53 protein-coding genes and 6 tRNA genes (2 of these 59 running past the window's edge) are annotated in these 57,671 nt (G+C 42.3%); 22 read left to right on the forward strand and 37 right to left on the reverse strand.

Going from position 1 to position 57,671, the window contains the following annotated elements; genetic code table 11:
• The 4 genes from recB to B6N13_RS14315 all read right to left on the reverse strand — a co-directional run.
• On the reverse strand, nucleotides 1-2,978 hold the 5' portion of the coding sequence (gene recB, locus B6N13_RS14300; RefSeq protein ID WP_169459748.1) for an exodeoxyribonuclease V subunit beta. It extends 745 nt beyond the left edge of the window; 2,978 of the gene's 3,723 nt are visible here — the first part of the coding sequence; the start codon lies at nucleotides 2,976-2,978; its stop codon lies off the left edge, out of view.
• Nucleotides 2,975-6,370, reverse strand: a complete 3,396-nt coding sequence (gene recC, locus B6N13_RS14305) for an exodeoxyribonuclease V subunit gamma (RefSeq protein WP_169459749.1) — start codon at nucleotides 6,368-6,370, stop codon at nucleotides 2,975-2,977. Before recC ends, recB begins: the two co-directional genes overlap by 4 nt.
• A gap of 179 nt (nucleotides 6,371-6,549) precedes the next feature.
• Nucleotides 6,550-6,625: transfer RNA gene (locus B6N13_RS14310), tRNA-Ala, on the reverse strand.
• A gap of 73 nt (nucleotides 6,626-6,698) precedes the next feature.
• Nucleotides 6,699-6,774, reverse strand: a tRNA-Ala gene (locus B6N13_RS14315).
• Between the two features lie 189 nt (nucleotides 6,775-6,963).
• Here B6N13_RS14315 and B6N13_RS14320 point away from each other — a divergent pair.
• A complete protein-coding gene (locus B6N13_RS14320) occupies nucleotides 6,964-8,190 on the forward strand; it encodes an HDOD domain-containing protein (RefSeq protein WP_169459750.1) in 1,227 nt (408 codons plus the stop codon).
• Between the two features lie 75 nt (nucleotides 8,191-8,265).
• Nucleotides 8,266-8,350: transfer RNA gene (locus B6N13_RS14325), tRNA-Leu, on the forward strand.
• Between the two features lie 179 nt (nucleotides 8,351-8,529).
• Here the strand turns inward: B6N13_RS14325 and B6N13_RS14330 are convergent.
• Both B6N13_RS14330 and B6N13_RS14335 read right to left on the reverse strand, forming a co-directional pair.
• A complete protein-coding gene (locus tag B6N13_RS14330) occupies nucleotides 8,530-8,961 on the reverse strand; it encodes an acyl-CoA thioesterase (RefSeq protein WP_012070912.1) in 432 nt (143 codons plus the stop codon).
• 128 nt (nucleotides 8,962-9,089) lie between these two features.
• The gene (locus B6N13_RS14335; protein WP_169459751.1) at nucleotides 9,090-9,527 is read right to left on the reverse strand and encodes a hypothetical protein; all 438 of its coding nucleotides are present in this window, start codon (nucleotides 9,525-9,527) and stop codon (nucleotides 9,090-9,092) included.
• A gap of 196 nt (nucleotides 9,528-9,723) precedes the next feature.
• On the opposite strand from B6N13_RS14335, the gene B6N13_RS14340 reads away from it, so the two are divergent.
• A complete protein-coding gene (locus tag B6N13_RS14340) occupies nucleotides 9,724-9,921 on the forward strand; it encodes a CPXCG motif-containing cysteine-rich protein (protein WP_169459752.1) in 198 nt (65 codons plus the stop codon).
• 298 nt (nucleotides 9,922-10,219) lie between these two features.
• Here B6N13_RS14340 and B6N13_RS14345 read toward each other — a convergent pair whose 3' ends face one another.
• From B6N13_RS14345 to B6N13_RS14410, 14 genes are all read right to left on the reverse strand, one after another.
• Nucleotides 10,220-10,774 carry a hypothetical protein gene (locus B6N13_RS14345; RefSeq protein ID WP_169459753.1) on the reverse strand — a complete coding sequence of 185 codons (555 nt, stop codon included), beginning with the start codon at nucleotides 10,772-10,774 and terminating at the stop codon, nucleotides 10,220-10,222.
• On the reverse strand, nucleotides 10,775-11,308 hold the full coding sequence (locus tag B6N13_RS14350) for a hypothetical protein (protein ID WP_169459754.1): 534 nt from the start codon (nucleotides 11,306-11,308) through the stop codon (nucleotides 10,775-10,777).
• 321 nt (nucleotides 11,309-11,629) lie between these two features.
• Nucleotides 11,630-12,346: a hypothetical protein gene (locus B6N13_RS14355; protein WP_211172877.1), complete on the reverse strand. Its 717-nt coding sequence runs from the start codon at nucleotides 12,344-12,346 to the stop codon at nucleotides 11,630-11,632.
• 120 nt (nucleotides 12,347-12,466) lie between these two features.
• Entirely contained in the window at nucleotides 12,467-12,733 is a 267-nt protein-coding gene (locus B6N13_RS14360) for a hypothetical protein (RefSeq protein WP_169459756.1), read from the reverse strand.
• Between the two features lie 56 nt (nucleotides 12,734-12,789).
• Nucleotides 12,790-13,095, reverse strand: coding sequence for an HNH endonuclease (locus B6N13_RS14365; protein WP_169459757.1), 306 nt, complete (start codon nucleotides 13,093-13,095; stop codon nucleotides 12,790-12,792).
• Nucleotides 13,096-13,356: 261 nt separating this feature from the next.
• Nucleotides 13,357-14,376: a tyrosine-type recombinase/integrase gene (locus B6N13_RS14370; protein WP_169459758.1), complete on the reverse strand. Its 1,020-nt coding sequence runs from the start codon at nucleotides 14,374-14,376 to the stop codon at nucleotides 13,357-13,359.
• A gap of 174 nt (nucleotides 14,377-14,550) precedes the next feature.
• A tRNA-Leu gene (locus tag B6N13_RS14375) sits at nucleotides 14,551-14,637 on the reverse strand.
• Between the two features lie 11 nt (nucleotides 14,638-14,648).
• A tRNA-Cys gene (locus B6N13_RS14380) sits at nucleotides 14,649-14,722 on the reverse strand.
• 23 nt (nucleotides 14,723-14,745) lie between these two features.
• Nucleotides 14,746-14,820: transfer RNA gene (locus B6N13_RS14385), tRNA-Gly, on the reverse strand.
• Nucleotides 14,821-14,916: 96 nt separating this feature from the next.
• Nucleotides 14,917-15,477: a CDP-diacylglycerol--glycerol-3-phosphate 3-phosphatidyltransferase gene (pgsA, locus tag B6N13_RS14390; RefSeq protein WP_169459759.1), complete on the reverse strand. Its 561-nt coding sequence runs from the start codon at nucleotides 15,475-15,477 to the stop codon at nucleotides 14,917-14,919.
• A 45-nt stretch (nucleotides 15,478-15,522) separates the two neighbouring features.
• Nucleotides 15,523-17,346, reverse strand: coding sequence for an excinuclease ABC subunit UvrC (gene uvrC / locus B6N13_RS14395; RefSeq protein WP_012070918.1), 1,824 nt, complete (start codon nucleotides 17,344-17,346; stop codon nucleotides 15,523-15,525).
• Nucleotides 17,347-17,364: 18 nt separating this feature from the next.
• The gene (locus B6N13_RS14400) at nucleotides 17,365-18,006 is read right to left on the reverse strand and encodes a response regulator (protein ID WP_012070919.1); all 642 of its coding nucleotides are present in this window, start codon (nucleotides 18,004-18,006) and stop codon (nucleotides 17,365-17,367) included.
• A gap of 120 nt (nucleotides 18,007-18,126) precedes the next feature.
• Nucleotides 18,127-18,939, reverse strand: coding sequence for a replication protein P (locus B6N13_RS14405; RefSeq protein WP_348981549.1), 813 nt, complete (start codon nucleotides 18,937-18,939; stop codon nucleotides 18,127-18,129).
• Nucleotides 18,902-19,708 (reverse strand): DnaT-like ssDNA-binding domain-containing protein, encoded by an 807-nt coding sequence (locus tag B6N13_RS14410; RefSeq protein ID WP_012070921.1) that lies wholly within the window; start codon nucleotides 19,706-19,708, stop codon nucleotides 18,902-18,904. Before B6N13_RS14410 ends, B6N13_RS14405 begins: the two co-directional genes overlap by 38 nt.
• 352 nt (nucleotides 19,709-20,060) lie before the next feature.
• Here B6N13_RS14410 and raiA point away from each other — a divergent pair, with 352 nt between their 5' ends.
• The 6 genes from raiA to B6N13_RS14440 all read left to right on the forward strand — a co-directional run bounded on the left by raiA (nucleotide 20,061) and on the right by B6N13_RS14440 (nucleotide 22,633).
• Entirely contained in the window at nucleotides 20,061-20,378 is a 318-nt protein-coding gene (gene raiA / locus B6N13_RS14415) for a ribosome-associated translation inhibitor RaiA (protein WP_012070922.1), read from the forward strand.
• A gap of 152 nt (nucleotides 20,379-20,530) precedes the next feature.
• Entirely contained in the window at nucleotides 20,531-21,184 is a 654-nt protein-coding gene (locus B6N13_RS14420; RefSeq protein ID WP_012070923.1) for a Bax inhibitor-1/YccA family protein, read from the forward strand.
• Nucleotides 21,185-21,272: 88 nt separating this feature from the next.
• On the forward strand, nucleotides 21,273-21,665 hold the full coding sequence (gene tusD, locus B6N13_RS14425) for a sulfurtransferase complex subunit TusD (RefSeq protein ID WP_169459760.1): 393 nt from the start codon (nucleotides 21,273-21,275) through the stop codon (nucleotides 21,663-21,665).
• 4 nt (nucleotides 21,666-21,669) lie between these two features.
• A complete protein-coding gene (locus B6N13_RS14430; protein ID WP_169459761.1) occupies nucleotides 21,670-22,017 on the forward strand; it encodes a DsrE family protein in 348 nt (115 codons plus the stop codon).
• A gap of 2 nt (nucleotides 22,018-22,019) precedes the next feature.
• Nucleotides 22,020-22,307, forward strand: a complete 288-nt coding sequence (locus B6N13_RS14435; RefSeq protein WP_169459762.1) for a DsrH/TusB family sulfur metabolism protein — start codon at nucleotides 22,020-22,022, stop codon at nucleotides 22,305-22,307.
• Between the two features lie 5 nt (nucleotides 22,308-22,312).
• Nucleotides 22,313-22,633: a TusE/DsrC/DsvC family sulfur relay protein gene (locus B6N13_RS14440; RefSeq protein ID WP_012070927.1), complete on the forward strand. Its 321-nt coding sequence runs from the start codon at nucleotides 22,313-22,315 to the stop codon at nucleotides 22,631-22,633.
• Between the two features lie 228 nt (nucleotides 22,634-22,861).
• Here B6N13_RS14440 and cobA read toward each other — a convergent pair whose 3' ends face one another.
• The 7 genes from cobA to B6N13_RS14475 all read right to left on the reverse strand — a co-directional run bounded on the left by cobA (nucleotide 22,862) and on the right by B6N13_RS14475 (nucleotide 31,395).
• Nucleotides 22,862-23,605, reverse strand: coding sequence for a uroporphyrinogen-III C-methyltransferase (gene cobA / locus B6N13_RS14445; RefSeq protein ID WP_012070928.1), 744 nt, complete (start codon nucleotides 23,603-23,605; stop codon nucleotides 22,862-22,864).
• Nucleotides 23,606-23,670: 65 nt separating this feature from the next.
• Complete coding sequence (gene serS, locus B6N13_RS14450) at nucleotides 23,671-24,972, reverse strand: serine--tRNA ligase (protein ID WP_012070929.1); 1,302 nt, start codon at nucleotides 24,970-24,972, stop codon at nucleotides 23,671-23,673.
• Nucleotides 24,973-25,038: 66 nt separating this feature from the next.
• Nucleotides 25,039-25,410 (reverse strand): fluoride efflux transporter CrcB, encoded by a 372-nt coding sequence (crcB, locus tag B6N13_RS14455; RefSeq protein WP_012070930.1) that lies wholly within the window; start codon nucleotides 25,408-25,410, stop codon nucleotides 25,039-25,041.
• Nucleotides 25,407-26,774, reverse strand: a complete 1,368-nt coding sequence (locus B6N13_RS14460; protein ID WP_169459763.1) for a replication-associated recombination protein A — start codon at nucleotides 26,772-26,774, stop codon at nucleotides 25,407-25,409. The genes crcB and B6N13_RS14460 overlap by 4 nt, the downstream gene beginning before the upstream one ends.
• Nucleotides 26,774-27,400, reverse strand: a complete 627-nt coding sequence (gene lolA / locus B6N13_RS14465) for an outer membrane lipoprotein chaperone LolA (RefSeq protein WP_248280342.1) — start codon at nucleotides 27,398-27,400, stop codon at nucleotides 26,774-26,776. The genes B6N13_RS14460 and lolA overlap by 1 nt, the downstream gene beginning before the upstream one ends.
• 67 nt (nucleotides 27,401-27,467) lie before the next feature.
• Complete coding sequence (locus B6N13_RS14470; RefSeq protein WP_169459808.1) at nucleotides 27,468-30,221, reverse strand: DNA translocase FtsK; 2,754 nt, start codon at nucleotides 30,219-30,221, stop codon at nucleotides 27,468-27,470.
• Between the two features lie 175 nt (nucleotides 30,222-30,396).
• Complete coding sequence (locus B6N13_RS14475; RefSeq protein WP_169459764.1) at nucleotides 30,397-31,395, reverse strand: hypothetical protein; 999 nt, start codon at nucleotides 31,393-31,395, stop codon at nucleotides 30,397-30,399.
• A 546-nt stretch (nucleotides 31,396-31,941) separates the two neighbouring features.
• Here B6N13_RS14475 and aat point away from each other — a divergent pair.
• Nucleotides 31,942-32,685 carry a leucyl/phenylalanyl-tRNA--protein transferase gene (aat, locus tag B6N13_RS14480; protein ID WP_169459765.1) on the forward strand — a complete coding sequence of 248 codons (744 nt, stop codon included), beginning with the start codon at nucleotides 31,942-31,944 and terminating at the stop codon, nucleotides 32,683-32,685.
• Nucleotides 32,686-32,913: 228 nt separating this feature from the next.
• Nucleotides 32,914-33,132, forward strand: coding sequence for a translation initiation factor IF-1 (gene infA / locus B6N13_RS14485; protein WP_012070936.1), 219 nt, complete (start codon nucleotides 32,914-32,916; stop codon nucleotides 33,130-33,132).
• A gap of 99 nt (nucleotides 33,133-33,231) precedes the next feature.
• Here the strand turns inward: infA and clpA are convergent, their stop codons facing one another.
• Both clpA and clpS read right to left on the reverse strand, forming a co-directional pair.
• Complete coding sequence (gene clpA, locus B6N13_RS14490; protein WP_169459766.1) at nucleotides 33,232-35,487, reverse strand: ATP-dependent Clp protease ATP-binding subunit ClpA; 2,256 nt, start codon at nucleotides 35,485-35,487, stop codon at nucleotides 33,232-33,234.
• Between the two features lie 20 nt (nucleotides 35,488-35,507).
• Nucleotides 35,508-35,858, reverse strand: a complete 351-nt coding sequence (gene clpS / locus B6N13_RS14495) for an ATP-dependent Clp protease adapter ClpS (protein WP_012070938.1) — start codon at nucleotides 35,856-35,858, stop codon at nucleotides 35,508-35,510.
• Nucleotides 35,859-36,177: 319 nt separating this feature from the next.
• Between clpS and B6N13_RS14500 the strand changes: the two genes are divergently transcribed.
• The 6 genes from B6N13_RS14500 (at nucleotide 36,178) to B6N13_RS14525 (ending at nucleotide 41,973) form a co-directional block, all read left to right on the forward strand.
• Nucleotides 36,178-36,441, forward strand: coding sequence for a cold shock domain-containing protein (locus tag B6N13_RS14500; protein WP_012070939.1), 264 nt, complete (start codon nucleotides 36,178-36,180; stop codon nucleotides 36,439-36,441).
• 125 nt (nucleotides 36,442-36,566) lie between these two features.
• Complete coding sequence (locus B6N13_RS14505; protein ID WP_169459767.1) at nucleotides 36,567-37,295, forward strand: pseudouridine synthase; 729 nt, start codon at nucleotides 36,567-36,569, stop codon at nucleotides 37,293-37,295.
• Nucleotides 37,231-37,635: an NUDIX domain-containing protein gene (locus tag B6N13_RS14510; protein ID WP_169459768.1), complete on the forward strand. Its 405-nt coding sequence runs from the start codon at nucleotides 37,231-37,233 to the stop codon at nucleotides 37,633-37,635. The genes B6N13_RS14505 and B6N13_RS14510 overlap by 65 nt, the downstream gene beginning before the upstream one ends.
• A gap of 76 nt (nucleotides 37,636-37,711) precedes the next feature.
• Nucleotides 37,712-38,839, forward strand: coding sequence for a tRNA 2-thiouridine(34) synthase MnmA (gene mnmA / locus B6N13_RS14515; protein WP_169459769.1), 1,128 nt, complete (start codon nucleotides 37,712-37,714; stop codon nucleotides 38,837-38,839).
• Between the two features lie 17 nt (nucleotides 38,840-38,856).
• The gene (hflD, locus tag B6N13_RS14520; RefSeq protein ID WP_012070942.1) at nucleotides 38,857-39,486 is read left to right on the forward strand and encodes a high frequency lysogenization protein HflD; all 630 of its coding nucleotides are present in this window, start codon (nucleotides 38,857-38,859) and stop codon (nucleotides 39,484-39,486) included.
• A gap of 264 nt (nucleotides 39,487-39,750) precedes the next feature.
• A complete protein-coding gene (locus B6N13_RS14525; protein ID WP_012070943.1) occupies nucleotides 39,751-41,973 on the forward strand; it encodes an NADP-dependent isocitrate dehydrogenase in 2,223 nt (740 codons plus the stop codon).
• A 175-nt stretch (nucleotides 41,974-42,148) separates the two neighbouring features.
• On the opposite strand, the gene B6N13_RS14530 is transcribed toward B6N13_RS14525, so the two are convergent.
• On the reverse strand, nucleotides 42,149-43,750 hold the full coding sequence (locus B6N13_RS14530; RefSeq protein ID WP_169459770.1) for a methyl-accepting chemotaxis protein: 1,602 nt from the start codon (nucleotides 43,748-43,750) through the stop codon (nucleotides 42,149-42,151).
• A 259-nt stretch (nucleotides 43,751-44,009) separates the two neighbouring features.
• On the opposite strand from B6N13_RS14530, the gene purB reads away from it, so the two are divergent.
• The 3 genes from purB (at nucleotide 44,010) to B6N13_RS14545 (ending at nucleotide 47,145) form a co-directional block, all read left to right on the forward strand.
• Nucleotides 44,010-45,383, forward strand: a complete 1,374-nt coding sequence (gene purB, locus B6N13_RS14535) for an adenylosuccinate lyase (protein WP_100187173.1) — start codon at nucleotides 44,010-44,012, stop codon at nucleotides 45,381-45,383.
• A 113-nt stretch (nucleotides 45,384-45,496) separates the two neighbouring features.
• Entirely contained in the window at nucleotides 45,497-46,699 is a 1,203-nt protein-coding gene (locus B6N13_RS14540) for a cupin domain-containing protein (protein ID WP_100637423.1), read from the forward strand.
• A 29-nt stretch (nucleotides 46,700-46,728) separates the two neighbouring features.
• Complete coding sequence (locus B6N13_RS14545) at nucleotides 46,729-47,145, forward strand: GNAT family N-acetyltransferase (RefSeq protein WP_169459771.1); 417 nt, start codon at nucleotides 46,729-46,731, stop codon at nucleotides 47,143-47,145.
• 118 nt (nucleotides 47,146-47,263) lie between these two features.
• Here the strand turns inward: B6N13_RS14545 and B6N13_RS14550 are convergent, their stop codons facing one another.
• Entirely contained in the window at nucleotides 47,264-47,884 is a 621-nt protein-coding gene (locus B6N13_RS14550; RefSeq protein ID WP_072840989.1) for an FKBP-type peptidyl-prolyl cis-trans isomerase, read from the reverse strand.
• Nucleotides 47,885-48,336: 452 nt separating this feature from the next.
• Between B6N13_RS14550 and B6N13_RS14555 the strand changes: the two genes are divergently transcribed.
• Together B6N13_RS14555 and B6N13_RS14560 are read left to right on the forward strand one after the other, a co-directional pair.
• Complete coding sequence (locus B6N13_RS14555) at nucleotides 48,337-48,819, forward strand: universal stress protein (protein ID WP_169459772.1); 483 nt, start codon at nucleotides 48,337-48,339, stop codon at nucleotides 48,817-48,819.
• A gap of 108 nt (nucleotides 48,820-48,927) precedes the next feature.
• A complete protein-coding gene (locus B6N13_RS14560) occupies nucleotides 48,928-50,940 on the forward strand; it encodes a DNA topoisomerase III (protein WP_169459773.1) in 2,013 nt (670 codons plus the stop codon).
• Between the two features lie 24 nt (nucleotides 50,941-50,964).
• Here the strand turns inward: B6N13_RS14560 and B6N13_RS14565 are convergent, their stop codons facing one another.
• The 6 genes from B6N13_RS14565 to B6N13_RS14590 all read right to left on the reverse strand — a co-directional run.
• Nucleotides 50,965-51,585 (reverse strand): LysE family translocator, encoded by a 621-nt coding sequence (locus B6N13_RS14565; RefSeq protein ID WP_012070952.1) that lies wholly within the window; start codon nucleotides 51,583-51,585, stop codon nucleotides 50,965-50,967.
• Nucleotides 51,586-51,703: 118 nt separating this feature from the next.
• Nucleotides 51,704-52,486: a hypothetical protein gene (locus tag B6N13_RS14570; protein WP_169459774.1), complete on the reverse strand. Its 783-nt coding sequence runs from the start codon at nucleotides 52,484-52,486 to the stop codon at nucleotides 51,704-51,706.
• An 89-nt stretch (nucleotides 52,487-52,575) separates the two neighbouring features.
• A complete protein-coding gene (locus tag B6N13_RS14575) occupies nucleotides 52,576-53,271 on the reverse strand; it encodes a hypothetical protein (protein WP_012070954.1) in 696 nt (231 codons plus the stop codon).
• 134 nt (nucleotides 53,272-53,405) lie between these two features.
• Nucleotides 53,406-54,980 carry an inorganic phosphate transporter gene (locus tag B6N13_RS14580; protein ID WP_169459775.1) on the reverse strand — a complete coding sequence of 525 codons (1,575 nt, stop codon included), beginning with the start codon at nucleotides 54,978-54,980 and terminating at the stop codon, nucleotides 53,406-53,408.
• A gap of 300 nt (nucleotides 54,981-55,280) precedes the next feature.
• A complete protein-coding gene (locus B6N13_RS14585) occupies nucleotides 55,281-56,663 on the reverse strand; it encodes an L-serine ammonia-lyase (protein WP_169459776.1) in 1,383 nt (460 codons plus the stop codon).
• Between the two features lie 284 nt (nucleotides 56,664-56,947).
• Nucleotides 56,948-57,671, reverse strand: the end of a protein-coding gene (locus B6N13_RS14590) for an aldehyde dehydrogenase family protein (RefSeq protein WP_012070957.1). Its footprint extends 794 nt past the window's final position; the window shows 724 of its 1,518 coding nt (coding positions 795-1,518); the start codon falls outside the window, past its right edge; its stop codon occupies nucleotides 56,948-56,950.

The raw sequence follows: 57,671 nt of genomic DNA on the forward strand, positions 1-57,671 counted from the left end.
TGCAAGAAAGTCCCCGGCTTTGCGCCTTTAGGAAAGGTGAAACGATTCTTTTCCGGTTCCTTTTGCGATAGCTCCAATGGCGACTCAGGCACTTCCATATTGTCCAGCAAAGGATCGACAAAACGCGTCATTTCATCCAAACCGGGTACACTTTCATCATGACGCTCTTTATCTTCCACCACCAGCGAGGAATAACTGCCGACCCACCAATCTCGTTCCACACGTCCGGTAAACTCCCTTGCATGAGGTTCGATTAATTCGTCCTGAACCTTATTAAAAGCCGCCATTTTGAATCGTGGTAAACGCTGCGGTTCATCAGGCAAATCCAATAACTGCATTTGACCATCTTGATAACGCTCACAAAGACGCTCAAGACTTGGGTACAAATCACCAGCCTCAAGCGACTCGCCTTCACCAATCAGAGCACCAACCCCACTCAAATGGACATAGGACACGGCACCACGCGTCTTATTCGAGCTTTTACCTACTTCCATTGAGCCAATAAAACAGGCCTCTTTAGAGCGAGTTAACGCCACATAAGCCAAACGAATTTCCGCCGCGTACAGTTCCTCTTTGTGCAACTCGGTTTGCGCTTCATCAGGATCAATAGCGATCCACAATTGCTGCTGAGCATCGTGATACAAAGCGGAACTGTCCTGATCGCGATACGGCGTAAGCGCGAAAGGCAAATAGACTATTGGATATTCCAAGCCCTTACTTTTGTGAATGGTGACGATTCGAACCAGTTCCGCGTCGGTTTCAAGTCGAATCTTTTGCTCGTCGCTGTTACCGTTTGGATTTTGAATCGCCAATCTGAGATAACGTAAAACACCTTCTTTAGAGTCCAACTCAAGAGACTTCTGCTGGAGCTTTTCGGTCAAATGCAAAAAGTCAGTTAAACGTCGTTCGCCGCCCGTATGGCTGAGAATGTTCGCGGCCAAAGACACATCCTGCATAAACTCACGCAACATGGGCAACAAGCCTTGCTTGTCCCAGAGTTCCAAATAATCTCGGAATGCTTGCCCCCATTTCTCATACACCACATCGTCGTGATTTAACGTATCCAAGTCTTCCAATGACCAATCAACCAAACTGGTTGCCAATGCCGAGCGCAGTTTACTTTCTTGTCCATTGGATAAAATCGCCGTCAGCACGATCAATAGCTCTCGTGCCTCAACCGTTTCAAACACCGAACCTTTGTCACTCAGATACACACTGGCGATACCGCGCTGACGCAATGCATCTTTCAAGGCATTGGCTTGGCTAAAGTTAGTCACCAATAAGGCAACATCTTTTGGTCGCACGCCTTTGCCATCAATTATGGCCTCGCCTTGCTGCCCTTCTAGCAACAACTCATGAAGATGCGCCGCGCAGGACTCAGCCATGGTTTGACGATACTCTTTGGCGGAAACTGGCTCGTCACTGCTTTGATACAAAAACTGCAATGCGGCTTGCGTTTGACCTTGTCGAGAAAAACCACTAGCGATGCCACGGTCTTGTACTTCAACAAAAGGAATTCCGGTGACGCGAAAGGGTTCCGCTTGCGTGGTAAAAAGCCCATTAACCGACCGAATCATAGCAGCAGAAGAACGATAGTTAGTCGCCAATGAATAAACGCTATCAACCCGTTTTTTGGCGGCCAAATAGGTGTAAATATCCGCTCCACGAAAGGCATAAATCGCCTGTTTTGGATCGCCGATCATGATCAAGCCTAAGGCGTTTTGGTCCACTTGCGCTGGCGCATAAATAGTCGAGAAGATTCGATACTGCACCGCATCCGTATCTTGAAACTCATCGATCAAGGCAATGGGATAAAGATGACGAATACGCTCCGCCAACTTGCCCGCTTCGTCTTGGGCGAGTGCCACATCCAGCGAAGTCAGCAAATCCGTAAAGGTCAACGATTGCGTGCTGCGCTTCCAGCGTTTCATACGTTCTTGTGTTTGCTGCCAAAGCTGAGTTAACAATACGGCTTTTAATCGCCCCGCATCGGGAAAGCTTTCACGCAACGCCTGCACCAAAGCAAAAAACTCGTGAGCCGGCAGGTCGCCGCCTTTGCTCAATCGGCTGGCGTGTTCATTGGTATCAAATTTTTCTAGGCTTTTGTCTAGTTCAAAACGCGTCGAGTTCGCCCATTGAGTCATGGCTTGAATGTCTTTCGACGGATCTTTACGCCAAAAGGTGCGTTTAATGCCACTGCGTTCAAGGGCATCAATGATGTCTTGCGACTGAGCCAGCCACATGGCGCGCACCGCCATCATGGTTTCTTGCGCCTGACTTAGCGCACTTTCCCAATCATAATCTGGCACAGCGATTTTGGCGTCAGGCTGATTGTTCAGTAAGTATAAGTCTTTCAACAAGGCATCTGGATTCGACCAAATCGGCTGAATTAAAGCGGCCTTGGTGTCGTCCATTGGATAAAACACACTGCGCCAAACGTCTTTCACCGCCATAGACAGCGGAGCCAGTTCGTCTGTCTCAATGGTTTGTTGGAACAACATACGGCTTTCAAAAGCATTCTGGCTCAACATTCGCTGACAAAAACCATGAATGGTAAATACCGCCGCTTCGTCCATTTGCTTTTCGGCATACAGCAGCTTTTCAATAGCGCCAGCGCGTTGCTCATCTGACATTTGCACTAGCCAATCAGCCAGAAATACATCACTACTTTCGCCTTGCAACAAGGCTTTTCGTGCAGCACGTATGCGTCCACGAATCCGCGCTTTTAGCTCGGCTGTGGCGGCTTCGGTAAAGGTCACCACCAAGATTTGATCAACTGTCAGAGGCTTGTCTAAATCTCCAGCCTGTCCGGTTGGAACCAGCAAACGCAAATACAAGTTGGCAATAGTATAAGTTTTACCCGTCCCTGCGCTGGCTTCTATCAAGCGTTTGCTAAACAGCGGGAAGGTTAAGGCATTCAGCGGCTCAGGAATCATATTCAAACCTTCAGTTTGAGCGGACTCAGAAGAGAAACTCATTCTATGACCTCCAAGTGACGATGCATGGGCAACCAAATTTGCTCACATAAAGAGACAAACTGAGCCTTTTGACGATTTAAATCCGGAAAATAACGCTGCCAATAGGCATCATCGACTTCACTGCGAGTAAACGCAGAACTGTTGTCTTGATAAAGTTTCAACGCCTGCTCCCAAGCGATATCGGCATCCTCAAGGGTCTTGCTGGAACAATAGCTTTTACACCATGCATCTGCGCTTTTAGCCGGTAAAGCAATAGGCTGACACAAGCCTTGTTGCAACAACGCCAGCATAGTATTCAGATAATCTTGGGCATCGTTCGGTGGAATGATAATAAAACTGTGCTGTAGCAACTTGCCGGTTTTAGTCAAATTAATTAGGTGATGCTCTTTGGGTGTACCTTGCGCGCACAAGGCTAAGTGCTCGATCCACATCTGCATTTTTTGATGTGCCGATAAATCACCAATGCGATAAGATAAGCGCGTCATCGCGGTTGGCAAATCCAACCAGGCTTGCAGCACAATGCTCCCCATTGCCAAATTCACCTCAATAGGCTCGCACTCTTCCAAAGCGTAACCTTGCAACACAGACAATAACTGACGGCATTGACCACGGCTCTGCTGCAAAGACAAACGTCCTAACGCGCCGTAAGGCAAAGCCCCCATTAGAGACAAACGCTCAACGAACTGATCTTCATCGCCTTTTAGCATGGCTTGCAGCAAGCCTTCGCGTAATTGGTAGCCCGCCAAGCCATCTAAAGCAAACGGCTCATCTTCTTTTTCTTCCTCTTCTTGCAGGCTTAAATAGGCTTTCAATCGACGCTGGGTAAAGTAACGAGTCGGATGCCCGATGAATCGTGACAATTCATCCAGTGCTAAATCTATCCTTGGTTGTTCCAAGCCCTCCAACGGAGAAAACGCCTGAGCCTCATCGTCTACTGGAACGCTAAGCAAAGCGGGCAACCACTGCTCGTCGTAGCTGTACAAGCGCTTATCAAATTGATCAGTAGATTCGTGCGACGAGCCTTGTGGCTGAAAGTAATAAGCCGCGTTGAAAGGCTGTAAAGGATGTTCGAGAATCAATTTTTCTAACAAGGCTTTCTGTGCGTCATCTGGCGTTAATGCTTGATCACCTTCAAACACGCAACTCTGGCCGATGTATTCCAATAACTCGCTTACTAAGATCGACGGATTCTTTTCGCTGTTGTCTTGAATGCTGCGACCAACATAACTGATATAGAAACAATCTCGGGCTGACATTAAGGCTTCAAGAAACAAATATTTATCGTCTTCCCGTCGACTTCGGTCGCCGCTGCGATATTGTCCGACCATCAGGTCAAATCCCATCGGCGCCACGCTACGTGGATAATCACCCTCGTTTAAACCCAACACACAAATCACTTTAAACGGCACCGAGCGCATTGGCATCAAGGTACAAAAATTCACTCGTCCCGCTAGGAATCGTTGACCGCCTTGGGATTCTTGCAATAACGGCGACAGCAGCTGACGTAACACTTGCTGATCCAATGGTGCATCAAAATGCGCTTGCTGCCATTGCAGCGTTAACGCGTCTAGCTGCTTACTCAACAAGGCAGGAAACGCATCGTCTTCGTCAACCAAAAAGAATCGTTCCGCCAAATAATACAAGGTCGAAATCCATTCTTTCGGGGCGAGAGATTCCATCAATTTCGCTTGAGCATCGTTAATGGCAACTAAAAACTCGGCGAGTTTACCGGCCACAGACGCTTCCAAACCTTCCACATCACCATAACTTAACGTGCCTTCCCAAATATGGTCATGTCCCATGGCATAACCCAATAACATGCGGCGCACGCCATTCAGCCAAGTATGAGATTCTTGCATCGGTAAATCATGCTGTTGAGCGGTTTTGCCATCCAATCCCCAGCGAATGCCGACTTCTGTCGACCACTGTCGAATACGCTCTAACTCGTCAGCGGTTAGCTCAAAACGCGCCAACACAGCAGGAACTTCCAATACACTGATCAATTCAGATAAGGTAAAACGGCTTTCCCCCAAACCGAGCAAATACAAATAGGCATCAACAATTGGGTTTTCCATGCCGCCAGATTGGTCAATCAAAGCAAATGGAATGTGTTTTCTGCCCTGTGCGCTACCTTTAACAGAACCGAAGACCGCCTTAACAAACGGACTGTAAGTATTCACGTCGGGCAACATGACGATAATGTCTTTTGGCGTCAGGCTCGGATCGCTCTCGAACATTTGCAAAAGCTGATCGTGCAGCACTTCCACTTCGCGCAATGGGCTGTGGCACAAATGCACACGAATACTTTGATCGTCCGCAGCGATAGGATGTCGATAGCTCGCATCGCGAATCTTGGCGTCTCGCTCTTGTTGCGAGCCATGGTTTTCTAGGGTCAGCACATCTTGCTGAATCCATTGTAGTAGCCCTGTCGATTGCTCAGTACGATAATCTTCGAATACTTCCAGCTCGTTATCGGCCATTTCTTGTAACTGGGCAATATAATCACGACCTAGTCGCCCCCAGCTTGCCAACAATGGGTTTGCGTCCAAATGCAAGGTATCGGTACTCAGTCCTGGTTTAAGGGTTTGGCGTTTTATTTCTCGACCTAAGTAATGTTTATCAACCACATCGCCCCAGTAAAAACGGCAAGGGTTCTGCAAAAACAAGTGCACATCAATCCAGCCAGACGCGGCCAGAACTCGAAGAGACTCAAGAGTATTGGGTGGTAGCGAAGACACGCCAAAAATGAAAATTCGCTCAGGAACACCAACTGGTCGCGCAGAGGATTGAGTTTTGTCATGCAAGGCTTCAATAAGATTGCCACGATGATAAAGCGACGTGCCCCGCTGGCTGACATCAGCGACCAAGTCTCGCCAAAAAATGGCTTGCCAAGGTTGTTGCTCAAAGATGGCTGTCAACTTGGGGTCTTGTGCTTCGCCACCTTCCCAAGACTTAATCCAATCAGGGCGATACACCAGATATTGGTCATAAATATCGGCAATGCTACTACATAACTGAAAGCGGCGGATCTGGGTATCGTCTTCTTCAAGATACCAACTCAACGCCTGAAATTCTGGTTCGCCAAGACGAGAGTCCAGCAAACGCATTAAGCGCCATACTAAGAAAGGCTTGTTAAATTCACTTTGCGCAGGAATATCGTCTAGACTTTGCGCAAAAGTTTGCCAAACAAAGGTAGAAGGCAAAGGAAACACCAAACCCGCAGCAATAGAATGAGACTCGGCCAGAAACATCTTCAACCACTGCGCCATACCGGGGTTCTGCACCAAGATAAATTCATCATCAAACGGATTTTCTGGCGGTGAAACAGCCAAAATCTTCGCAAGCAACACAGCCAAATCTTCTAGACGGTTACTTGTGTAAAGTTGAAACATGCACGAATCCTAGGCTTCAGAATAAGAGTCAAAAACAGTAACAGAGGACAAAAACTCACTCGCTCTGTCATTTAAGCAGCGATTTAGACAACAATGCCAAACAATGAATAAGCGTAACCTTGGTAGAACCAAAAAAGAAGGACTGAATGCTTTAAATAAATCGGGAATGGGTAATTTAGTGGTGGAGCTAAGCGGGATCGAACCGCTGACCTCTTGCATGCCATGCAAGCGCTCTCCCAGCTGAGCTATAGCCCCACAAAACGCTTAGCGTATGTGGACAGAATGTCCTGAGAATAGTGTTTCCAATCACGCTTTATGTAAGAATAATTGGTGGAGCCTAGCGGGATCGAACCGCTGACCTGTTCGCTGCCAGCGAACCGCTCTCCCAGCTGAGCTAAGGCCCCGAAAACAGGCGAGAATTTTATGGGCGCTTCCCAACCGTGTCAACCTTTTTGCAAACAAGGAGTAGGTTTTTTAGTAGCCAAAACAACAAAACCTAACACGCAGAACATTGTTATGATGAGCGTACTTATGTTCTGATAGGTCTTTATTTCATCAATACTAAAAAAGCCTTATTAAATAAGAGAAGCTCAATGATCGAATTTCCAACGGCATTAGATGATCTAATGATGGCTCAACAACCCATACTCAAAAGAACAAAAGAAATTTTTGGGTATGAGCTGCTATTCCGTGGCAAGGATGCCCTAAATGCTAATATTTCTGATGGCGAAACTGCTACAGGCCAAGTGTTAGTGAACTTATGTATTGGGATTACTAAATTAGAATCTCAATTAAGAAAACCTTTTTTTATTAATATGACAACCGACCTTATGTTGTCGGATGCCTTTTTCCCCATTGATCCAGACACTGTCTATATCGAAATTCTCGAAAAGCAAAAGCTGTCGCCGGAATTTTTTGAAGCACTAAAAAAGTGGCGCTCTGCTGGTTACCGATTCGCATTGGACGACTATCAGTTTGATACCGATTATCAAGCTCTATTGCCTTGGGTTTCGATTGTCAAAATCGATGTACTTGCCACACCACCAGAACAGCACATAGCACAAATAGCAGAACTTAAGTCTAGAGGCTTGATCTTACTCGCTGAAAAAGTCGAAGACTTAGCCATGTTTGAGCTATGCAAAGAGCTCGGCTTCGATTTATTTCAAGGCTATTTTTTGCAGCGCCCCGAACTCATTAAGGGCAAAAGAATCGACTCTGCAATACATGGCGCCATTGAGCTTGTTAATGCCTTGCAGAACAAGGACATTAGTATTGATGCCATAGCAGATTTAGTTACCAAAAACCCTAAACTTTCTTATCAATTACTACGAATACTAAATAGCCCAATATGCGGAGTTTATAAAACGGTTGTCTCTATTAAAGAAGCTGTCATCTTTTTGGGATTAGTACAATTAAAGAAATGGGCGTTATTAATCACCCTCACTTCATCAACAAACCAACCTAAAGCATTACTTAAAGTGCTATTGACTCGCGCACGCTGCTGCCAACTACTTGCAGAGAGCAAAAAGTCATCTCTCGCCGACTCTGCATTTATGGTTGGACTGATGTCTGGCATAGATGCAGTTTTCAATGTCGAAAAAACAGTCGCATTAGAGCAAATTGCTCTAGATAAAAATGCCTTAGACGCTATTATGAACCAGACTGGAGAGCTTGGATCTTACCTAACGCAAACATTAAGCTGTGAAGAGCAGAACTGGGATAATATTCACTCCTTGAGCCCTGCGGAAAGAACGGCTCTAAATAGAGCATTTTTAGACGCTATGTTGTGGTCTGAAGAGGTCATGCAGTCGATTAATTAAATTAAATGCATTTTTTTTCGTTAAACGATTGACACCTATACAAAAAAATATAGAATGCGTTTCACCTTTTTCAAGGCCAGTGTGGTGGAATTGGTAGACACGACGGATTCAAAATCCGTTGCCTTCGGGTGTGGCGGTTCGAGTCCGCCTACTGGTACCAACAATAAAAAAGCGCTTACTTCGGTAAGCGCTTTTTTTTTGCTCTCAACTTTGACTACCAATCACCTTCAGCCAATCAAGCACCCTCAATCAATTAAGACAATTCATTCCGAACCAAACCTATGCCTACTAAAAATCTATTTTTAATAAGCACAGACAAGTAGAAAAACGGAACGACGATCAATGATCGTCAAAACCATGCAAGACATAATCTGGTAGATCTTCTTCCTTAGGTATTGGCTTAGAAGCACCAGTTTCATCGATGGACACAAACTTAAACATCCCTTCGGTAACTTTCTCACGCTTACCAATTCGGCCACGGCGCACCCAAGCTTCCACAAGAATATTCATCGAAGTACGACCAACCGATTCTACTCGGGTATAAACACCTAAAATATCACCGACTTTTACTGGTCGAATAAAACTCATGCCATCCAAAGCAACCGTCACCACACGAGATTGAGCACGCTGACCCGCACATATACCAGCCGCGATGTCCATTTGCGATACCACCCAACCACCAAAAATATCACCCGCTGGATTAGTATCTCCCGGCATAGCAACCGTCCTGGTCGTAAGACGACCTTTTGCCTTCTCTTCAAACTCTGACATAACTTTCTCTCAATCAATTTACTCTGTTCACTAAGAGCAAGTGTATCCGTTTATATAGACTGAGAGTAACAACAAAATGCTATCTCAAGCATTTAAAAAACTTATAACAACGCTTTTATACACGAGACTTATTTCATTGAGTCTGCTTCATAAAAAATAGCCGTTCCTTTCGCTTCGGTTGTCGGGAACGAGAAGCTCGAACCAATAGAGGTTCCTATCCCGCCACCACTACCAGCACTAACACCAACACCAGTTCCCAAACGCCTAAAAGACAACTGCGTGACTTCATCTAAAATCACCCCATTGGCACCTATTTTCGCCGCCTGTTCTTTTAGTTCTTGAGTCGCTTTTTCTTTTCTAGAGTCTTCTGTAAAACCACCATCACTTGATGCTTGCACCGTACCAATCACTTTATAGTCAAAGGCTGGCGCCTCTTCAAATACCGTCACTTGCTCTACTTCAAGTTCAGGCATTTGCTGCCCCGTGACCACATGAGACCCTGAAGAACAACCAAACAACAACACAGGTAACGCTAAAACGGATAAGTATTTAATAGAATTAATCATAACAGCACCTCACCTTAGAAGCTCAAATCATAGCAGTGTTGCACAAAGAGCGTGAAAGCAGATCGATAAAAGTGTGGATTTTCATACAAAAGCTATACAAATAAAGGGATCCCCCCCGCAAGCTAACAGGCTAATTATCACCTATGATTGAAGGATAGATAATTTTTAAACACTTAAAATGAAATAAGAGGTGCAAATGAGCGAATTAATCGAACAAGACATCTCCTGTCCATATTGCGGCGAAAGTATCGAGGTCGTAATAGAAGTGCTGGATGAAAGCCAAGAATACATCGAAGACTGCCAAGTCTGCTGTCGCCCTATCGTCTTTAATATAGACACCGCATTCGACGGCTCCACCTCGGTTTCAGTTCACTCGGAAAATGAGACGTATTGATTGGACGAAATCTCATGGGCGACGTAGTGTGCAAATGCAACTTCCTACAAACAAGAAACGTCGGTGGATCAGAAAACCGCACCAACTGGCGTTGGGTCGCCAGCGACGTAATGTCCTGGGCACTGGCTCAGAAAATGACACATTGAATTGATTTACAACAGACACAAAAAAACCGCTCATGAAGCGGTTTTTTTTCGATCATTCCGAACTATTATTTTTATAATAGTCCATCCATAGAGATGAATTTTACACCCTTTGGCTTTTTCTTCAAAGTATAGAGCTAATGATTAATGCATTATTATATTCGGCGAGCCCATACCACCCTAGACTCTTTAATGTAATTATCTGTAGCTTCATTTAACATATTTTTTTCAACACCTTTCCATAAAAAATGCTTTCTTATATTTTTACGGAATATTTTCTCCCATGGTGGGAAAGTTGTTGATGATGGTATTTCAACAAGTATTTTCGGGGCATTAACATCATGTGAAATTTTATCTCCAGCCTTTCCTGATTGAATATATATACCACGAGACTTAATAATTCCATCAATAAGCAGCATATTATCATAAACAGAAAAAACTATTGATACAGTTATATCCATTGGAGTTATAAACCTCAATGTCAAATAAATATATTTTTTACTAAATCTTTTATAACACCAAGATGACTTAACATCTCCTGGTGGTGTTTCCACATGCATAGCTATCAAGTCATCTAAGCTTTGATTTGAGCTACCATCAAGTATTACAAGTGGAATTATTCTACCATCAGCCGCATTTTGTGTGGCAATTGCACCATCACCCACTACTTTATATACGTCTCTTCCTTTTACAATTTGTTTGTTTTTCATTTAAATCCTATTTACAATATGAGCTGATATAGAAACAATACGACCTAAGGAATCTTTTGATTCAACTGTATATCTATCAACATTATTCTTCACAGCAGCTGGAATTTTATATGAAATCCATCCAGTTTCTGTGTTTCTCTCAGATAAATTCAATGACCCATTGAAAATATTGGAATTATTATAAAGATTAATAGGAGATAAATTATTTTCTGGATACAACAATACTTTAGAAACATTACCATAACCATCAATACATTCTAAATTAAGCATTAACATACTTAGCGAATTAGGCACTGTTGATAAATTTGTAAAGTTAATTAGAAATGAAATATATGTACAATCATCTTTAACCCATTTAAAAGAATTAATTAAATTAGCAGATATACTTGAGTATCTTTCATCATGCTGTTTTTTTGAAATATTATAACTCTGCACCGCTTTACAATAACCCAATATTGAAATTAAAATTGCTATAATGGATATGAATAATGCAATAACATTATCAATATTAAATTTAATATTAATGATTTCCATCAACTCTCCAAAAAATAAAATTCATTCTCTATACCTCTACCTTTTTTCAAACACGTTTAGAAATCCACTCTTAATAATAAACTTAATCCATTCTTGTTCCGTTAGGATGATAAGCGGATGCCCGCCGTCTCTTAGCTCTATTGTCTTTACTTTTAGGCAAGAACCTCAACCATATGAAATTTGGCGCATGCCACCACACTTTTCTAAATTCTCTTCAAGGAGTAGATGGCTTTTTTCTTATTGCTGGCAAGTGCGTAGTTTGGTGTTTTTCTGTCCATAGCTAGTCCTTTAATAAATGGATAAGTTAAGCCAAATTATGGTTTATTTTTTAGACGAATTTATCAGCCCGGAAAACTTTTCCATCCCATCGAAAGCGGATAAAGCAACACCATCAGTTGATAGAATGTTAGAAAAGATAATCTCTTCAAACTTGTTCAGCGTTGATTCATTCTTACCTTTCAAATCAGCGGAGTAATCTGCATAACTCTGAATAAAGCGACACAATGTCATCCTAAGCTCTATTTGCATTATCTGTGACTTAACGTTTTTATAGTTACTAAGAAGAACCCTAAAAAAGTAAGTGGCTATGACTACTAAAGACAATGTAGGCATCAGACTAAAGAGTATTGCATCTTTATATACACTTATATTATCTGCATGACTAACAATGAAATAAAACTCAAAAACTATTGGAGAAATAATAAATAAAACCGACAACTGAAGCCACGTCAGAAGAGATTTAAGATCATTCTTTTTATCTTCAAAAAGATCGTGAAAACCATCATACAACCCAACAAAATTAAATGCTGTCTTATATTTATCTAGAGATTCTTTTATTTCATTTACTCTTTTTTCTCTAGCAGATATTTCCTTTTCCCAAAACTCTTCTTTCGAAGATATTTTTTTCTCCCATTCAAATTCAAGCTCATCTTTTTTAGCTATTAAAGAAGAAACATCTTTAATATTTTTAAACTCTTCGCTATTAAATGCTTTTTTAAATATAGAGATAATCATATCTCTATTAGCATAATTAATCATATCTTGAGCAGATCTAGAAAAATGATTAATGTTTTTTAGAAATATATCTCTTGCATACAACAATTCATCATTAAATTCATCATCAATGGATATAAAACACTCAATTAAAAATCTAAAAAGTTAAGAAGAAATATAATCTATCTCTTCTTTTTCGTATGAACTAGCGGTCATCTGGATATGTTCAAACAACCGATCTCCAACCATAGATATATTATAACCACATTTTAAATCCCAAAATTCGGGCTGTTTAAGTATAAATTTAACAATGATTGAAATAGATTTATTTCGTTCTTGCTCAAAAGATAGTTCAGTATTTAACCCTTTGATAGAATTATTAAATTTATTTAATTTTAAGATCCTACTTTCTTCTGAAAAGAATTTTTCCATACAACTCACTCTATTTTAAAAAATACTAACACCTACATTTAACAAGATCTTTAAACCTAATAGTGCTCTCGGTGGTACTGGATGAACGCTAGATCAACTGTGTGCTTTTTTACTGTCTTCAATTCACCTTCTATTCCAATCAAACTTAAGTCGTCGGCAATGGTGAACCCGCCGTTATCAAAGAGTACGTGGTGATTGGGGCAAAGACAGAGGATGTTGCTTTCTACATCTGGCCCGTTGTGCGGTTGGCCTAGTGGTTTGATGTGGGCGGCTTCAGCAAGTTCGGCACGGTCTTTAAAAATTTGACCTACTGTGGTCCCAGGAATATGGCCGAAGACACGTCCCGTATTGTTGTTAGCCATAACTTCCCTTGTACTACTGATGTGACATGCTGCGCTTTTCTAGCGTAGTTGCACTGCAATCTGAGTGTGCGATTACTTCATATTGTTTTCATTTCCTTTACAGTAAATTGTTTTGCCCTTTTGCGCTAGTCGAACCAAACGCCAGGCACAAAAAAACCGCCACTTAGGCGGTTAATTCATTGATGTTAGATTGACGGTCTAACATCATGTGCGCAATGCACCATTTCACAGATATACTCTAATGGTACGCCTATTTTTAAATCAACCCAACATCAATGCTATATCACCCATGTCCGGCGCGTAGTAAACCCGCTGTAGGATTCTTAGGTCTGTATGGCCTGATATCTTGGCTAAGTTGAGCACGTCCACTTTGGTGGCTAGTCGTGTCAGTGCTTCCCGTCTCAGGTCGTGAAAGTGCAGATCGTCTATTAGGCACTTGTTGCGTATCTTTCTGAAATTCACATCAAGCGAATCAGATTTTAGATTAAAGGCTTTTAGCCTGCAGTCATCTAAGGTTTTGAGCTTTTCCAATACTTTCACCGCTGTGGTGGATAACGGCACGGTACGAGGATTACCGTTCTTTGTTTTGGGTAGATGAACGGTGCGTCTTTCTAAATTCACGTCTTCCCAAGTTATGCCACAAATTTCACCAGCACGCATGGCGGTTTCTATGGCAAAGACGATGGCCGCACCGATACGCTCGCTTTTGGATTCTGGTGGTATGTCTATGTTGCATTGTGTGGCGATCATCAGTTGCTCAAATTCGCCAGGCAACAGCCGTCTTGTTCTCGCTTCTGGCTCTTTGGGACGCTTCAACCTTGTCATTGGGTTTTCTTTCAACCAGCCCCATTCCTTCGCACATTGGCTACAAATAGAAGAAAGCACGGTCCATTCACGTAACACAGGGCCAACGGCTACTTTTTGTAGGCGCCTGTCTCGCCATTCGGCAAAGTGTTTTGATTGAAGGTCTTGAAGGGAAATAAAGCAAAGCGGGTCTGCTGGTTCGTCGACGCTTTTGCCCAACCAACGTTCTATTCTTCGGATTTCAAATTTTTGACCACGCTTGGTCACACTGACCGTATCACGGTAGCGTTCTAGCGCTTCACTAAAGGGACGATCTGGAATATCAGAAGAGATGCTTTCTTTTGCTTCGCGTTCTAAATCAGACGCCCATGCTTGTGCGTCGCGCTTTGTAGAGAAGCCACGCTTCGTCTTACGCTTACCTTTCACGCTCACTTGAGCGCGCCATGATCCATCATCGGTTTTAAAAATAGACGCCACTGAATATTCTCCGGTGCAATGTGCGGTGCAGTTTCGGTGCAGAATTTCAGAAAAGATAGCATATAAGCGGAAAAGCTTACAATTTGAAGTAACACTAAGAAAATGCTGAAGAGTAGATATTTAAAGGGATTGAGCAAGATAAGAAAGTGCAGGCAAAAAAAAAGGCACCATAAATGGTGCCCGGGACCGGAATCGAACCGGTACGCTCGTTAAAGCGCAAGATTTTAAGTCTTGTGTGTCTACCAATTTCACCACCCGGGCATATCTGATTTTGGAGGCCGGAGTCGGAATCGAACCGGCGTTCACGGAGTTGCAGTCCGCTGCATGACCACTCTGCCATCCGGCCTTCTATCAGATACATCTTTTGATTGGAGCGGGAAACGAGGCTCGAACTCGCGACCCCAACCTTGGCAAGGTTGTGCTCTACCACTGAGCTATTCCCGCGTCTCAAAAGACGGTGCCTATTCTATGTATTTGAGCTTTCACGTCAAGGGAAAAATCCAAATAAATAACTAACTTAGGCACTTTTTTTAAATCTGATTAGTTTTTGTTCGACTCTTTGGACTTTAGATCAGGCCAAGCCGCTTTTAAGTAAATATACATAGACCAAAGGGTTAGCAAGGCAGCAGCAATGAGTACCATCTCTCCCACATGGGCAACCATGGTATCTGGTCGACTACCTAGCAAGATAAAAATTGCCAGCATTTGCATGGTGGTTTTGAGTTTACCAATATAAGAAACCGCCACGCTGGCGCGTTTGCCCATTTCGGCCATCCACTCACGTAATGCCGAAATAACAATCTCACGGCCGACAATGACGGCGCTAGCTAACGTGAGCAATGGATTAGAGTAGCTAGCCACTAACAAGACTAAGGCAATCGAAACCATAAGCTTGTCAGCTACAGGGTCAAAAAAAGCTCCAAACGGAGTCGTTTGGTTAAGCTTTCTTGCCAAATAACCATCTAACCAATCAGTAATGGCAGCCAAGGCAAAAATAATCGCGCAGGTGTAATAGCGCCCTTCCCACGGCAAGTAGTAAATAACCACCAATATAGGGATCATAAAGATCCTTACGGAAGTTAATATATTTGGTATGTTCATCTTATTCCTAATTATTACGCCAAGTGAAACCACACTTAGCCAAACTTAACTTTTATGAAGGTAGAGATAAATTTCTTCCGCTTTTTTGGCACTAATCCCTTTCACCTTTGAAATATCTTCCTGGCTCGCTGATAGTAGCTCTTGGTATCCACCAAAGGCCGTCAGCAACTCTTTACGTCGATTTGGCCCGATACCTGGAATATCTTCCAATACCGAGTGCCGACGCTTCTTGTCTCGTCTACGGCGATGGCTCTTGACCGCAAATCTGTGCGCTTCATCGCGAATATGTTGAATCAAGTGTAATGCAGCCGAATCAGGCGGTAACACAACTTCATCTTCTTTGGAGCCGATATATAAGGTTTCGAGACCCGGCTTACGAGTATCGCCTTTTGCGACCCCTAATAAGAAGATATTCACCAACCCTAATTCTTTTAATACCGTTTCAGCTTGAGTTAACTGCCCCTTACCACCATCAATAAGCAACACATCTGGCGCTTCTAGCTCACCACTTTTGACGCGCTTATAGCGTCGAGTGAGTGCTTGCTTCATGGCACCGTAATCATCACCCGGTTCGACACCTTCGATGTTAAAGGAGCGATAGCGCTTTTTATCCGGCCCATCAGGCCCAAACACCACACAAGAGGCTACCGTAGCTTCGCCACTAGAATGACTAATATCAAAACATTCCATGTGCATTGGCGGTTCAGAGAAGCCTAACAATTTTTGCAACGCGGTTATACGGCTAAAATGATTACGCTTGTCCGATAATCGAGCCTGTAAACCTTGCTCTGCGTTGAGTTTGGCAAGTTCCAACCAACGGGCACGCTGACCTCTGACATTGCTTAGCACTTCAATTTTTTTCTGGGTGGTTTCGAAAATACCTTCCACCAGCGCATCACCATCTTCTAGCTCATGACTAATGATAAGCGTCTTAGGTAACTCTTGAATACCACCTAAGTAAAATTGAGCGATAAAAGATGATAATAATTCGCCTTCTGTGATTTCGATCGGCATTTTTGGATAATAGCTTTTGCTTCCAACGACTTTGCCTTTACGCACCATCATCACATGAACACATAATCCACCGGGCTGAATTATAGAGGCAATGACATCTGCTTCGCCCGTTTGCCCATAAACATGCTGCTGTTCTTGGATGTGCTTGAGCTGAATGATTTGATCACGTAGCTCGGCGGCTCGCTCAAATTCCATATCTGCGGCGGCAGCACTCATTTGCGTGGTAATTTCAGCGGTGAGTTCTTGATCTTTGCCTTGTAAAAACATGCGTGCGTGACGAACATCTAGCTCGTACTCTTCATCACTAATCAAGTTCACACAAGGCCCAGAACAACGCTTAATTTGATATTGCAAACAAGGCCGAGATCGATTCGAGTACGTACTGTCTTCGCACTGGCGCACCTTGAAGACCTTTTGCATGGTATTCAAACTTTCTTTTACGGCGCTGCCACTTGGAAAGGGACCGAACAAGGTACCTTTATCAGCTTTATCACCGCGACGAAACAGCAAAGCCGGATGAGGGTGATTCGATAACAAAATATAAGGATAAGATTTATCGTCCCGTAGCAAAATATTGTACGGTGGACGATGTTGTTTAATAAGCGTCTGCTCAAGAAGTAAAGCTTCCGTTTCGCTTTTAGTAACAGCAATTTCAATGGTGTGAATACGACTAACCAAAGCCATGGTTTTAGTCGTTAATCCGGTCACACGGAAATAGCTCGCGACACGATTTTTTAGATTCTTTGCTTTTCCAACATAAAGCAACTCACCTTTCACGTCGTACATGCGATAAACGCCCGGACGTGTGGTTAAATTGCTGACAAAATGCTTCGGATCAAATTCTGAATGGCTCAAACAAACCTCGTTTTTCGCCTAGCCCATACCAAGCACATTGTAACGTACCGCCAAGCGAATCAGCTCGACATCGCTTTCAATGTTCAATTTCGTAAAAATACGAGTACGATAAGTGCTCACGGTTTTAGGACTCACACATAGGTGCTCTGCAATTTCGTTGGATTTTTTGCAATCCACGATCATTTGAGCCACTTGCAATTCTCTGTCTGATAATTGCCCCAATGGCGAACCTTGCCCATCTATGGAAAACTTAGACAGCGCCATTTTCTGCGCAATGCTTTTAGAAATATAATGCTCGCCTTTAGACACCATTTGAATAGCTTCTAATAGCTCAGACGTATTGGTGCCTTTAGTAAGATAACCAGATGCTCCCGCTTCTAATAACTTCACTGGGTATAAATTGTCATCCAATGCAGACAAAGCAATGATCTTGGTTTTCGGTAAAATGCGCTTTATTTCTTTCGTTGCACCTAAACCGCCAATTCCCGGCATATGCACGTCCATCAAAATAATATCAGGTAATAATATCTTGGACTGAATAATGGCCTCTTCACCGCTATGCACTACACCTACTACCTCAACACCTTTTACATCCTGTAATACACGACTAATACCTTGGCTAACCACGTCATGGTCGTCAACAATCAACACTTTTAACATAACAACCTCACCAAAATTTTCCTACGCCTCGTGTCGATTTCGGCCTTACCTAGCACGAAATCGCCTATAGCATCCTGCTAATAAAAAATATGTTATATAACAAATAGAAAAAACGCACCGTTATTCAGGTAGCTTTTCTTTATATCCCATTTCTAAGAGCTTTTTTTGACTAATTTCGCGATAACGAGCTCGCACGCCAGACCCGTATGTTTTTTGGGTGTAATAAAGTAAAGGCGCAATCTGTTCTTCATCAACCGATAGGTCATTAGCAATCTTACTAGATAAATCTTTCACGCTTAGTGTTTGCTTATCTTCGATCATAATCACTTTTGGAATCACCAAGCGTTCGCCAGCAATCACTCGATCGACGATTTTCAAATAACTCTGCTCAAATAAAGGCCAAGTCACTCGCTCTTCTTCAGACTTTAATTTGTACCAACCTGCCTGAGATCCAGCAAAGAATACCGCACTATGACTCCATTTATATTGCAAAGGATCCGTTCGACAAGCACAAGCTTCTAGATACGCGGAGCGTGGATCAGGCAAACCATAAGCTTTATAAGCGGTATTAATCAGTTTCAAAAAGTCTGCAATAGTTGGCGGCCACGTATGTTCTTCTTTCGTACGCTCTACTGCATATGCCAACAATGGCTCTTGGAAACCTTTCAGTGCAATCGCCCACTCACGCTTGGCTAGCTTAACTTCATCGGCCGTACTGTAAGCTGAGGCAAATTTATGGGTATAAATAGCTTTAAAGCGCGCGAACAACATATTAACCAAAATACGTGTTTGCTGTTCAGCCTCTGTCGGGCCCGATTCACGACTAGTATTACCCGCATTTCCATATCCTGAGTTATTGTACCCTGAATTACTCCCTGGATTACCAAAGCCATACTCACCAGTCTGTGTCGTGGATGTTGTTGAGGGCGTCACTAACCTGCTCTCTAGAGGTTTTAGTAAATTTTGTACTGCCTGAGGTTCCTTCATATGAAGACCTATCTGATTGTTTGTATTGCCACTGACGTTTTACGTATTTAAAAAATTCGCTGTTCCAAGTCCTGACGTTTTTCCGCTGCTCTTTAATTCTCAGCAAAAACTCAGTTTGCAAAGACAAGGCAAAATCACGGGCAATGCCAGCTTGGCCAATTTGCTCTAATGTCGCTTCTTCAGGTTGCCATTGATCTGGTTGTCGAGCACGCTCTTTTTGCTCCAAATACAAGTCAAAATCTGTGATGCCTCGACGGTCATTCACCACCGGCGGAGATGGCGCTTGGTATTGTCGAACGGGCTGCTTCGCAGAATAGCTTTTAGGCTGCGGCGTGAACTCTTCAGTTTTCTCCCGAGACGCTTTGTGCAACCGATCCATTTTGCTCATCAAGGAATCGTCTTTAGCAGACGTTTCAGCTATTGGCTTAATAGTTTGTGCCGCTTTTTGAGATGACGCTAAATGAATCTCAAGTATTTCTTCTTGGCGCTGAAAGCTCAACAGTTGGCTAATTTGTAAGTTCCCCAACAATCGCATCAACATAGGCACAGTCCAAAAAGGTAACTGAGCACTAAGTCGACTCATTTCAACTCGTAAAGCATTGGAGCCAATAAGATAAGCCTGCTGCTTCAAAAAGGTCAATAATACGGTTTCTTCTAACCCGATCTGGGCTGCCATTGAAAATGATATCGGTAATGAATAGTCGTTATCCAACATAAATCTCGCTTCGCGCTTTGCATACCTAACACAATAGTTAGCCTCACAGTCTATCAAAAGCCTCCCCCATTAGCACGAGAACCTTAAAGTAACCTTGCTATCAATACAGAATGCAGCTTGCCATTTTCCTTGGCTATTAGACTTTAGCAATAGGGGGATTATATTCACTAACAAAACAACGGTAAGCAATTTTGACAGCGCCCAGAAACACTCCTATGATCAAGTTAGAGCAATGCTTTTTGACTCTCGCTAAACAGAACAGCAGGTTAAGAACAGATTCATAAAAGACAGCATTATAGAGAAAGCATTTGGCGTTGCCGGTTTCACAAACATCACTCAGGAGGAAAGTAGTATGCACACTACCAAAATTTCTGGTCACCATATCGATGTAACCCCAGCAATCAAAGATCATATCAACGAGAAACTTAGCAAAGTAGCCAAACTGACCGATCAAATTACGTCTGTAAATGTCACCTTATTGAAAGACAGTAAAAGCCAAAAAGCGGAAGCAAGAGTACACATTCCAGGCAAAGAAATATTTGCCTCTGCCTCCTCTGAAGACAGGTTGTTTCACGCGATAGATGATATGGTCGACAAATTAGCCAAGCAAATAGATAAACATAAAACCAAACAATCTTGTACCAACCACAAAACTATAACCACTCACTAATCGTCATTTCCTTTATGGTTTACCAAGAAACACCGCTATTTGGCGGTGTTTTTCTTTATTTCCCTGCTAGATAAACAATCTCACTTGAACTTTGGAACTTTCGCACGCATATTAAGTCTATTGATAGTCTTAAACCCTAAAGGAGTTAACTCATGCGTTACACAGAAGCCCTTTCGACACATACGTCACAAGCGGCAAATAAAACGCTCCGCAATACTTACGGACTGTTGTCGCTTACCCTATTGTTCAGCGCCTTCACTGCGGGCTTGAGCATGGCTTTCAACTTACCCCATCCTGGCCTAATTATTACTCTAGTAGGCTTTTATGGTTTACTTTTCCTAACACACAAATTTAAAAACAGCTCTGCTGGTATTCTTTGTGTATTTGCTTTGACTGGTTTCATGGGTCTTACCCTTGGTCCAATCCTTAGCGCTTACATGAACATGGCAAACGGCGCGAGTTTGATCATGAGCGCTTTAGGCATCACAGGTCTATCGTTCCTAGGCTTGTCTGCTTATGCATTGGTTTCAAAGAAAGACTTCAGCTTCCTTAACGGATTCATCACTGTTGGCTTCTTTGTTCTACTGTTTGCTGTAATTGCTGGCATCTTTGTTAAAATGCCTGCTCTACAAATCTTTATCTCTGCAGGTTTTGCTCTGTTCTCTGCTGCAGTTATTTTGCTACAAACCAGTGAAATCGTTCGTGGTGGTGAAACCAATTACATCATGGCTACAGTGAACTTGTATGTTTCTCTATACAACATGTTCATCAGTGTATTGTCTCTTCTTGGTATGTCTCGCGACTAATGGTACGAGTCACCAATATGAAAAGGCCGCTGACTGCGGCCTTTTTTATGTGTAAAATTTATCGTATCACACACCAAGGTCATTTTTGATGCAATACACTCTGCTCATCACTGGTTCCCCATATCAAAGCAAGGCTTGCCACACAGCGCTTCGCTTTATCCGTGCAGCTTTAAATAAATATCCTGACAGTATAAAAGGTGTATTTTTTTATGAAGACGCCGTGCTTATTGGCAACCAGACAGCACAACCACCACGGGATGAAGTCAATCTCACCAAAGCTTGGCAAGACATAGCAGAACAACACAAAATCCCATTGTATTTATGCATTGCCGCTGCAGTAAGACGCGGCATCATTAACGAAAGTGAAAGTCGTCGCTATGAGTTAGAACAACACACTCTTGCTGAATACTTTCAGCTGGAAGGTTTGGGGACTCTCGTTGATTTAATGAATACTACAAACAAAATCATTCAGTTTAGGTAATCCCATGAAACACACTCTTATTCACCTAAACTCTAGCCCTTACTCAAGCCTAGCTTGTAAAGAAGGCTTGGACTTTGCCTTAGTTCTTGCGACCTTTGAACAGCCCGTTGATCTATGCCTATCTGGTGCTGCTCTAGCGATTTTAACTGATAATCAAAATCCAACCGCAGAGCAAGGTAAAAACCTTCATAAGCTGTTAGATGGGCTAGAATTTTATGATATTGAAAACATCTTCATAGAGAAGCACCATTCTTGGCTTAGCAACCAGCCAACTTGGCAAGGTATTCAGCTTCTTAATGAAGCCGAATGGCAAACCATGTTTTCACAATACCAACAAGTTTTTCGGTTTTAATTATGCGACTTCACCAAATAAACCAACTGGACTACCCTGCCACGCTAGAAGCTACATGGCAAAACAGCCTTCAAGCTGGCGACCAAATATTGCTGATTGAAGAAGGCTTTTTAAGACTGATTCAGCATACCGACACAATGCAATCTCTGGCCAAAGAAAAGCAAGCTAAGCTCTATTATTTGCAAAGCGATGCCATAGCTTATGGCCTATCACCACAATTAGGCACGGCTCTATCTGAAGAAGAATGGGTCGATTTAACCTTTGCTGCCGAAGCAAATATTAGTTGGTAATCAACATGACAGACAACACAGTAGTTCTAGATGAAGAAGGTTACTTGCTCAATCTACAAGATTGGACACCAGAGCTTGCCAATCAATTGGCGCAAGATGTTGAAGTTGAGCTAACCGATGCGCACTGGGAAATTATTTATTTGTTGCGCGACTTCTACACTGAATTTGAAGTCTCTCCCGCCATGCGGCCATTGGTAAAAGCGGTATCAAAAAAACTCGGCGCAGAAAAAGGACGAAGCATTTATTTAATGACACTATTTCCCGGCAGCCCGCCTAAGTTAGCAGCAAAGATTGCTGGCCTTCCCAAACCAGCAAATTGCTTGTAGATCAGACAAAAAACCATGTATGTCTGCCTTTAGGCCGTTAAAATCCCGATCACACCAAACAAAATCACCTGCAGGTCGGCCTTCAGGCTGTCAAAAGCCGGATCACACTAAACCAAATCACCTGCAGGTCGGCCTTCAGACCGTCAAAAGCCGGAGCACACCAAACCAAAACCCTTGACGCGCTAAAGCACGGCCCACAAAAGCCTATAAAAATGCATCAATCCAATATCAATATTTACCATACCACTCTAATTTCTTCTGCAAGTTCACAACCTCACCAATTATCAATAACGCTGGCGATTTCGCTTCATTCACCACGGACACCTCATAGACGTCTTGGATGGTGGACGTAAAAACACGTTGTTCACTGGTAGTGCCTTTTTCCACAATGGCGACTGGCATAGATGGACTCATACCAAAGCGAATCAACGACTGAGTTATGTCTTTAAGACCTGTTAAGCCCATATAAATGACCAAGGTTTGCGCTGGATGCACCAACTCTTCCCAAGGCAATTCTGTTGTTCCGTCTTTCAAATGACCTGTTAGGAATCGAACCGACTGAGCATAATCCCGATGCGTCAACGGAATCCCTGCATATGCTGCACAACCCGCTGCTGCAGTTACACCTGGAACCACCTCAAAAGGGACCCCCTCTTCAATCAGCTCTTCAAGTTCTTCACCACCGCGCCCAAATATAAAAGGATCGCCACCTTTTAAACGCACTACCATGTGGCCTTCTTTAGCCTTGGCAGCAAGCAGGCTGTTAATCTCTTCTTGCGGAAGACTATGCAAAGACTTGGCTTTACCCACGTACATTTTTTCTGCTGACTCAGGAATTAACTCAATAATCTCTTTGCCAACCAAACGATCGTACAAAACCACATCGGCCATTTTCAATAAACGATATGCTTTTAACGTCAATAACTCAGGGTCACCTGGACCCGCACCAATCAAATAGACCTTGCCCGTCATAACTTTCCACTATCCACTCATACAAAAAAAGCCTCCGTTGAGGCTTTTTTATTAGAAAATTCAGCTTACGCTTTTTTCAATACGGTCTTTCCACCCATATAAGGCACCAACACATCAGGAACACGCACACTACCATCAGCATTTTGATAGTTTTCAAGTACGGCAACTAATGTACGACCTACAGCCAAACCAGAACCATTCAAGGTATGTGCCAATTCTGGACGACCTGTTTCGGGGTTACGCCAGCGCGCTTGCATACGACGAGCTTGGAAATCCCACATATTTGAGCAAGAAGAAATTTCACGGTATTTACCTTGACCCGGCAACCACACTTCAATGTCGTAAGTTTTGTGTGCAGAGAAGCCAAGGTCACCGCCACACAAAATCACAGTTCGGTAAGGAAGCTCCAGTTTCTGCAAAATTACTTCTGCATGACCAACCAACTCCTCTAACACTTGTTCAGAAATATCTGGACGACAAACATGAACCAGCTCAACTTTTTCAAACTGATGCTGGCGAATCATACCGCGAGTATCACGGCCATAGCTGCCCGCTTCACTACGGAAACAAGGTGTATGAGCAACAAATTTCTTGTGCAAATCAGCGTCATTTAAAATTTCATCACGAACCAGATTCGTCACTGGCACTTCTGCCGTTGGAATCAGATAAAGATCGTTATTTCCGCTGTCTTTATCTACTGGCACTTTAAACAAATCAGCTTCGAACTTAGGTAGCTGACCTGTTCCTTTTAGAGAATGAGCATTTACCAAATACGGTACATACACTTCAGTGTAACCATGCAAATCAGCATGAGTGTTGATCATAAACTGAGTCAAAGCTCGATGTAGGCGCGCCAAATCAGAATGCATAACAGCGAAACGAGAACCGGTAATTTTTACCGCTGCTTCAAAATCGAGCATTTCCATCGCTTCACCAAGATCTACATGATCTTTTGGCTCAAAGTCGAATTGCTTAGGTGTTCCCCAACGACGAATCTCAACGTTATCATCTTCAGTTTTACCCTCAGGGACAGAGGCATGTGGAAGGTTTGGAATGCCTTCTAATAAGCTCTCCAACTCTTCTTGAACTTGTGTTAGCTGTGTTTTGGCTGCTTCAAGATCATCACCTAGCGTTGCTGTTTGTGCCTTTAATTCAGCCGCTTTGTCTTTATCGCCAGACTTCATCGCCTGACCAATCTCTTTGGACACTGAATTTCGGGCTTGTTGTAGCTGCTCAGTTTCTACTTGAATGGCTTTACGACGCTCTTCCAAGGAAGAAAAAGTCGCCACATCCAACTCATAGCCTTTCTTTTTAAGTTGAGCCGCAATGGCTTCCGGGTCAGCGCGTAATGCTTTAATGTCTAACATCTGGGCAACAATATCCTTCAATCAGTGTGTATAAATAAATTAGGTGTCTTCAAACAATAACAGGGATCAAAAAAAACGAGTAACAGCCATACCAGCCGCTAAACCAGCTATTCCCAAAACACAACTCAATAATAAATAGCTTACCGCACTTAGCCAAGCCTGCATGTTAATAAGAGAGACAATTTCTAAAGAAAAAGTCGAAAAAGTGGTAAATGCCCCTAAAAAGCCCACCATTATTAAAGGTCGGTATGGTTCAAGAGACGGCATACGCTCGCTTATCACTACAAACGCCACGCCCATCAACACACAGCCTAGAACATTAATCGCCATAGTCGCAAAGGGAAAATGGTGATTCCAGTAGGTATTAATCCATTTTGTCATACCATAACGACTTAATGCGCCAAAAGCGCCACCCACCGCAATCATAAAATACATCATTCTTTATACCCTTGAGACAAGTCATAACGCTGCAATGGACTTTGATCGTCTAAATCAGACAACCAAGCCAGTTTGTCATTGATTTTTTTCTCTAAACCGCGATCGGTAGGTTGATAATAGCGCATGTTAGCCAGCTCTTCAGGCATATAGTTTTCCCCTGCGGCGTAAGCATGTTGCTCATTATGAGCGTAGCGATATTCATCTCCGTGCCCCATACTTTTCGCCAAAGAGGTTGGTGCATTACGCAAATGTACAGGCACTTCATAACTAGGTTGCGCCGCAACATCAGACATTGCCTGATTAAAGGCTTTATAAACTGCGTTGCTCTTGGGTGCGCACGCCATGTATACAGCAGCTTGCGCAATAGCACGATTTCCTTCACCCGGACCAACTCGCTCAAAGACATCCCAAGCGTTTAAGCCAATTTGCAAAGCTCTAGGATCTGCATTGCCAATATCTTCTGATGCTATTGCCAGTAAACGACGCGCTATGTATAAAGGATCGCAACCGCCATCCAGCATACGTGCCATCCAATATAAGGCGCCATCAGGCGAGGAGCCACGAACGGATTTATGAAACGCCGAAATTTGGTCGTAAAACACATCTCCCTTACGATCAAAACGACGAACACTGCCGCCCAATACATCTTCTAACTGCTCTTGAGTCACCTTACTTCCCGGCTCTACAAGATCAGATAATATCTCTAAAAAGTTGAGGCCTCGACGAATATCACCATCAGCGGCTTGCGCAAGAATAGATAAGAAATAATCGTCTATTTGAAATGCATTGCCCTGTGAATCCGCAGCAATTCCCTTGTCGTGATCCTGTAAAGCTCGAACCAACACCTGTTTAACATCTTCAACACTTGGTGTTTTCAAACGATAAACACGCGCTCTTGATAACAATGCAGAATTAAGTTCAAAGGCAGGATTTTCTGTGGTGGCTCCAATAAATAAGAAGGTACCATCTTCAATAAATGGCAGAAAGGCATCCTGCTGTGACTTATTAAAACGGTGCACTTCATCGACAAATAACACCGTTTGTGTGCCGTTCATCGCACGTAACTGCTTCGCTTGATCTACCGCAGCACGAATTTCTTTCACACCAGACATGACGGCAGATATTTCAATAAACTGTGCATCCAAGGCATGAGACAGAAGCTGAGCAAAAGTAGTCTTACCTACGCCCGGAGGCCCCCACAGAATAAAAGAATGGCAATGACCTGTCTCCACCATTCTTCGCAATGGCTTTCCCGGACCAACTAAGTGCGACTGCCCGATGTAATCATCTAGACTAGCTGGCCGCATTCTGGCTGCTAGCGGCTGATACCCGCCTGTTGGAATGTCCGAAAAAAGATCCTTCATTACTGACCTTCTACAATCACATCCACGTTTGCAGGCAAGTCTAAGACAAAGTTTTCTTTCGCCACACCTTCATGCGTCTCAACATTTTTAAATTCAATCACCGTTGTTTGTCCTAGCGCATCTAAAATACTCATCGCGCTAATCACTTTATTGCGAAAAGACAGTGTCAGTGTTTGAAATAAATCCTGGTCTTCTTTCGGCGCTAAACGAAACTTTTCATCGCCAAGCTTCGTCACATTGTAGTGTGGAAGCACTTCTGCTGCTGGCTGACCTAATAGCGCAGCCGGAGAATTCCCTACCGCACCAGACAAAGGCTTCTTCGTCGCTTGCTCTAAATCCACATCCCAAACGGTAATATATTTACCATCAGAAATAATACGCTGGGCAAAAGGCGTCACGCTATCCCAAACAAATTGATTAGGCTTTGCCAGAAGAAAAACACCTTCACTTACTTGCAGTTGCTTGCCCTTTTCATCATACGTGACCTGTCGAAACTCACCTTCAATATTACGATTCAATTCTAACAAACTTTCTATCGAGCTGGTTGCATCGGCTGCTTGCACCATCGCTGTCTGAAAAACCGTTACGATAGTAAACATAGCCATAGTGACTAATTTATTTAACAAGTTGTATCTCCATAAAAACATTAAAAATAAGAGTTCCGAAAAACAAGAACTCTTGAACCATCATTCTTTATTCTGGAATCAAAATATCACGCTGTCCGTTGGTTCCCATTGGGCCAACTAGACCTGCAGCCTCCATTGATTCAACCAAGTTAGCCGCTCTGTTGTAACCTATTTTTAATCGGCGCTGAATAGAGGATATCGAAGCTTTACGCGTTTCAATGACAATTTTCACAGCATCATCATAAAGTGCATCTTTATCTTCTCCACCACCGTCAGTCATTAGGTCTTCGGGGTTCACTACTACATCCTGAATATAGTCTGGCTCGCCTCGTTGCTTCCACTCTTCAACCACTGCATGTACTTCTTCATCAGATACAAAGGCACCATGCACACGAATTGGAGTTGGCAAACCAGCAGGTAAATACAACATATCCCCCATACCCAACAGCTGATCTGCACCGCCTTGATCAAGAATCGTTCGTGAGTCAATTTTCGAAGAAACCTGAAATGCCATACGAGTTGGAATGTTCGCTTTTATTAAGCCGGTAATAACGTCTACAGACGGACGCTGTGTCGCGAGAATTAAGTGAATACCCGCAGCACGCGCTTTTTGTGCAATACGAGCGATTAGCTCTTCCACTTTTTTACCGACAATCATCATCATATCGGCAAATTCGTCGACTATGATTACAATGTAAGGCAAAGGCTCTAAATGTGGCACAGTGCGAGCAACACCATCTTCCGAGAACATAGCCATTTCAGGTTGCCATAATGGATCTTGAATTGGCTTACCTGCTTCAATAGCATCTCGCACTTTTTTGTTATAACCCGCGATATTTCGCACACCTAATTTTGACATTAGTTTATAGCGACGCTCCATTTCATCTACCGACCAACGCAAACCATTGGCAGCGTCTTTCATATCCGTAATAACAGGTGTCAATAGATGTGGAATACCTTCATAGATCGATAACTCAAGCATTTTTGGGTCAACCATGATCATACGCACTTCATCTGGCGTCGATTTTAGCAACATACTTAAAATCATGGCGTTAACACCAACCGACTTACCTGAACCTGTTGTACCTGCAACAAGCACATGAGGCATTTTTGCTAAATCGACAACAACAGGCTCACCAGAAATATCATGACCGAGTGACAAAGTAAGCGGCGAAGAAGATCTATCATAGGCTTCACAGTTTATAACTTCAGAAAAATACACGGTATCGCGAACTTGATTCGGAATCTCGATCCCGATGGTCGATTTACCAGCAATTACCTCTACGACTCGCACACTCATCACACTTAAAGAACGCGCAAGATCTTTTGCTAAGTTGGTAATACGAGATACTTTTACTCCTGGTGCCGGCTGAATTTCAAAACGAGTAATAACAGGACCAGGATTAACCTCAACCACGTCAGCTTTTACCCCAAAGTCTTGCAAACGCTGCTCTAGCAATTCAGATAATGCCAATAATTCATCTTCTGAATAGCCTCCTTGCTTTGGCTTTGGCTTGGTAAGAACGGAACGATCAGGCAAAGAGTAAGCTTCAACTTTTTTATTACCTTCGACCTCATCGGCATAAGGACCGCTAAGAGAATCTAGCTGTTTAGCTTCAGACAGCGTACGAAATGCCGGTTTATGTGCCGGAGGAATCATCGAAGGCTGTTTGTCATCATTAAACAGCATGGCATCAGCTTGCTCTTTAGAAATACTTGAAGGAACAACTTCTTGCTTATCCTCATCCTCCCATTCAAAAGGCTTCGCTGCTGCTGTTTGTTTAGGTTGAGCAATCTTGTCTTTCGCTACGTCATCACGTTTTGTTGACCAAGATTCTTCGATATAAAGAGTATCGCCAAAATTAACGTCTTTATCATCAAAGGATAGGCCGTCAACAGACAAGTCATCTAAACCTCCAAACGCAGGTTCTTCATGAGTGATTGGCAAATCCGCAGGGGATTCATCTGCTTTAGCCGATTTAAATTTTGAAAACAGAGAAGGCAAACGAAACCTCGATTTCTTACCTTCCTCTAGATGAGACTCCTCACCTAATGAATCTTCAAACAAAACGTTAGGATTTGACTTGTCTTTTGAATGATCTTTGATAGCAGGCTCAATAGAAGCTTTTCTTCTCTTTCTAACAATCGCAGGCTCCTCTACTTCATCTGCTATATCAACACTATCAGCAGCACTGGCTTTTTTACTGGCTTTTGCTTCACGGCTATCAGCCCATTTTTGGCGAATATACATGACGAAGGTGTAAGCCCTTTCCCCCAAACTGTCCATCACCCCTAACCAATGAACTTGAGACAATAAAGTAAAAGACAAAATCACCAAAGCCAAACTAACTAAAGTTGCGCCATCATAACCAATAAAGCCATACAGCAAGACCCCAAGACCACGTCCCAATATCCCACCAGTACCATATTGCAGAGAAGGCTCACCCACCGTATGCAAAAAACACAGCACAGAGCCAAATGATAAATATAAGATGCTACCGACAGTGCAAAGCAAAGCGTTATTGAGTGGTAACAGAGAGTGAGGATTACGCCATATAATTATAGCAACCCAGAAAAACAAAGGAGGCAAAGAATAAAACAAAGAACCAAAAAAGCCAGATGCTAAATCCGCAAGAATGGCACCGATTGGCCCCATAGAATTTTGAGTCGCAGCGCCGCTACCTGAATAAAACCAACCAGCATCATCTGGACTGTAGGTATAGGTCGCCAAACCAAAGAAGAATAAAAATAACAAAGCCGCAATAAATGCCGCTTGCTTGGCAAACATATCCCAAATTGGTGATCGTACCGACTCACTCATTTTTTCTGACAAAACGCGCCTTCCTATCTTATGCTAATCAAAACAAAACATGCCCCATACAGCTGAGTCATAAGTTCGCTAAGCTTACCATAAAAAAAGCCAACCCAAAGGGCTGGCTTTCGCTTTTACCAGTAAAGATATTCTCTTTTCTAAAGAATACCTTATACAAAAAGTCTTAGAAGAAAACTTTTACACCAACAATGTTTTTACCGATATCACTATTTAGCTCAGCATCGCCATTGTAGTTTTTGTAGTAGTAAGTTAGATCACCAACAGCATACTCTGCAATGAAGTAAGTCGCATCAACATGGTCAGCCTTACCAGCTTTACCTGAATTTTCTAGATCACGAGCATATTCATAAGTAAGAGTCAAAGCATCAGTCACGGCCAAAGCAATGTTAATCTGAGCTTGTTCAACATCAGTAGTTGCTGAAGAAGAATCTGTATCAACGTCATCAATAGTCTTACCAGCACCGTAGTTAGCAGAAATAGTAGCCATACCAACAGTCGTTTGAGCGCCGATGTTATAAGCATTAGTGTCGCCGATAGCACCAGCTGAAACACCAAGCTTAACTACACCAAAATCTTTAACATAAGACAGTGCTACACCGATTTCAGAATCAATTTTTTCTTGGGACGTAACAGCAGGAGTAACAACTACACCACCAGCAGTAACAGCAGCTTTAGATACTCGAACATTACGTGAACCAGATGCCTCTACAGCAACAGTAAACTCTGGAGTTACTTTGTAACGGATACCTGTATTATCAGTTTCTTTGTTAACAACGCGGTTATCACGAGTATCAACACCACCGAAGATCTCATCCATCCCCATGAAAGCGCCAGTAGCTACTGACCCATCAAAACGGCCAAAAGAAACTGCACCTTGTTTTACGTACAGTTTTTCCATATTGATATCGGTACCTTCGTCTTCACCTGTAGTTTTAAACTCAAGCTCAGCATAAACAATACCAGTATCAACATGAAGTTCTAACTCACCAAGATCAGTACCATCTGCTGTATCACCTTTAGTATCTGATGCACTACCATGGTATTGAACATACTCAACACCAGCTTCACCAGTGATGATAGCATCAGCAGCGAAGGTAGCAGTAGAAACAGCAGCCGCAACAGCAGTTACCGCAAACACAGAAGCAAGTTTAATCGCTTTCATTCAAGATTCCCCTTTATATTATATTATATGGTCTTGTAGACCTATCGATCGATTTTCATCTAACCAAGAAACGTTGTTAAATCAACGATTCGTGTATCTTAAAACCTATCAGTTTCACTTTCATGACAGTTATCAAAAAAGCAAATATCTTGTAGTTCCGAATACCGTATTCGACTTATCTTTTCGAATTACTGTTTAGGACTGCACCGATTAAAACCAAGTTTTCCATTACGGGTCAAGCACTCCTTGCACTTTTTTTCTTTTTTTTTTCATTTTGCACCCTTTTTTGGACGAAAAACACCCAACAAGAGCCTTAAATAACATTTTTCTTAAGTTATTCATGCACATTAAAGACAATTAAGAATAACATTGTGTCAATAAGTAGCAAGAACAATATCTTTTCTTGCTCAATCTTAATTATCGGTGCACAGCTTTTTTTCTTTAGTTTTTTTAATAAAAAACATACAAAGATAGTTTTTATGATTAAAAAAACTATAATCAGTAAATAAAAATGATCCGTAAAAAAACTGGGAACACAATCACCTCATGTCAGCTTCCACTAACAGTGAAAAGCACGAACTCATATTACTATCAGAGTCACCGTACGACACACCAAACCCAAACAAAGCACTAGACGACCCCGAAGGGTTATCCGCTATTGGTGGAGACCTTTCTTCAACACGATTACTCCATCTCTACAGCAAAGGTTTTTTTCCTTGGTTTAGTGATCCCGATCCTATTTTGTGGTGGCATCCTGAACAAAGATGCACACTCAATCCAGATCACTTCCATATTTCAAAATCGCTAAAAAAAGCGATAAAAAAAGACCAATGGTTATTTTCTGTCAATCAAGAATTTGAGTCCGTAATCGGCTATTGCTCTGCCCTTCGAGCCGACAAGGAAGGAACTTGGATATCAACAGACATTAAAAATGCTTACACCAAATTACACAAATTAGGCTATGCACACTCCATTGAAATTTGGCAGAAAAATAAACTCGTAGGTGGGTTTTACGGCATAGCAATGGGCAATATGTTTTTTGGTGAATCTATGTTTTCACTTATTCCAAATGCATCAAAAATAGCCCTAAAAAAATTCTGCGAACTAACCAAGGACTGCGGAATTGAGTTGATAGACTGCCAAGTAGAATCGGATCATTTACTATCTCTAGGCGCAAAAAAAATGCCCAGAGAGAATTTCTGTGATGCTTTAGAACAACTCATCCCAAACATAAAAAAGAACTCAGTTCTCATAAATATTGGTAAAAAACCTGAAAAACAACCGATTTAGCTCAAAAATAGACGCCATGAAAACGCAACTAGGTTTGCCTTACGCCGCATTTTTAGGCAAAATACGCTCGATCAAAATTCAGACGTCGCTAAATACACAATCATGATTAAGCTATTTAGCGCTCAATTGACCAAAGAGGAACATCTTTCCTCTTCGTCTGCAGACCTCCTCTTAGGTATGGTCGGCGTCTACTAAATAATAGTAAGTTAACACCATAGGACACATATTGTGGCAAAAGAAGAAGGCTTAGAAATGGAAGGCACTATCATTGATACGTTGCCTAATACCATGTTCCGTGTCGAACTAGAAAACGGACACGTTGTAATTGCACATATCTCTGGAAAAATGCGTAAAAACTACATCCGCATTTTGACTGGCGATAAGGTTAAAGTTGAATTAACACCTTACGATCTTTCAAAAGGCCGTATCGTTTACCGCGCACGCTAATTTAAGCAACCCAGCATGGGCAGCTTAAATTGATGACATAAAAAAACCGGACCAAGTCCGGTTTTTTTATGTCATGACAGTTGCATTATTTTATAAAAACTAATGCACAACAGCCTCTTTGATGACTTCAAATTTCAACTCATCACTCTTTTCATCCAAAGCCACTTTAACATGACCACCATCATGAAGATCACCAAAGAGGATATGATCCGCTAGCGGCTTCTTCAAATGCTCCTGAATGACACGAGCCATAGGTCGCGCCCCCATCTGGCGATCGTAACCTTTGTTAGCCAACCAGCCTCTAGCAGTGTCTGAGACCTCTAGCAAGACACCTTTTGGATCAAGTTGGGCTTGAAGCTCAACCAAGAATTTATCAACGACGTTAAAGATAATTCGCTCATCAAGTTGCTGGAATTGAATTACAGCATCTAAGCGGTTTCTAAACTCAGGGGTGAAAGTTCGGTTAATCACTTCCATTCCATCTGTTGAGTTATCTTGGCTTGAGAAGCCAATCGAGCGACGAGCAAGTTCTTCAGCACCAGCATTTGATGTCATAACCAAAATGACATTGCGGAAATCTGCTTTACGACCATTATTGTCGGTTAAAGTACCATGATCCATAACTTGCAGAAGTAAGTTAAAGACCTCTGGGTGCGCTTTTTCAATCTCATCCAATAACACTACACTATGAGGATTCTTCGTCACCGCTTCGGTCAATAAACCACCTTGGTCAAAACCTACATAGCCTGGTGGTGCACCAATCAATCGAGACACCGCATGGCGCTCCATGTATTCAGACATATCAAAGCGAATCAACTCAAGTCCCAATTGCTTGGCAAGCTGCTTGGTCACTTCCGTTTTACCAACACCTGTTGGACCAGCCATCAAGAAAGAACCAATAGGTTTCTGTTCGGCTTTTAAACCAGCACGAGACAACTTAATCGCAGCAGACAAGGCATCAATGGCATTATCTTGACCGAAAACCACCATTTTTAGGTTACGTTCAAGATTAGACAGTACTTGTCTATCATCAGAGTTAACAGCTCTCACAGGTACTCTGGCGATCTTAGAAACGATATCTTCAATATCTGCAACCGTGATAACCGCTTTACGTTTACCTTCTGGTTGCAAGCGCTGGTAAGCTCCTGCTTCATCTATAACATCAATCGCTTTATCAGGCATATGACGATCTGTCACATAACGTTGAGCAAGCTCTGCTGCTGCTAATAAAGCTGGCTCTTCGTACTTCACCTTATGATGTTCTTCAAATGCACCAATGATGCCTTTCAAGATTTGATAAGTATCATCAACACTTGGCTCGTTTACATCAATTTTTTGGAAACGACGCGCTAAGGCATGGTCTTTTTCAAACACGCCACGAAATTCTTGGAATGTTGTAGAGCCAATGCAACGTAAGCCACCAGAACTCAATACTGGCTTAAGCAGATTAGAAGCATCCATTACCCCACCAGATGCAGCCCCTGCGCCAATGATGGTATGAATCTCATCAATAAAAAGAATCGCATTCGGCAATTTTTTTAATTCACCTAATAACTGCTTAAGGCGTTTTTCAAAATCACCGCGGTATTTTGTTCCGGCTAGTAACGCCCCCAAATCTAGGGAATAAACAACACCATCAGCAATAACTTCTGGCACTTGCCCATCAACAATGCGACGCGCCAACCCTTCAGCAATGGCCGTTTTACCAACACCTGACTCACCAACCAGCAAAGGATTGTTTTTACGACGACGAGAAAGTGTTTGTATCACTCGCTCCACTTCGTATTCACGACCGATTAATTTATCGATTTTCCCAGCTTTGGCTTCTTCGTTAAGATTGGTTGCGAATTTTTGTAACGGCGCAGTCGCTGTATCTTCTGCTTCGTCATCATGATCCATGTCCTGCGAAGACGCTTCACCTGTTTTAGATATACCGTGAGCCACATAATTGACCACATCAATTCGAGCCACACCATGACGCTTTAAAAGATAAACGGTTTGAGATTCTTGTTCGCTAAAAATAGCCACCAGCACGTTGGCACCTGTGACTTCGCGCTTACCAGAAGATTGAACATGAAAAACCGCACGCTGTAATACGCGCTGGAAACCTAAAGTTGGCTGAACTTCACGCTCATCGTCGTCTTCAGGGATTAGAGGTGTCGTACTGTCAACAAATTCCTCAAGCTCCTTACTTAAGGTATCTAAATTCACACCACATGCTTTGAGGACGCTTGAAGCAGCGCCATTTTCAATAAGAGCTAATAATAAATGCTCAACCGTCATGAATTCGTGACGCTTGTCACGCGCCGCTTTAAAAGCCGTGTTCAGGGTTTGTTCTAGTTCTTTATCTAACATTGCTATTCCCTCACTCTGAATCAGTCAACCTTTTGTAGGTCGCACATTAAGGGGTGCTCATTTTGTTCCACGAACTGTTGTACCATTGCTACTTTGGTTTCAGCAATATCAAAAGGGTAAATACCGCAAACTCCTTTGCCTTTTTGATGTACTTCTAACATTACCTGATTAGCTTTCTCCCCATCCATAGAAAAAAACCTCTGTAAAACAAATACGACAAAATCCATTGGCGTATAGTCATCATTAAACAACACCACCTGATACATTGAAGGTGGTTTTAATTCGGTTTCTTCAGGAGCAATCGCAATACTGGAATGTCCGTGTTGCTCATCATCTTCTGATACTAGTCTAATTTGTTGATCTGTAATCATCCCATGCCTCTGAGGCTACAATTTTTCACGTAATTTTGCCAAATATGACTTATTACTACTTAATATACGACTTATTATGAGTAATAGATTACCACTTGGATTTTACAAATACCAAAAGGGCTTCTACGCTCTTTATTGGGGTGACCAAATGTGCAATCAATGTTTACATATGAAATTCTAGCATTGATTGGTTAAAAACAATTTGCACCTATTTAGCAATCTACGCTATCCGAGCTATGTTTTTTAACGCGCTTATCGTCATCACTACTCGTTTTTGATGGCATAAGCAAACATCGACTGAGTGGATAAGGAGTGACTCATGCATCACGGATCAGTGAAGTGGTTTAACAACGCAAAAGGCTATGGCTTTATTGTGTCGGAAGATTTTAATGAAGATTTATTTATTCATTACTCAGCCATCAATATCGAAGGCTACAAAACGCTAAAAGCAGGCCAAGCGGTAACGTTTAACGTTGAACCTGGCGAAAGAGGCCTGCATGCCATTGAAATAAATCCGACATCACCTAAAGAAACTAAACAAGAGGACACTCATTCCGACGACAAAAACACTCAGCCGGCATAAAACCACTAGACAATCGCTATCCTAAAGCGGATTTGGTATCTTACTCCTCACTATGAGGAGTAAGACTAAGCTTTTTTACGCTCTTTTTTACTCTTTCCGTTCTTCCCAACCTTTTAATCGAGCTCATGCCTTCAAACTTAATTTTATTTAACAAACCTTTCCAAGTACTCTGCCAATTCTCTGCAGAGGGCGATAAGACCACTCTTGCCCAATATATTGAAATACCAGAGTTTTACCCTGCAGGAAGATTAGATTTTGATTCTGAAGGCCTTTTACTTTTAACCGATCAAGGCGCTTTACAGCACGTCATAGCATCACCTGATTTTAAACTACCCAAAACCTATTGGGTTCAGGTCGAAGGTGAAATTTCGGACGAAGCTTTGATAAAGCTCAGGCAAGGTATTGAACTAAAAGATGGACTGACTAAGCCAGCTCAAGCTGAACGTATGGCAGAACCAGATATTTGGGAAAGAGTTCCTCCGGTTCGTCATCGGGAGAACATCCCCACTAGCTGGCTATCACTGCAAATCCGCGAAGGTAAAAATCGACAAGTTCGTCGAATGACAGCGGCAGTTGGTTTTCCAACGCTTAGATTAATTCGATATGCCATTGGCCCGTATACTCTCGAAAATACAACGGTTGGCCAATGGAACTACATAGAACCAACCGACAATTTACTAAAAGAGGTTAATCAGTTTGAAGAGCAAAGAAAGAGGAAGGCTGCCTCACCTAACCGTCGCAGCACTGGTCAAAAAAGACAACCCGGATCCAAAGAAAACAAAATATCTCATGGTGAAGGAGTGGCAAGACGGAATACTCGTCCTAAATCAACCAGCCGGTCACATCGAAAATAACGAAAGCACCATAGAGGCGGTGATTCGAGAAACAAGAGAAGAGTCTGGCTGGATAGTTGAGCCTATTGGTTTGCTTGGCATGTATGCTTTTACTCCCTATGAAGGCGCAGACACTTATCATCGCCTATGTTTTTTATGTAATCCTGTTAGTGAAACTAACGAACCACTCGACAAAGGCATCACCTCTAGTCACTGGTTAACTTACGAAGAAATCATGGCACTACCTCATCGCAGCCCATTAATTAAAGCCTGTATTGAAGATTCGCAAAACAACCCCATTATTTCCTTATCATTCTTGTCAGATCAGTACTTGTCGCCTGTGCCGAGAACTCAAAAATGAAGTACAATGCGTAATCCAATTCACTGAGGCAATGCCTCTTCGTTTTACTAAATTAACAGTCGAGAAAAAACAGGTCATGAAAGAAAACCACTACCTAACAGCTCAACCAGCCAATCACGACAAAAAAGTCATTGTGGGCATGTCTGGCGGTGTCGACTCCTCCGTATCAGCACTTATTTTGATGCAGCAGGGTTATCAGGTTGAAGGTCTATTCATGAAGAACTGGGACGAAGACGATGGCACCGAATACTGCACAGCAAAAGACGACCTTGCGGATGCTCAGGCCGTATCAGATAAACTAGGCATCAAACTGCATACAGCTAACTTTGCCTCAGAATACTGGGACAATGTCTTCGAACATTTCCTTGCCGAATACAAAGCTGGTCGCACGCCCAATCCAGATATTCTGTGTAATAAAGAAATTAAATTCAAAGCGTTTCTAGAGTACGCTATGGCATTGAACGCTGATTATATTGCCACTGGGCATTATGTTCGCCGTGGAGAAAAAAACGGTGAGCCGCTTCTATTAAAAGGTTTAGACGGTAATAAAGACCAAAGCTACTTTTTGTATGCAGTTGGCAAAGACGAAATCGCCAAAACACTATTCCCTGTTGGAGAACTTGAAAAACCAGAAGTCCGCCGCCTGGCAGAAGAATTTGGCCTGATCACTCACAACAAAAAAGACAGCACCGGCATTTGCTTTATCGGCGAACGTCGCTTCAAAGATTTCTTAGAGCAATACCTACCTGCCCAACCGGGCGACATAGAAACTCTTGAGGGGGATAAAATTGCTCGCCACCATGGCTTGATGTATCACACTATTGGCCAACGCCAAGGTTTAGGCATTGGCGGTCTAGCCAAATACTCAGACGATCCATGGTATGTAGTTGAGAAAGACCTAGAGCGCAATGTTTTAATCGTAACGCAAGGTGGGCAACACGAATCGTTATTTAAAACGCATTTAATTGCCGACAACTTCGATTGGGTTGCGAGAGAAAAACCAACCTTCCCGCTAACCTGCAAAGCTAAATGCCGTTATCGCCAATCAGATCAAGAGTGTACCATCAATGAATTAGCCGATGGCCGTGTTGAAGTATCCTTTGTAGAACCTCAACGAGCAGTCACTCCAGGCCAGTCCGTGGTGTTTTATGTGGATGACGTTTGTCTTGGTGGCGGCATAATTAACGTCGCCTTTAACAAGTAATTATTGAGAGAGAAAGCGTGAGTAGCAGAGAAAAAGAGCAAACTATCGCCTTGTCCGCCATTTTTCAAGCGGCAGAATTGGTGTCGATTTTAGCAAAAACAGGTCAGGTAGATAATGCCAGCTTACAACCATTGCTAGAAAGCCTATTAATGGTTAACGCAGCCTCTACTGAAGATATTTATGGTGGCCAATGGGATTACTCAACCAATCTTGCCCTAGGAAGAAAAATCTCTCGACAAGCCTTAGGCAAAGAACGCAGTAGCGTCAATCCTGACACTCTTAGATATGCGCTTAGCCTAATTCATCTAGAAAACAAATTGTCAAAAACGCCAGAGATGTTGTCCACTATTGGGCAAAAAATAGCTCAAATCGAGCAAAAAAAAGCTCACTACGAAAGTGTTCTACACGAAAACATGGTGGCATCAATTTCGGGGATGTATCAAGATACCCTGAGCAAGTTATCCTTTCGTATTCAAGTACATGGCGACAGTCGTTTTTTACAGCAACCACAAGTTGCTAACCAAGTTAGAGCCATTCTAATGTCTGGAATTCGTGCAGCCATGCTATGGCGACAACTAGGCGGTAAACGCTGGCATTTAATTTTTAAACGAAAGGCATTATTGAGTGCTCTAGAATCACGCAATTAATACTTAAAAGACCCTGTGGGTCTTTTTTATGCCTAGATAAATAACCTTAAATAGCCAACTGGCAATCAAAGTGGTTGAGCAAAAATCTCAGTGAATAATTGAAATCAATTTCCACTATATCTGAGAGCCAATATCTCTACGTTGTTTTTTTATGTAGTATATCGTACAAATTTTTAACCTGTAAGAGCAGTTTAAATTAGGGAATGGCGGCTAAAAGTCATCTTCGATTCAATAGGCTAATGCCTGAAATGTTAGGGGAATTACATGTCAACGAAACAAACCATTTACTATACATTTACTGATGAGGCGCCAGCTCTGGCAACCGCGTCTTTACTTCCTATCTTTGGCGCTTTCGCCAAAGAAGCAGACATCGAACTAAAATTGACAGACATATCTTTGGCTAGTCGTGTTATCGCTGCGTTTTCTGACCGACTTCCTGCTGACAAACAAGCTGAAGACGGCCTAAAATTCCTAGGTGATTTAACTGCAGACCCTCAAGCGAATATCGTTAAACTACCTAACATCAGTGCGTCACTACCTCAACTTAATGCGACAATTAAAGAATTAAACGCAGAAGGTTATGGTCTTCCAGAATACCCAGAAAACCCACAAACTGACGAAGAAAAAGAAGTTCAAGCACGCTACTCTAAAGTTCTTGGTAGTGCGGTAAACCCAGTTCTACGTCAAGGTAACTCTGACCGTCGCGCACCAGCAGCGGTAAAAGGTTATGCTCGCAAAAATCCTCATTCAATGGGCAAATGGAAAAAAACTTCTATTTCACATGCTGATTACATGCGTGATGGTGATTTTTACTCTTCTGAGCAATCTGTCACTATGGATTCGGCGCAAACAGTTCGCCTAGAGTTCGTTGGTACAGATGGCTCCGTTGAGGTGAAAAAGTCACTTCCTCTACTAGCTGGTGAAATCATCGATAGCATGAACATCAGCACCAAAAAGCTTCGCGCTTTCTTTGAAGCGACAATGCAAGAAGCAAAAGAAGACAACATCATGTGGTCTGTGCACCTTAAAGCAACCATGATGAAAGTGTCTCACCCTATCGTATTTGGTCATGCTGTAACTGTTTTCTACAAAGACGTTTTTGAAAAATACGGTGAGCTTTTCAAAGAAATCGGCGTAAACCCAAACAACGGTTTAGGTAGCGTATACGACAAGATCCAAAGCCTTCCAGAAGCGAAACAAGAAGAGATCAAACAAGCAATCCAAGACGTTTATAAAACTCGTCCTGAATTAGCTATGGTTGATTCTGATAAAGGCATCACTAACCTACACGTACCAAGTGACGTTATCGTTGATGCCTCTATGCCAGCTATGATCCGTAACTCTGGTAAAATGTGGGGCCGTGATGGCAAAGCACACGACGCTAAAGCCGTCATTCCAGACAGCACTTACGCTCGTATTTACCAAGAAACGATCAACTTCTGCAAAACCAATGGCGCATTCGACCCAGTGACAATGGGTACTGTGCCAAACGTTGGTCTAATGGCTCAAAAAGCAGAAGAATACGGCTCGCATGACAAAACATACGAAATGAAAGCTGACGGTGTTATGCGCGTTGTGGATGCAAACGACAATATCTTGATGCAACACAATGTTGAAAAAGGCGATATTTGGCGCGCTTGTCAAACTAAAGATGCGGCGATCCGCGACTGGGTGAAACTAGGTGTTACTCGAGCACGTCAATCTGACACTCCAGCTGTATTTTGGCTAGAAGACGAACGCGCACACGATAACGAACTTCGTAAAAAAGTAGAAACTTACCTAAAAGACCACGATACAAGCGGTCTAGACATTCGCATCATGCCTTACAACGAAGCAATCCGTTTCTCTATGGAACGTATTATTCGTGGTAAAGACACTATTTCAGTAACAGGTAACATTCTACGTGACTACTTGACTGACTTGTTCCCAATTTTGGAACTAGGCACCTCTGCTAAAATGTTGTCTATCGTACCAATGCTAAATGGCGGTGGTATGTATGAAACTGGTGCGGGCGGTTCTGCTCCTAAGCACGTTCAACAGCTTATGGAAGAAAACTACCTTCGTTGGGACTCTCTAGGTGAATTCCTTGCTGTAGCCGTTTCTTTCGAAGAGCTTGGCATCAAGCACAACAACGAAAAAGCGAAAATACTTGCTAAGTGCCTAGATAAAGCAACTGGCAAATTGTTAGATACTAACAAGTCTCCTTCTCGTAAAGTTGGCGAAATCGACAACCGCGGTAGTCATTTCTACCTAGCACTTTACTGGGCTCAAGAACTTGCAGCGCAAACTGAAGATGCTAATTTGGCAGCTAAATTCGCTCCTCTTGCTAAGCAGTTAGCCGATAACGAAGATAAGATCGTTGCTGAACTTGCGGCAGTACAAGGCAAGCCTTCTGGTCTATCTGGTTATTACCACATGGACCTGAACGAAGTGGCTAAGATCATGCGTCCTAGCGCAACGTTCAATACCGCTCTAGCGACACTTTAAGTCACTAATTTAAAGCAAAGTAAATAATACACAAAACCCCGAGTAACTAAGTTACTCGGGGTTTTCTTCATCTATTTCATCTAATTTTCATTCTCTTCTACGATTTATCAGATAGCAGATAAATCGCAATATTCCATTACGATCCAATAATCAAGTTTTAACATGAGTTCTAGAACTAGACCTTAAAACTAGAGATAAGATCAGACAAAGCTTTCGATTGCCCCAAAACTTGCTTAGCAGCCATATTCGACTGTTCTGCATTTTCATTAGTCAGCTCTGCTTCATCACGAATAGAACGAATTCGCCCATCTATATTTTCTGAAGCTGCAGCCTGTTGCTCCATAGCCGATGCAATCTCAATAGCCATGGCAGAAATATTCCCCATAGAAGACGTAATCGTATGAAGGGCTTCTTTTGCCTTTAATGACTGAGCAACACTCTGCTCTGCCTGCTGCTTACTTTCCCCCATTACAAGTACAGCATCTTGCGAGCCTTTTTGTAATTGAGTAATCATTATCTGAATTTGTTCTGTGGAATCTTGAGTGCGCTTAGCAAGCGTTCTAACTTCATCAGCAACAACGGCAAAACCACGTCCCTGCTCACCGGCACGAGCCGCTTCAATCGCCGCATTTAATGCAAGCAAGTTAGTTTGATCGGCAATACCTCGAATTGAATCTAATATACTACCAACATCAGAGGTTTCTTTTTCCAAGGCCTGAAGCACTCGTGATGCTTTTTCAACGCCTTCAGATAATTGTTGTATTGATAAAACACTGTTATTCACAACTGTCTCAACTTCTTTTGCGATGCAATCTGATTCTTTTGCCGCTGTTGCCGCAGCATCAGCACTGTTAGCAACATGACGCACTGTGGTTTGCATCTCTGCCACAACACCTGCAATACCCGATGTTTCTTTTTGCAACCCCTGCATACCTATGCGCGTTTTGTTTGAGGCAGCTAGCATTTGCTCGCCAGCCACTGACAATTGAGTTGATTGACCTTGCTGCGTCACAACAAGGGAGTGAATTCCCTTAATAAACACATTAAAACTGTGTGCAACAGAGGCCAACTCATCACTGCCTTTGTCATCAAGGCGAACCGTTAAATCGCGAGCACCAACGGAAATATTATGCAGAGACGATTCAAGGGAATTCAAATCTGGAAGCACGCGGCGACGTAAAATAACTATCACACCAACAATCACAACACCCGAAATTAAACTGCTGATCAAAGACAAAAATTTAGAATCTTCAAGAGTCTCAATCGAAGCTACAGCACTCTTATCAAGTTGATCTGATAGTTCATTGGCGATTTTCTCTAACGATTCAGCCAAGCGCGCCGACTCTTGATCTAAACCACCAACACCTTTCATTAAACTATTACCAGCATCAGTGCCATTATTAATATAAGCAGAGGCCATTTCTCGACCTACTTTGTAAACCTGCTTTAATTGCTTCTCTAATTCATTAACGCGAGAAAGGTAACTCGGCATGATTCGAGCTAGTTCTTGCAAATTATTCATTGCCTCAGCCAAACTCTCATCAACTTCAGGCAAGGCTTCATCACTGCGCGTTGCGCCCATATCCGTCAAAAACTGTTGCACTTGCACAACGTAATAACGAGCATCCTTCATAGCAGATACAGCATCAGAGATAACTACTTGCTGACGAATGGCAGCTTCGTTACGAGTTAAGCCCTGCTTGCTAAGTAAATAAAGCGCAGACAAGGCTACCAATACAATAACAATGACCAAATTCATGATACGGCTGATCTTCATGTTCAATACTTTCCTAAATAACTTCTAAAAGGGCGTTAATTTGGCAGCATCATACAAGTGAGAAGAGTTTAAAACACCTTGATTTAACAAAAATATACTCAAAAAAACGAGTAATTAATAAACAGAACAAAAGACCAACTGTTTATAAGCTCATTAAAACTAAACCGCCTTCTGCAAATATACAGTCTGGCGTAGCGGTAGGCCGCGCTTTTGCCTATAATAGCGGCTCCCTGAAAACCATGTTCGAGGCGTTATCTCAATGGAATTAACTAGCTTAAATGCAATTTCCCCTATCGACGGTCGTTACGGATCGAAAACAAACGTACTACGTCGCTCCGTGAGCGAGTATGGTTTGCTGCGTATGCGAGTCATAGTCGAAGTTCGCTGGCTACAGGCTCTTGCCAAACACCCACAAATTGTTGAAGTTCCAGCATTGAGCAATGAAGCCAGCGCTTTATTAGATCAGCTTGCAGATAACTTCAGCGAAGCTGATGCACAAGCTATTAAAGATATTGAGAAAACCACGAACCACGATGTCAAAGCAGTGGAATATTTCATTAAGAACAAAATGGCTGATAACGCAGAGTTAGCAGCGATTTCTGAATTTGTTCACTTCGCTTGTACATCAGAAGACATCAACAACTTATCTCATGCATTAATGTTGCGTGAAGCATTGGAAGAAGGCATTACTCCAGAGCTTAAAAACGTCATCAAAGCAGTTCAAGATCTAGCAATCGAGCACGCTGAACAATCTATGTTGTCTCGTACGCATGGCCAAACTGCCTCACCAACCACAGTTGGTAAAGAAATGGCTAACGTTGCTGCGCGCCTTAGCCGCCAACTTAAGCAAATCGAAAACGTTGAATTTTTAGGCAAAATCAACGGTGCTGTAGGTAACTACAATGCTCACCTTTCGGCTTACCCTGATGTGGATTGGCAAGCACACGCTGAAGCGTTCGTTACTTCCCTGGGTTTGACTTGGAACCCTTACACGACTCAAATTGAACCTCATGATTACATCGCAGAGCTATACGACGCCATTTGCCGCTTCAACACCATCTTGATCGATTTCGACCGCGATGTGTGGGGCTACATTTCTATGGGCTTCTTCAAGCAAAAAACCATTGCTGGCGAAATTGGTTCTTCTACCATGCCGCATAAAGTTAACCCAATCGACTTCGAAAACTCCGAAGGCAACTTGGGTATTGCGAACGCAATCATGGGCCACTTGAGCGCTAAACTGCCAATCTCACGCTGGCAGCGCGACCTAACTGACTCTACGGTTCTTCGTAACCTTGGCGTTGGTTTAGCTCACAGCTTGATAGCTTACCAAGCAACTCTAAAAGGCATCAGCAAGTTGGAAATCAACGCTGCACGTCTTGAAGCAGATTTAAATAATGCATGGGAAGTATTGGCTGAGCCAATTCAAACCGTTATGCGTCGCTACGGCATCGAATCTCCATACGAGAAACTAAAAGAGCTAACTCGTGGCCGCACTATCGACCAAGCGACTATCGAAGCTTTTGTCGATACGCTAGAAATGCCTGAGCAAGCCAAAGCCGAATTGAAAGCGCTAACACCAAGCACTTACATCGGTAACGCTGTTGCACAAGCGAAAGCGATTCGTGACTAAGTCTTACTTTAACAAGTAAATAAAAGAGCCGATTTATCGGCTCTTTTTGCCTTCAAGGCTGCTAATCTTTAGCAATATCACTACTTTCTTTGTTCTTTTTTATTGAGCGATTTATGACAGACCTAAATACACCGTTGGCTATTCTTGGTGGCATGACAGCCCAAACCTTTATCGACGAATATTGGCAGAAAAAGCCTTTGTTAATTCGCGGTGGTCTTGTCGATTTCGCTGTGCCATTGGAAGCCGATGAGCTTGCAGGCATGGCAATGGAAGAAGAAATTGAATCTCGTATTGTGATCGAGAACGGACTAAGACCTTGGGAAATGCGCCAAGGACCTTTTACCGAAGACACTTTTGCTACCTTGCCTGAAAAAGAATGGACGTTATTAGTTCAAGCCGTTGACCATTGGGTACCAGAAGTCCAAACACTTAAAGAACGATTTGAGTTTTTACCCAGCTGGCGCTTAGACGACGTCATGGTAAGCTATGCAACAGAAGGCGGTAGTGTTGGCCCACATTACGACCAATACGATGTGTTCTTAGTACAAGTATCAGGTAAACGTCGCTGGCAGGTATTGTCGCCAGATGAATACCAAGATTCTGCGATCCCCAACATCAAATTACATATTTTAGACAACTTCCCTGTCAATTCAGAAATGGATTGGGAAGTGGAAGCTGGCGATATTCTATATTTGCCGCCTAACTTTGCACACAATGGCCGATCATTAGACGACGAGTGCATGACTTATTCCATCGGTTTTCGTGCGCCAAGTATGCAAGATGTCTTAACAGGTATTCGCGATAAACTTTGCGAAGCTGACAATGTTAAAGATCGCTTTGCCGCACCTGAAACAGCAAATCGTCAACACAGTGCGCACATCAGCAAAGACGATATTCAATACCTACAAACACAACTGGCTCGCCTTATTAATCAGCCCGACCTACTGGCTGAATGGTTAGGGGAAACGATGAGCGAGAGCAAGTATCCTGAATACCTCGTACCACTGAATCATGAAGAATTAAACGAAGCATTTAGCAGTGCGACACAAGGTCAAACTTTTATTCGCCCTGGCGATGCGCGTATTTGTTACTATGTTCAACAGAACACTGAGAACAAAGGTAAGATTAGCGTGTTTTGTAACGGTGAACACTTACTTGTGGATGCAGAACTAACGAGCTTTGTTGAAGCCGTTTGCCATCAAGTTGAGTTTGATTTTTCTGGGCTAGATTTGAAACAAAATACAGATCTAGAACCTCTTGTGCGCTTTCTCATTCGCCAGCAAGGGCTGATCGAATTGGTTGCACCAGAAGAATAAAAGAACGCAATATTAAGTAAGGTATTCACATGAAGGTTTTAACGTCAGACTGGAACAGCAGCAAAGATCAGCTTACCTTTGTGCGCAAACAAGTCTTTATCATTGAGCAAGGTATCGACCCAAAAGACGAATGGGACGAGCTAGATGAAGACGCCGTACACTTTGTATCCTTTGGTACGACAGCGGTTCCTACAGGAACCTGCCGCTTAACAGAAAACGGACAAATTAGTCGACTTGCTGTTTTACCTGCATATCGTCATCAGGGTTATGGTGAAATGCTGTTAAACCGAGCAATGAAAGTTGCCAGAGAGATGGGAATTCGCAAAGTCTTTTTGCATGCTCAAGTTGACGTACAGACCTTCTATGAAAAACAAAAGTTTCACGGTGATGGTAAAGTCTTTTTAGAAGCTGGAAAAATGCATATTCACATGGAACGAGACATTTAGCTTTATCTTTACCAGCCCATTTAAAACAAAAAAGCGAGTCATCCGATATGGGTCGACTCGCTTTTTTATGCATTTCTCTTAATACACTGTTTTTAATGTATTGCTTTAAGCTATTTCATTAAACAACAGCAATTAGCTCAACATCGAATTGTAAAACAGAGAAAGGTTGAATCATCGCGCCAGCGCCTTGAGCGCCGTAAGCCAATTCAGCAGGGATAGTAAGACGGTACTTCGCGCCTTCTTTCATCAACTGAAGACCTTCAGTCCAACCTGCGATAACGCCAGTTAGAGGGAATTCAATTGGCTCGCCACGAGCAATAGAGCTATCGAATACTTGTCCGTCAATCAAACGGCCTTCGTAATGTACACGAACAGTCGCTTCACGGCTTGGTGTTGCACCCGTACCTTCTTCAAGAACTTCAAACTGCAGACCACTTTCAGTCGTTTGAACGCCTTCTTTTGTTTTGTTTGTAGCAAGAAAATCTTCGCCCGCTTTCACATTCTCTTCAGACTCTGCACGGCCTTTTTCTTCCATTTTTTGCTGTAGTTCAGCAAAAGCAGCTTCTAGCTCTGCGCCAGGAACACGCATTTCAGTTCCGTTTAGTGCATCTTCAATCGCAGCAAAAAGATGCGTTAGAGACAATTCACCAAGATCGCTACCACGTAGTTGATCACCAATTTGACGACCAATGCCGTATGCGATTTTTGCTTCGTTAGAGTCGAACGACAGTTCTGACATGTTTACACTCTCTTATTCGTTTACTAAAAAATTGAACGCGTATCATAACATAGGCAAATCTCATGAGCTTGTTTTTCAAACGCCTCGACTTACCAAAACCTAAGCAGTGAAAATATATTAATCAGCCCTATAGATTTATTAAATGATATTCATTATCATTTAATAAATCTATATTCATTCAGGAGTGCGTTATGAAACATAAGAGCTTTATCCCGTCTCCAAAGAGATATATAAACGATAAAAAGCCGACCGATTATTGGGGTATGCTGTTTATTAGCTTTATCTTCTTGTCATCAATGAGCTGTTTTTTATTTGCTAATCATGGCAATCGACAAGCTTCCAATAGCTTATCGCTTACCACTCATCAAATAAGCACAACGATAATTGACACAGATCAGAGCAGCAAAAGTTAAAAAGATTAAGCTATAGGTACATTAAAAGAGGATCTTGCCATGTTACCTAAAATAAACACCATTGTTTACGCTTGCGATCTAGACGGTAAAACACAGGCCGCTATGGAGCTAGTACTGAGCTTAGCCAAAACTCATGGGGCAAAAGTCATATTAATGCATGCAATTGAGCCTTTAAATGCTCAAGCATCAAATATGATAAACAACTATATTACCGAAGAAGTTAGAAATGCAATGCGCAAAGATGCCATCACAGACATCAATACACGCATGGATAAATTGCTAGCTGAATTTATGGAAAAGTATTCAGAAGAACTGTGTAGTTTAGAAACAGCTCCTGAAACCTTGATAGTCAATGGCGCTCCAGCTGACTCTATTCAGCGCATTGCAAAAGAAAAAAATGCTGATTTAATTGTTATGAATAGCCGAACACATGGCCGACTAAGCCAAATGATCATTGGCTCAACGGCAAATAAAGTCATTCACACCAGCTCAATTCCAGTGCTAGTTGTACCGATAAAGTAACGGTTGTACCGATAAAATAGCTGTTGTGCCAATAAAATAACACGTTACTCTAGTCACACTTCTCTGTGTCCGATACACTTACTGTATATATAAACAGTAAGTGTATTTATGATTCTTTATATTGCCGAAAAACCCAGCCTTGCCCGAGCCATTGCCGCCGCCCTTCCCTCACCACAAAAAAAAGAAGAGGGCTGTATTTGGTTGCCTAATGGTGACTGCGTTAGTTGGTGTATCGGCCACTTGCTCGAACAAGCTGAGCCTCATCAATATAATCCAGCTTATAAAAGTTGGAATTTAGACCACTTGCCTATCATTCCGACTGACTGGCAATGGCAAGAAAAAGCCAACACAAAGAAACAACTTGGCATTTTAAAAAAATTGATTAAAAAAGCCACTGTTTTAGTTCATGCAGGAGACCCGGATAGAGAAGGCCAATTGCTGGTCGATGAAGTACTTCACTACACCAAGGTTCCAGCACAGAAACTGAAAAACACTCAACGACTTTTGGTGAATGACTTAACACCTTCTGCGGTAAAGCAAGCACTTAGCAATTTGCGTTCAAATAATGAATTTGCGGCGCTATCTCGATCGGCGCTGGGCCGCGCTCGTGCAGACTGGTTGTTCGGCTTAAACCTAACACGTGCTTATACCATCAGGGGCCGTCAAGCTGGCTACCAAGGTGTTCTATCTATTGGGCGAGTGCAAACGCCAGTACTAGGACTTGTTGCTGCTAGGGACAAAGAAAGAGAAGCCTTTGTTCCAAAAGACTTTTATCAAGTATGGGCGAGCATACAAACAACTCAAGATGCCATATTTCAAGCTAAATGGTTGCCTAGTGAAGCTTGCCAACCTTACATGGACGATGAAAACCGAGTGCTAAGCTTGCCACTTGCGCAAAACGTCGCCAATCGCATTACCAATAAACCAGCGATTGTGATTGAAGCAAATTACAAACAAAAGAAGCAACCAGCACCACTACCCTACAGTTTGTCAGCACTTCAAATTGATGCAGCAAAAGCATTTTCTCTTTCCGCCCAGCAAGTGTTAGATACTTGCCAAGCTCTTTATGAGCGTCATCAGATAATCACCTACCCTAGATCCGATTGCCGTTATTTACCCACTCAACAGCACAAAGACGCTGCAGCTATTATCGCCGCTCTCACTCGTTCGGGAGGTGATATACAACAAGGCGCAGAAAACGCCGATGCATCACGAAAAAGTAAAGCGTGGAACGATAAACAAGTCACGGCTCACCACGCTATTATTCCAACAACTCAAGCTCACAAAGCGGCATCACTTTCCAAAACAGAGGCGCTGGTATTTAACTTGATTGCCCGCCAATATCTTATGCAGTTTTATCCTGAATACGATTATTTGGCGTCTTACATCAAATTGGAAATTGAAGGTGGACTCTTTGAAGCGAAAGGTAATACACCGATTGCACTTGGCTGGAAAGCGCTTTTACCCAATAAAAACAAAAGTAAAGACCCAGAAGATGAAAACCAAAACGAGCTACCAAAGCTAAGTAAGAATGAAGAACTCTGGTGTATACAAGGGCAAGTCCAAGAGAAAGTCACTACGCCACCGGCGGCTTTCACTGACGCGACATTACTGGCTGCCATGACTGGTATCAGTCGCTTTGTGACTGATAAAGACATTCGAGCAATACTGAAAGAAACCGATGGCTTAGGTACAGAAGCAACGCGAGCGAGCATTATAGAGTTACTTTTTAAACGTGGCTTTTTGATGAGACAAGGTAAACAAATTCACGCCAGCCAAACAGGGCGCGCCTTTATTGATTGTCTACCTAAGCAACTGGTCACTCCTGATATGACGGCAAAATGGGAGTCAGCTCTTAACAGTATTAGTCTTGGAGAAGCAAGTTATCAAGAATTCATGACAAATTTAGAAGGCAACTTAAATCAGTTACTAAGTGCTTCCCGAGATATGCCGACATCCGCATTACAAAACCTACCGCCGCCAACAAAGAGTCCTTTTGCTAAACGAAAAGGCTCAACAAACAAAAGGACGACAGGTACAAGAAAAACAACCGGAACGAAATCTAACAGTACAAAAACGACAAGCTCAAATACAAGAAGGCGCTCAAAAGCGCCTTCTTAATTGAACTCATTTTCGAACAGTACTCTAACCAACAGCTAGCCAGATACCCACGCCAATCATTAGCGTTCCTGCAATACGATTCATGATGCGCACATTACCACTTTGCATCAGAATAGATTTCAACGTTCTCCCACCTGCAGCGTAAATAAGCAAACAAGTGAGCTCAAGCGTTAAAATAATGGCAATCAATACAATCAATTGACTCGTCAATGGACGGCTTGCATCTAAAAAAGGTGGCAATAAAGCGACAAAAAACGCCCAGCCCTTAGGATTGGCAATTGCTGTCACAAACCCTTGTGAGATTAAATCTAACCGTGAGGCAGGCTTGGCTCCAGTAGCGTCTGCTTTAATCGCCATTTTTCCTTTAGACAACCACATCTGAATCCCTACATAGGCGAGGTAAGCACCACCAAGGTATTTCAACACCATAAAAACACTAGGATAATTCAATAATAATGCAGCAACACCAATCGCGGATAAGATAGCCACTGTTGCAACACCAACCAACTCTCCCAGCATCATCCAAAGTGCGCGTTTCACTCCAATCGTCATACCTAATGTCATGGCTAATGTCATGCACATACCAGGAGTGATAGAGACAAAAAAGAAGGTCGGTATAAAAGCAGAAAGAAGAGCTAAGTTCACAAGAGGTCCTTATCTAACATGTAGTAATTTACGGGACAAAATTCTCATGACTTAGCATAAGTAGCAAGTACTAATACCGATAAATGGACTTGGCCTTAAAATATAAACAGAAGGGAAACTAAAAATGTTTTTTTGTTTTAAATGTCGAATCCTCAATAAACTTACTCCATTCATCATCCAGCTCGCCCTCATCTTCACTATCCATGTTTTTAGTCATCTCTTCTTCTGCTTTTTGCAAAGCAAGATCATCTTCAATTTCTTGCAGCAGTTCTTTAAGTTTAAGAATGGTAGATTGAGCTTCAACAGACTCTTTGATAGGTGCCAATTGCGCCAAAGCCTCTTTATACATATCTATAGCTGTATCCATTTGACCACTTAAAAATGCTTTACGAGCAAGATAGGCATGATAATCCGAGTTAACTTTATAGTGATAAAAATTTAATAGTTTACTGTATCGATAGACAACATCTTGATCGATGGTTTTTTCTTTCTGGGATAAAATCAAAAAAGATTTGAAGGATTCAAAGAGACGCTTTACTTCTATTATAAGTAATTCATCATTCATCGGCTTAGCACGCCTTTTCTGCGTGCTCGTTTGGAACTCTGTCATTTCTTCAGCCAAATGACCGCGACGACGAGTTAATGTTGGATCAGGTTGCAGCTCAATAAGCTGATCGTATATAGCAATCATTCGAGAAAATAACCACATTCTCATATCTTTGGGCTGATACTGGGGGGGCATCTCATCAAGGTAGCGACGCACCTGACGCAGTTGGTTATTGAGCGTTGCCACTTTGCGTAATTTTTCCAACCGAGCCTGCTCTTTTAACTGTAGAAAAATTGCAAATGCAATAAATCCACCGATAACGAGCAAAAGCACTGTAATGGTAACGGCTGTCATATGATGAGTAGTTTACCTTAGTAATATTTATAGACGAAACGCCTGCAGGCTTCAAAAAACGAATACGAATAAAATTCGCCAAGTTGCTTTTATTTGAGCTCCACTTTACTATTCTTTGAGAATAAAACCTTTTCAACTTCCTGTATCATGCTTTGTAGACGTGCCATCTCTCTTTTCGAGCTACTCACAGAACTATTTTTTTCCATAACAGATAAAGCAATTCGATATTTTTCTAGCGCTCTATTTTTCTTATCATTATCTAAATCAAGTCTAGCCTGCCGCACTAAAAGATCACGATAAGCCAAAGCATGTGCATAACGAATCAAAACAATATGATGCCTTATTATTACTCTACTCGCACCATAACTTTCACCCATGCCTCTCAACTCTCTGAGCATAAATTGAAGTGCATTTTGGATTTTATCTAACTGTTCTTGACTAGCGACACGATCCTTTACTGTTACCTGACGCCCTAACTTCAACTCTGTCAACAGTCTTAGCAGGTAAGCCTGCTTCGAAACAAACTCCGACTTATAATTCGATGCCACAAGCTGAGTTGTAATAGAAAGTAAATATTCTATGAGAAAAATTTTGGTATCTCTCGCCATATAGCGATCCGAAACCATTTCTAATGAATAAAGTAAGCGATCACTTCGATTCGATAAACGAGAAAGTAGCTTCTTTTTTAACTCCCTTTGCTGTCTTCTCCAACGAAAAAAAGCAGGTAACAAGCAAAGAGCAACCAAAAAGATAACGACAGCTAAAATCAACATACCTAATTTCATTACTTAATAGTTACCTAAGTTGCGACTTTATATAGAAATAAAAAAGTAACTTACTTTTATATAACACAGACGGCGGGATGAAAACAAAAAAAGATCAGAGAAGCTGATCTTTTTTTGTTTATCTTGAAAGGGACTTATCGAGAAACAGAAAAGCCCAATAACGTATAGAAAATTATAGCAGAAAGTACAGCTGAGGCAGGAACAGTAATTACCCATGCTGCAGCAATACGTAACAAAGCAGAACGTTTCACTAATTCTTTCTTCGTTGCTTTCTTCAAGCCTTTACGCTCTTCAGATGAGATAGGAGATGAAGCTTGTGCGGCTTTCAACTCTTTCAAAATTGCACGCTTTTCTTCAACATCTGCCAATTTGAAACGCTTCACAAACTCTTGTGTTTGTTGGCCGTTGTGACCAGCAGACTCAGAGTGAGCAATAATCGACGCCAGTTTTTTCTCATAAGATTGCTTCAAATATTCACGTAAGAAGCCAACCCCAAAAATACCGCCCACAGCAATGTGAGTAGAACTAACAGGTAAACCAAACTGAGATGCAACAATGACCGTAATCGCAGCAGCCATGGCAACACAAAAAGCCCGTGTTTTATCCAATTCAGTGATTTCAGAACCTACAGTCTTTATCAGTTTTGGCCCAAACAAAGCAAGACCAACAGCAATACCAATACCACCAACCATCATAATCCATAAAGGAATAGAGGCTTTACTAGAAACAGCACCAGTTAATAATGCATCATTAATAGCTGCTAGAGGCCCTATGGCGTTCGCAACATCATTCGCGCCATGGGCGAAGCTAAGCAAAGCAGCGGATACAATAAGAGGAAGAGTAAATAAACTATTCACAGCATCTTTATCATTTTTCAATGCAGTTGCCGCTTTATCAATCATAGGGCGAATGAGGAAATAAACGGTTAATGCAATTGCAAAAGCAATCATTGCCGCCGTAATAAAATCTAGCTTCCAAAGATGTTTAAGACCTTTAAGAATAAGATATGTTGAGAACGCCCAAACCATTAAACCAACTAATAAAGGGACAACCTTTTTAGCCGCATCAATCATGTCACTCTTATAGGTAATTGAACGTTTGATATACATTAAGAATAATGCAGCGATCACGCCACCCATCACTGGTGAAATGATCCAGCTAGCAACAATTGCAATCAACTTATCCCAATTCGCAATATCCCAACCGCCAGCCGCGATACCAGCACCAAGCACACCACCAACGATAGAATGAGTTGTCGAAACAGGAGCACCAAGATAGGTTGCTAAGTTAAGCCAAATTGCACCAGCTAATAAGGCAGCCATCATCACCCAAATAAAGGTTCCAGCGTCGCCAATCGAATTAGGATTAATTATGCCATTTTTAATAGTACCAACAACTGTACCACCAGCAATCAAAGCACCGGCAGCTTCAAAAATAGCAGCTATTAAAATGGCGCCCGTCATTGATAAGGCTTTAGATCCTACCGCTGGCCCAACATTGTTGGCCACATCATTAGCGCCAATATTTACGGCCATGTAGGCGCCAATTGCCGCGGCGATAGCTAATATAGATAAATTAGAAACCCCTACACCATTAGCTGAAGCATAAAAACCTGATGCCAAAACAAAGGCTAAGGCAATCAATACTCGGACAAACTCATGACCACTCAATAACGTGGATTCTTCTTTCGGGTTATTTGTAAGATCCATACGGGCTCTTCTTTCTATAATTAATCTATGCCAAACCGTTGATAGTTCAAACTACGCTTAAACTACCTACGACATGCTTATCCTAGCATCCCAAATAAATTTGGCTCTCAATTCATCCCGTCACATTTTTGCAAAATGTAAATTCGGCGCCATTCTACACTGGGAGTCTTCAGATAAAAACCCCTAAACATGTTGTTAGCAGCAACTCGAAAAGGACAAAAAAAAGTGCCTTCAAAAGGCACTAGATAGAAAGATACTACAAAAATATGACTATTTTGTTACAAACATGACACAATCGATTTAGCACTCAATAACATTGACAGCCAATCCACCTCGCGACGTTTCTTTGTACTTATCATTCATATCTCTACCAGTATCTCGCATGGTACGGATTACTTTATCTAAAGAAACGTAATGTGTCCCATCTCCTCGAAGTGCCATACTTGCAGAGTTAATGGCTTTAATTGAGGCCATAGCATTGCGTTCAATACAAGGCACTTGAACCAGACCACCTATTGGGTCACACGTAAGACCTAGGTTATGCTCCATGCCTATTTCTGCTGCGTTTTCTATTTGCTCAGGAGTGCCTCCCGTCGCTGCCGCTAATCCTGCCGCTGCCATAGCACAAGCCGATCCAACCTCCCCCTGACAACCTACTTCCGCTCCAGAGATTGATGCATTCTCTTTAAACAAAAAGCCAATCGCTGCAGCAGTAAGGAAGAAGGTGATCACGCCCTCTTCACTCGAACGAGGACAAAATTCCCAGTAATAATGTAGTACTGCAGGGATAATACCAGCCGCGCCATTGGTTGGTGCCGTTACAACACGCCCCCCTCCAGCATTTTCTTCATTAACTGCTAAGGCATAAAGATTGACCCAATCCATAGCCCCAAGTGAAGGCGTAATCATGTCCATGCGCGTCTTACTAGTTAAATCTCTATGTAAACTAGCAGCTCTTCGCTTAACTTTTAATCCACCAGGTAAAATACCTTCGTTGCGAATTCCTTGCTGTACGCAGTTTCTCATAACGGCCCAAATAGAAAGAATACCTTGTCTAATCTCTTCTTCAGTTCGCCAATGAGTTTCGTTTTCCATCATAATCTGCGCAATACTTTTGTCTTGCTCATGACAAAGTCGAATAAGCTCTTCTGCGCTATGGAAAACATGAGGAAGTTCTGTTGCATCCTCAACCAACGCCACATTTCCATGCTCATCTTCTTGTACAATGAAACCACCACCTACAGAGTAGAAAGTCGCTTGATGTATAACTTGACCTTCCACATCAAAAGCGACCAGTACCATGCCATTTGCATGAAAGTCTAAACGATCAACACGGTGATAAATGAGGTCTGTAGCGACATCAATAGAAATAGGCTGTTTTGACAATAAATTCAGCTGCGAAGAAAACTCTATTTGATCCACTCGTTCGTTTACACGACTAGGATCAATCACATCAGGCAGCTCTCCTTCTAGCCCCATTAACACCGCAGTACCTGTGCCATGGCCTTTACCAGTAGCGCCAAGTGAGCCATATAAATCAATTTTTAAGCGACCAACTTTTGATAATAGATGTCGATCTTCTAATTGATGAGCAAATTGATTTGCAGCCACCATAGGGCCAACGGTATGCGAACTGGAAGGACCTATTCCTACTTTAAAAAGGTCAAATAAACTGATTGCCATAGCCTTTCCCCCTGCCGACAGATAGGTTCTGCACGACGATAAAAATACAAAACACAAGTTCAATAGCAAAAGAAATTATCACTTATGAGATAAAGTTTCCAATTGGAAACAGTGTTTTTTGGCTATATAAATTACAAGCTCAGCAAAGAGTCAATTTATTGACGTTTAAAGACAATTGCACTAGTACTAAAACGAACACAGATAGATAAAAAGAAAAACCAAAAGGCCGGGGCCTTTTGGTTTTCATTATAAATCAAGTAAATTGGTAAGCTATTTTAGCTCAATTAGAAGAAACCAAGCGGATTCACATCATAGCTTATCAGCATGTTTTTAGTTTGTTGGTAGTGCTCCAGAGCGATTTTATGAGTCTCACGACCAACACCAGATTTTTTATAACCACCAAAAGCAGAGTGAGCTGGATACTGGTGATAACAGTTCATCCAAACGCGACCGGCTTCTAGGTTACGCCCCATACGATACGCAAGGTTGGTATCACGTGTCCAAACCCCAGCACCTAAACCAAATTCACTGTCATTGGCGATAGCAAGTGCTTCAGCCTCGTCTTTAAACGTCGTCACACTGACAACTGGACCAAAGATTTCTTCTTGGAAGATACGCATGCTATTAGAGCCTTTGAACAAGGTTGGCTGTACATAGAAACCTTTATCCAAACCATCTACCGATTCGATGCCACCACCAATTAATAGTTCTGCCCCCTCTTCTTTACCGATATCAATGTAACTCAATATTTTATCAAACTGCTGCTTAGATGCCTGAGCACCAACTTGCACGTCAGTATCCAATGGGTTGCCGCGTTTAATAGTTTTAGTACGTTCAATAACCAAGGCCATGAAGTCATCATAAATAGACTCATGGATCAAGGCACGAGATGGACAAGTACAAACTTCACCTTGGTTAAAGAAAGCCAACACCAAACCTTCAACACATTTGCTGATAAAAGCTTCTTCATGTTGCATGACGTCTGCAAAGTAGATATTCGGCGACTTA

The organism is Marinomonas sp. UCMA 3892 (assembly GCF_012726345.1).
Lineage (GTDB): Bacteria > Pseudomonadota > Gammaproteobacteria > Pseudomonadales > Marinomonadaceae > Marinomonas.

What these genes read in the sequence shown, in the direction of transcription:
- B6N13_RS14510 (WP_169459768.1), top strand. Translation starts at nt 37,231, where the DNA reads ATGGTGAAGGAGTGGCAAGACGGAATACTCGTCCTAAATCAACCAGCC.
- B6N13_RS14340 (WP_169459752.1), top strand. Translation starts at nt 9,724, where the DNA reads ATGAGCGAATTAATCGAACAAGACATCTCCTGTCCATATTGCGGCGAA.
- B6N13_RS14525 (WP_012070943.1), top strand. Translation starts at nt 39,751, where the DNA reads ATGTCAACGAAACAAACCATTTACTATACATTTACTGATGAGGCGCCA.
- B6N13_RS14460 (WP_169459763.1), bottom strand. Translation starts at nt 26,774, where the DNA reads ATGAAGGATCTTTTTTCGGACATTCCAACAGGCGGGTATCAGCCGCTA.
- B6N13_RS14530 (WP_169459770.1), bottom strand. Translation starts at nt 43,750, where the DNA reads ATGAAGATCAGCCGTATCATGAATTTGGTCATTGTTATTGTATTGGTA.
- crcB (WP_012070930.1), bottom strand. Translation starts at nt 25,410, where the DNA reads ATGATGTATTTTATGATTGCGGTGGGTGGCGCTTTTGGCGCATTAAGT.
- clpS (WP_012070938.1), bottom strand. Translation starts at nt 35,858, where the DNA reads ATGATTACAGATCAACAAATTAGACTAGTATCAGAAGATGATGAGCAA.
- recC (WP_169459749.1), bottom strand. Translation starts at nt 6,370, where the DNA reads ATGTTTCAACTTTACACAAGTAACCGTCTAGAAGATTTGGCTGTGTTG.
- B6N13_RS14475 (WP_169459764.1), bottom strand. Translation starts at nt 31,395, where the DNA reads ATGAAAGCGATTAAACTTGCTTCTGTGTTTGCGGTAACTGCTGTTGCG.
- B6N13_RS14335 (WP_169459751.1), bottom strand. Translation starts at nt 9,527, where the DNA reads ATGATTAATTCTATTAAATACTTATCCGTTTTAGCGTTACCTGTGTTG.
- B6N13_RS14430 (WP_169459761.1), top strand. Translation starts at nt 21,670, where the DNA reads ATGAAACACACTCTTATTCACCTAAACTCTAGCCCTTACTCAAGCCTA.
- B6N13_RS14470 (WP_169459808.1), bottom strand. Translation starts at nt 30,221, where the DNA reads ATGAGTGAGTCGGTACGATCACCAATTTGGGATATGTTTGCCAAGCAA.
- B6N13_RS14545 (WP_169459771.1), top strand. Translation starts at nt 46,729, where the DNA reads ATGAAGGTTTTAACGTCAGACTGGAACAGCAGCAAAGATCAGCTTACC.
- B6N13_RS14560 (WP_169459773.1), top strand. Translation starts at nt 48,928, where the DNA reads ATGATTCTTTATATTGCCGAAAAACCCAGCCTTGCCCGAGCCATTGCC.
- clpA (WP_169459766.1), bottom strand. Translation starts at nt 35,487, where the DNA reads ATGTTAGATAAAGAACTAGAACAAACCCTGAACACGGCTTTTAAAGCG.
- B6N13_RS14400 (WP_012070919.1), bottom strand. Translation starts at nt 18,006, where the DNA reads ATGTTAAAAGTGTTGATTGTTGACGACCATGACGTGGTTAGCCAAGGT.
- B6N13_RS14410 (WP_012070921.1), bottom strand. Translation starts at nt 19,708, where the DNA reads ATGTTGGATAACGACTATTCATTACCGATATCATTTTCAATGGCAGCC.
- cobA (WP_012070928.1), bottom strand. Translation starts at nt 23,605, where the DNA reads ATGACGGGCAAGGTCTATTTGATTGGTGCGGGTCCAGGTGACCCTGAG.
- B6N13_RS14440 (WP_012070927.1), top strand. Translation starts at nt 22,313, where the DNA reads ATGACAGACAACACAGTAGTTCTAGATGAAGAAGGTTACTTGCTCAAT.
- B6N13_RS14330 (WP_012070912.1), bottom strand. Translation starts at nt 8,961, where the DNA reads ATGTCAGAGTTTGAAGAGAAGGCAAAAGGTCGTCTTACGACCAGGACG.
- B6N13_RS14575 (WP_012070954.1), bottom strand. Translation starts at nt 53,271, where the DNA reads ATGAAATTAGGTATGTTGATTTTAGCTGTCGTTATCTTTTTGGTTGCT.
- B6N13_RS14580 (WP_169459775.1), bottom strand. Translation starts at nt 54,980, where the DNA reads ATGGATCTTACAAATAACCCGAAAGAAGAATCCACGTTATTGAGTGGT.
- B6N13_RS14420 (WP_012070923.1), top strand. Translation starts at nt 20,531, where the DNA reads ATGCGTTACACAGAAGCCCTTTCGACACATACGTCACAAGCGGCAAAT.
- B6N13_RS14550 (WP_072840989.1), bottom strand. Translation starts at nt 47,884, where the DNA reads ATGTCAGAACTGTCGTTCGACTCTAACGAAGCAAAAATCGCATACGGC.
- purB (WP_100187173.1), top strand. Translation starts at nt 44,010, where the DNA reads ATGGAATTAACTAGCTTAAATGCAATTTCCCCTATCGACGGTCGTTAC.
- B6N13_RS14585 (WP_169459776.1), bottom strand. Translation starts at nt 56,663, where the DNA reads ATGGCAATCAGTTTATTTGACCTTTTTAAAGTAGGAATAGGTCCTTCC.
- B6N13_RS14350 (WP_169459754.1), bottom strand. Translation starts at nt 11,308, where the DNA reads ATGGAAATCATTAATATTAAATTTAATATTGATAATGTTATTGCATTA.
- B6N13_RS14500 (WP_012070939.1), top strand. Translation starts at nt 36,178, where the DNA reads ATGCATCACGGATCAGTGAAGTGGTTTAACAACGCAAAAGGCTATGGC.
- mnmA (WP_169459769.1), top strand. Translation starts at nt 37,712, where the DNA reads ATGAAAGAAAACCACTACCTAACAGCTCAACCAGCCAATCACGACAAA.
- pgsA (WP_169459759.1), bottom strand. Translation starts at nt 15,477, where the DNA reads ATGAACATACCAAATATATTAACTTCCGTAAGGATCTTTATGATCCCT.
- B6N13_RS14570 (WP_169459774.1), bottom strand. Translation starts at nt 52,486, where the DNA reads ATGACAGCCGTTACCATTACAGTGCTTTTGCTCGTTATCGGTGGATTT.
- raiA (WP_012070922.1), top strand. Translation starts at nt 20,061, where the DNA reads ATGCACACTACCAAAATTTCTGGTCACCATATCGATGTAACCCCAGCA.
- B6N13_RS14435 (WP_169459762.1), top strand. Translation starts at nt 22,020, where the DNA reads ATGCGACTTCACCAAATAAACCAACTGGACTACCCTGCCACGCTAGAA.
- B6N13_RS14365 (WP_169459757.1), bottom strand. Translation starts at nt 13,095, where the DNA reads ATGGCTAACAACAATACGGGACGTGTCTTCGGCCATATTCCTGGGACC.
- B6N13_RS14345 (WP_169459753.1), bottom strand. Translation starts at nt 10,774, where the DNA reads ATGAAAAACAAACAAATTGTAAAAGGAAGAGACGTATATAAAGTAGTG.
- B6N13_RS14505 (WP_169459767.1), top strand. Translation starts at nt 36,567, where the DNA reads ATGCCTTCAAACTTAATTTTATTTAACAAACCTTTCCAAGTACTCTGC.
- B6N13_RS14540 (WP_100637423.1), top strand. Translation starts at nt 45,497, where the DNA reads ATGACAGACCTAAATACACCGTTGGCTATTCTTGGTGGCATGACAGCC.
- B6N13_RS14555 (WP_169459772.1), top strand. Translation starts at nt 48,337, where the DNA reads ATGTTACCTAAAATAAACACCATTGTTTACGCTTGCGATCTAGACGGT.
- B6N13_RS14360 (WP_169459756.1), bottom strand. Translation starts at nt 12,733, where the DNA reads ATGGAAAAATTCTTTTCAGAAGAAAGTAGGATCTTAAAATTAAATAAA.
- tusD (WP_169459760.1), top strand. Translation starts at nt 21,273, where the DNA reads ATGCAATACACTCTGCTCATCACTGGTTCCCCATATCAAAGCAAGGCT.
- B6N13_RS14320 (WP_169459750.1), top strand. Translation starts at nt 6,964, where the DNA reads ATGATCGAATTTCCAACGGCATTAGATGATCTAATGATGGCTCAACAA.
- aat (WP_169459765.1), top strand. Translation starts at nt 31,942, where the DNA reads ATGTCAGCTTCCACTAACAGTGAAAAGCACGAACTCATATTACTATCA.
- serS (WP_012070929.1), bottom strand. Translation starts at nt 24,972, where the DNA reads ATGTTAGACATTAAAGCATTACGCGCTGACCCGGAAGCCATTGCGGCT.
- B6N13_RS14355 (WP_211172877.1), bottom strand. Translation starts at nt 12,346, where the DNA reads ATGATTAATTATGCTAATAGAGATATGATTATCTCTATATTTAAAAAA.